The organism is Candidatus Chlorobium masyuteum, from assembly GCF_011601315.1.
Classification (GTDB): domain Bacteria; phylum Bacteroidota; class Chlorobiia; order Chlorobiales; family Chlorobiaceae; genus Chlorobium; species Chlorobium masyuteum.
Genome location: NZ_JAAORA010000010.1, coordinates 1 through 53,061, shown reverse-complemented (window position 1 = coordinate 53,061; position 53,061 = coordinate 1). Strand labels below are relative to the sequence as shown.

General features: G+C 49.4%; 49 protein-coding genes and 1 pseudogene. 19 read left to right on the top strand and 31 right to left on the bottom strand.

Annotation, left to right across the window (positions count from 1 at the left end):
• From G9409_RS12070 to G9409_RS11630, 5 genes and pseudogenes are all read left to right on the top strand, one after another.
• A pseudogene (locus tag G9409_RS12070) lies at positions 1-146 on the top strand (phosphate-binding protein); the annotation flags it as partial.
• 180 nt (positions 147-326) lie between these two features.
• Complete coding sequence (locus G9409_RS11645; RefSeq protein WP_166808920.1) at positions 327-2,027, top strand: ABC transporter substrate-binding protein; 1,701 nt, start codon at positions 327-329, stop codon at positions 2,025-2,027.
• Positions 2,028-2,260: 233 nt separating this feature from the next.
• The gene (gene bchF, locus G9409_RS11640; RefSeq protein ID WP_006367202.1) at positions 2,261-2,734 is read left to right on the top strand and encodes a 2-vinyl bacteriochlorophyllide hydratase; all 474 of its coding nucleotides are present in this window, start codon (positions 2,261-2,263) and stop codon (positions 2,732-2,734) included.
• A 38-nt stretch (positions 2,735-2,772) separates the two neighbouring features.
• Entirely contained in the window at positions 2,773-3,771 is a 999-nt protein-coding gene (bchC, locus tag G9409_RS11635; RefSeq protein ID WP_166808919.1) for a chlorophyll synthesis pathway protein BchC, read from the top strand.
• A 25-nt stretch (positions 3,772-3,796) separates the two neighbouring features.
• On the top strand, positions 3,797-4,909 hold the full coding sequence (locus tag G9409_RS11630) for a chlorophyllide a reductase iron protein subunit X (protein WP_166808918.1): 1,113 nt from the start codon (positions 3,797-3,799) through the stop codon (positions 4,907-4,909).
• A gap of 137 nt (positions 4,910-5,046) precedes the next feature.
• Here G9409_RS11630 and typA read toward each other — a convergent pair whose 3' ends face one another.
• The gene (typA, locus tag G9409_RS11625; protein WP_166808917.1) at positions 5,047-6,873 is read right to left on the bottom strand and encodes a translational GTPase TypA; all 1,827 of its coding nucleotides are present in this window, start codon (positions 6,871-6,873) and stop codon (positions 5,047-5,049) included.
• A 171-nt stretch (positions 6,874-7,044) separates the two neighbouring features.
• Here typA and G9409_RS11620 point away from each other — a divergent pair, with 171 nt between their 5' ends.
• The 4 genes from G9409_RS11620 (at position 7,045) to G9409_RS11605 (ending at position 10,988) form a co-directional block, all read left to right on the top strand.
• Positions 7,045-7,890 carry a cytochrome C assembly family protein gene (locus G9409_RS11620; protein ID WP_166808916.1) on the top strand — a complete coding sequence of 282 codons (846 nt, stop codon included), beginning with the start codon at positions 7,045-7,047 and terminating at the stop codon, positions 7,888-7,890.
• A 116-nt stretch (positions 7,891-8,006) separates the two neighbouring features.
• Complete coding sequence (gene hemA, locus G9409_RS11615; RefSeq protein WP_166808915.1) at positions 8,007-9,284, top strand: glutamyl-tRNA reductase; 1,278 nt, start codon at positions 8,007-8,009, stop codon at positions 9,282-9,284.
• Positions 9,285-9,303: 19 nt separating this feature from the next.
• Entirely contained in the window at positions 9,304-10,245 is a 942-nt protein-coding gene (gene hemC, locus G9409_RS11610; RefSeq protein WP_166808914.1) for a hydroxymethylbilane synthase, read from the top strand.
• Positions 10,245-10,988, top strand: coding sequence for a uroporphyrinogen-III synthase (locus G9409_RS11605; RefSeq protein ID WP_166808913.1), 744 nt, complete (start codon positions 10,245-10,247; stop codon positions 10,986-10,988). The genes hemC and G9409_RS11605 overlap by 1 nt, the downstream gene beginning before the upstream one ends.
• A gap of 31 nt (positions 10,989-11,019) precedes the next feature.
• Here the strand turns inward: G9409_RS11605 and G9409_RS11600 are convergent, their stop codons facing one another.
• Both G9409_RS11600 and hisN read right to left on the bottom strand, forming a co-directional pair.
• Positions 11,020-11,547, bottom strand: coding sequence for a hypothetical protein (locus tag G9409_RS11600; RefSeq protein WP_166808912.1), 528 nt, complete (start codon positions 11,545-11,547; stop codon positions 11,020-11,022).
• 9 nt (positions 11,548-11,556) lie between these two features.
• The gene (gene hisN, locus G9409_RS11595; RefSeq protein ID WP_407926799.1) at positions 11,557-12,357 is read right to left on the bottom strand and encodes a histidinol-phosphatase; all 801 of its coding nucleotides are present in this window, start codon (positions 12,355-12,357) and stop codon (positions 11,557-11,559) included.
• Positions 12,358-12,587: 230 nt separating this feature from the next.
• Here hisN and G9409_RS11590 point away from each other — a divergent pair, with 230 nt between their 5' ends.
• From G9409_RS11590 to G9409_RS11575, 4 genes are read left to right on the top strand one after another with little or no spacing between them, the layout of a single operon-like run.
• Positions 12,588-14,129: an acyl-CoA carboxylase subunit beta gene (locus tag G9409_RS11590; protein WP_166808911.1), complete on the top strand. Its 1,542-nt coding sequence runs from the start codon at positions 12,588-12,590 to the stop codon at positions 14,127-14,129.
• A gap of 13 nt (positions 14,130-14,142) precedes the next feature.
• Positions 14,143-14,523 (top strand): OadG family transporter subunit, encoded by a 381-nt coding sequence (locus G9409_RS11585; RefSeq protein WP_166808910.1) that lies wholly within the window; start codon positions 14,143-14,145, stop codon positions 14,521-14,523.
• Positions 14,520-14,939, top strand: coding sequence for a biotin/lipoyl-containing protein (locus G9409_RS11580; RefSeq protein ID WP_166808909.1), 420 nt, complete (start codon positions 14,520-14,522; stop codon positions 14,937-14,939). Before G9409_RS11585 ends, G9409_RS11580 begins: the two co-directional genes overlap by 4 nt.
• 7 nt (positions 14,940-14,946) lie before the next feature.
• Positions 14,947-16,083 (top strand): sodium ion-translocating decarboxylase subunit beta, encoded by a 1,137-nt coding sequence (locus G9409_RS11575; protein ID WP_006367189.1) that lies wholly within the window; start codon positions 14,947-14,949, stop codon positions 16,081-16,083.
• Between the two features lie 26 nt (positions 16,084-16,109).
• Here G9409_RS11575 and G9409_RS11570 read toward each other — a convergent pair whose 3' ends face one another.
• Genes G9409_RS11570 through G9409_RS11560 form a run of 3 tightly spaced genes read right to left on the bottom strand, consistent with a single transcriptional unit; the run spans position 16,110 to position 20,493 of the window.
• Positions 16,110-18,191 (bottom strand): ATP-binding response regulator, encoded by a 2,082-nt coding sequence (locus G9409_RS11570; RefSeq protein WP_166808908.1) that lies wholly within the window; start codon positions 18,189-18,191, stop codon positions 16,110-16,112.
• The gene (locus tag G9409_RS11565) at positions 18,188-19,501 is read right to left on the bottom strand and encodes an FAD-dependent oxidoreductase (RefSeq protein WP_166808907.1); all 1,314 of its coding nucleotides are present in this window, start codon (positions 19,499-19,501) and stop codon (positions 18,188-18,190) included. Before G9409_RS11565 ends, G9409_RS11570 begins: the two co-directional genes overlap by 4 nt.
• Positions 19,492-20,493 (bottom strand): AfsA-related hotdog domain-containing protein, encoded by a 1,002-nt coding sequence (locus G9409_RS11560; RefSeq protein ID WP_166808906.1) that lies wholly within the window; start codon positions 20,491-20,493, stop codon positions 19,492-19,494. The genes G9409_RS11565 and G9409_RS11560 overlap by 10 nt, the downstream gene beginning before the upstream one ends.
• Positions 20,494-20,842: 349 nt before the next feature.
• Here G9409_RS11560 and hemB point away from each other — a divergent pair, with 349 nt between their 5' ends.
• Positions 20,843-21,829, top strand: a complete 987-nt coding sequence (gene hemB, locus G9409_RS11555) for a porphobilinogen synthase (protein WP_166808905.1) — start codon at positions 20,843-20,845, stop codon at positions 21,827-21,829.
• 158 nt (positions 21,830-21,987) lie between these two features.
• The gene (aroC, locus tag G9409_RS11550; protein WP_166808904.1) at positions 21,988-23,181 is read left to right on the top strand and encodes a chorismate synthase; all 1,194 of its coding nucleotides are present in this window, start codon (positions 21,988-21,990) and stop codon (positions 23,179-23,181) included.
• Between the two features lie 28 nt (positions 23,182-23,209).
• Here aroC and cysE read toward each other — a convergent pair whose 3' ends face one another.
• Complete coding sequence (cysE, locus tag G9409_RS11545; protein ID WP_166808903.1) at positions 23,210-24,004, bottom strand: serine O-acetyltransferase; 795 nt, start codon at positions 24,002-24,004, stop codon at positions 23,210-23,212.
• 324 nt (positions 24,005-24,328) lie between these two features.
• Between cysE and G9409_RS11540 the strand changes: the two genes are divergently transcribed.
• A complete protein-coding gene (locus G9409_RS11540; protein ID WP_040433737.1) occupies positions 24,329-24,757 on the top strand; it encodes a 6-pyruvoyl trahydropterin synthase family protein in 429 nt (142 codons plus the stop codon).
• Positions 24,758-24,762: 5 nt separating this feature from the next.
• Here G9409_RS11540 and G9409_RS11535 read toward each other — a convergent pair whose 3' ends face one another.
• A complete protein-coding gene (locus G9409_RS11535) occupies positions 24,763-25,356 on the bottom strand; it encodes a hypothetical protein (RefSeq protein ID WP_166808902.1) in 594 nt (197 codons plus the stop codon).
• 146 nt (positions 25,357-25,502) lie between these two features.
• Positions 25,503-26,054 carry a YXWGXW repeat-containing protein gene (locus tag G9409_RS11530; RefSeq protein ID WP_166808901.1) on the bottom strand — a complete coding sequence of 184 codons (552 nt, stop codon included), beginning with the start codon at positions 26,052-26,054 and terminating at the stop codon, positions 25,503-25,505.
• 504 nt (positions 26,055-26,558) lie between these two features.
• On the opposite strand from G9409_RS11530, the gene G9409_RS11525 reads away from it, so the two are divergent.
• Positions 26,559-26,780: a hypothetical protein gene (locus tag G9409_RS11525; RefSeq protein ID WP_166808900.1), complete on the top strand. Its 222-nt coding sequence runs from the start codon at positions 26,559-26,561 to the stop codon at positions 26,778-26,780.
• Here G9409_RS11525 and G9409_RS11520 read toward each other — a convergent pair.
• From G9409_RS11520 to G9409_RS11485, 8 genes are all read right to left on the bottom strand, one after another.
• Positions 26,761-27,705 carry a radical SAM protein gene (locus G9409_RS11520; protein ID WP_166808899.1) on the bottom strand — a complete coding sequence of 315 codons (945 nt, stop codon included), beginning with the start codon at positions 27,703-27,705 and terminating at the stop codon, positions 26,761-26,763. The two genes, G9409_RS11525 and G9409_RS11520, sit on opposite strands and share 20 nt — an antisense overlap.
• 22 nt (positions 27,706-27,727) lie before the next feature.
• Positions 27,728-29,077 carry a BCD family MFS transporter gene (locus G9409_RS11515; RefSeq protein ID WP_166808925.1) on the bottom strand — a complete coding sequence of 450 codons (1,350 nt, stop codon included), beginning with the start codon at positions 29,075-29,077 and terminating at the stop codon, positions 27,728-27,730.
• 308 nt (positions 29,078-29,385) lie between these two features.
• Positions 29,386-31,599 (bottom strand): SF1B family DNA helicase RecD2, encoded by a 2,214-nt coding sequence (gene recD2, locus G9409_RS11510; RefSeq protein ID WP_166808898.1) that lies wholly within the window; start codon positions 31,597-31,599, stop codon positions 29,386-29,388.
• A gap of 200 nt (positions 31,600-31,799) precedes the next feature.
• Positions 31,800-32,771 carry an aliphatic sulfonate ABC transporter substrate-binding protein gene (locus tag G9409_RS11505; protein WP_166808924.1) on the bottom strand — a complete coding sequence of 324 codons (972 nt, stop codon included), beginning with the start codon at positions 32,769-32,771 and terminating at the stop codon, positions 31,800-31,802.
• 214 nt (positions 32,772-32,985) lie between these two features.
• A complete protein-coding gene (locus tag G9409_RS11500) occupies positions 32,986-34,590 on the bottom strand; it encodes a tetratricopeptide repeat protein (RefSeq protein WP_166808897.1) in 1,605 nt (534 codons plus the stop codon).
• A gap of 129 nt (positions 34,591-34,719) precedes the next feature.
• Positions 34,720-35,595, bottom strand: a complete 876-nt coding sequence (locus tag G9409_RS11495) for a PstS family phosphate ABC transporter substrate-binding protein (RefSeq protein WP_166808896.1) — start codon at positions 35,593-35,595, stop codon at positions 34,720-34,722.
• Positions 35,596-35,648: 53 nt separating this feature from the next.
• The gene (locus G9409_RS11490; protein WP_235923343.1) at positions 35,649-36,569 is read right to left on the bottom strand and encodes an aliphatic sulfonate ABC transporter substrate-binding protein; all 921 of its coding nucleotides are present in this window, start codon (positions 36,567-36,569) and stop codon (positions 35,649-35,651) included.
• A gap of 182 nt (positions 36,570-36,751) precedes the next feature.
• A complete protein-coding gene (locus G9409_RS11485; protein WP_166808895.1) occupies positions 36,752-38,368 on the bottom strand; it encodes a tetratricopeptide repeat protein in 1,617 nt (538 codons plus the stop codon).
• 447 nt (positions 38,369-38,815) lie between these two features.
• Between G9409_RS11485 and thiC the strand changes: the two genes are divergently transcribed.
• On the top strand, positions 38,816-40,450 hold the full coding sequence (thiC, locus tag G9409_RS11480) for a phosphomethylpyrimidine synthase ThiC (protein ID WP_407926800.1): 1,635 nt from the start codon (positions 38,816-38,818) through the stop codon (positions 40,448-40,450).
• A 60-nt stretch (positions 40,451-40,510) separates the two neighbouring features.
• Here thiC and tpiA read toward each other — a convergent pair whose 3' ends face one another.
• The 5 genes from tpiA to trpE all read right to left on the bottom strand — a co-directional run bounded on the left by tpiA (position 40,511) and on the right by trpE (position 45,205).
• Positions 40,511-41,263 (bottom strand): triose-phosphate isomerase, encoded by a 753-nt coding sequence (gene tpiA, locus G9409_RS11475; RefSeq protein ID WP_166808893.1) that lies wholly within the window; start codon positions 41,261-41,263, stop codon positions 40,511-40,513.
• Positions 41,264-41,273: 10 nt separating this feature from the next.
• Positions 41,274-41,498, bottom strand: coding sequence for a hypothetical protein (locus G9409_RS11470; RefSeq protein ID WP_166808892.1), 225 nt, complete (start codon positions 41,496-41,498; stop codon positions 41,274-41,276).
• Positions 41,499-41,522: 24 nt separating this feature from the next.
• A complete protein-coding gene (gene greA, locus G9409_RS11465) occupies positions 41,523-42,002 on the bottom strand; it encodes a transcription elongation factor GreA (protein WP_006366159.1) in 480 nt (159 codons plus the stop codon).
• A gap of 171 nt (positions 42,003-42,173) precedes the next feature.
• Positions 42,174-43,688, bottom strand: a complete 1,515-nt coding sequence (locus G9409_RS11460; protein WP_166808891.1) for a DegQ family serine endoprotease — start codon at positions 43,686-43,688, stop codon at positions 42,174-42,176.
• Between the two features lie 26 nt (positions 43,689-43,714).
• On the bottom strand, positions 43,715-45,205 hold the full coding sequence (trpE, locus tag G9409_RS11455; RefSeq protein WP_166808890.1) for an anthranilate synthase component I: 1,491 nt from the start codon (positions 45,203-45,205) through the stop codon (positions 43,715-43,717).
• Positions 45,206-45,347: 142 nt separating this feature from the next.
• On the opposite strand from trpE, the gene G9409_RS11450 reads away from it, so the two are divergent.
• Positions 45,348-45,737, top strand: coding sequence for a hypothetical protein (locus G9409_RS11450; RefSeq protein ID WP_328700144.1), 390 nt, complete (start codon positions 45,348-45,350; stop codon positions 45,735-45,737).
• A gap of 2 nt (positions 45,738-45,739) precedes the next feature.
• On the opposite strand, the gene lepB is transcribed toward G9409_RS11450, so the two are convergent.
• From lepB to G9409_RS11410, 9 genes are all read right to left on the bottom strand, one after another.
• Positions 45,740-46,576 carry a signal peptidase I gene (gene lepB, locus G9409_RS11445; protein WP_166808888.1) on the bottom strand — a complete coding sequence of 279 codons (837 nt, stop codon included), beginning with the start codon at positions 46,574-46,576 and terminating at the stop codon, positions 45,740-45,742.
• 134 nt (positions 46,577-46,710) lie between these two features.
• On the bottom strand, positions 46,711-48,528 hold the full coding sequence (lepA, locus tag G9409_RS11440; RefSeq protein ID WP_166808887.1) for a translation elongation factor 4: 1,818 nt from the start codon (positions 48,526-48,528) through the stop codon (positions 46,711-46,713).
• Between the two features lie 528 nt (positions 48,529-49,056).
• Complete coding sequence (locus G9409_RS11435) at positions 49,057-49,341, bottom strand: DUF2442 domain-containing protein (protein WP_166808886.1); 285 nt, start codon at positions 49,339-49,341, stop codon at positions 49,057-49,059.
• An 8-nt stretch (positions 49,342-49,349) separates the two neighbouring features.
• Positions 49,350-49,478 (bottom strand): hypothetical protein, encoded by a 129-nt coding sequence (locus G9409_RS12135; protein ID WP_268896871.1) that lies wholly within the window; start codon positions 49,476-49,478, stop codon positions 49,350-49,352.
• A 78-nt stretch (positions 49,479-49,556) separates the two neighbouring features.
• On the bottom strand, positions 49,557-49,775 hold the full coding sequence (locus G9409_RS11430; protein WP_166808885.1) for a BrnA antitoxin family protein: 219 nt from the start codon (positions 49,773-49,775) through the stop codon (positions 49,557-49,559).
• Between the two features lie 166 nt (positions 49,776-49,941).
• Positions 49,942-50,817 carry a bacteriophage abortive infection AbiH family protein gene (locus G9409_RS11425; protein ID WP_166808884.1) on the bottom strand — a complete coding sequence of 292 codons (876 nt, stop codon included), beginning with the start codon at positions 50,815-50,817 and terminating at the stop codon, positions 49,942-49,944.
• Between the two features lie 139 nt (positions 50,818-50,956).
• On the bottom strand, positions 50,957-51,721 hold the full coding sequence (locus tag G9409_RS11420) for a hypothetical protein (protein ID WP_166808883.1): 765 nt from the start codon (positions 51,719-51,721) through the stop codon (positions 50,957-50,959).
• A 494-nt stretch (positions 51,722-52,215) separates the two neighbouring features.
• On the bottom strand, positions 52,216-52,431 hold the full coding sequence (locus G9409_RS11415; RefSeq protein WP_208019728.1) for an addiction module protein: 216 nt from the start codon (positions 52,429-52,431) through the stop codon (positions 52,216-52,218).
• Between the two features lie 13 nt (positions 52,432-52,444).
• On the bottom strand, positions 52,445-52,555 hold the full coding sequence (locus G9409_RS11410) for an addiction module protein (RefSeq protein ID WP_166808921.1): 111 nt from the start codon (positions 52,553-52,555) through the stop codon (positions 52,445-52,447).
• Positions 52,556-53,061 lie beyond the last annotated feature (506 nt).

The window sequence follows — 53,061 nt, the reverse complement described above, 5'->3', positions numbered from 1 at the left end:
AAAACGGTACCTACCCGATTCACCGCCCGCTCTTCATGTACACCAACGGTCAGCCGACCGGTGCAGTCAGGCAGTTCATCGACCTGGCCAAAACCGAAGAGGGCAAACGCCTGATCAGCGAATCAGGGTTTGTCAATATCCATTGAGCCTTGATTACAAAGCGCTCTGCTCCCTGATTCTCTATTTTCATAACAGAAAGCCGCTCCTCACCGGGCGGCTTTTTGCTTTTTTCATTGCCGAAAAGCAGTGCAGGGTAGTGAAGGGTGCTGAAAAAGGTTATTATTTATCTAACTTTATACTCATTCGAATAACCAAATAACCTTGTAATGAGAGTTCCCGACTTTCGGAAAACCGTTGTTTCGGCACTGCTGCTTCTCATGCTTGCCGGCATCACGGCATGCAAAAAAAACGACACTGAAGCACTCCGGGGCGAGCGGGTTGTCACGGGAATTTCGGCGGATTTTGACTATCTCAATCCCCTCCTGATCCAGCTCTCAATGTCACGCGAGATCTGCATGCTGCTCTACCCGTCGCTGGCAAAACCCTCCTATGACAAAGCAAACGGCGCTATTACCTTTCTTCCCAACACAGCAAACAGCTGGGAGTTTTCCGCAGACGGCCAAAAGGTGACCTTTCACCTGAAGAGCAGCGCCCGGTGGGAAGATGGCAAACCGGTAACATCTCATGACTTCAAATACTCCTATGCCCTCTATAAAAGACCTGAAATTGCAAGTTCCCGTCAGCACTATCTGAACGATCTTCTGCTGCTCGCGGATGGCACGGCAGATATTGAGCGCGCTGTTGAAGTGCCGAACGATTCAACACTGGTGCTGCATTTCAACAAGCCGATGGCTCCCGAGATCATTCTTGATCATTTCAACGATCTGATGCCGGTTGCCGAGCATCTCTTCAAGGCCTACTCTCCCGATGAAATCCGTTCAAAAGCGGCTGAGATACCCGTGCTGAGTGCCGGACCGTTCAGGGTTAAAAAGTGGTCGCGTCAGGAAAAGCTTGAGCTTGTCACAAACCCCTCTTCGCGGCTGCCTCACCCTGCGATCATTAAAAATCTGATCTTTCTTGTGGTTCCCGAATACACAACCCGGCTGGCTATGCTGAAGTCAGGCCAGATTGATGCCATGATCTCTGCCGGAGGCATCAACCCGAAGGATATCCGTGAGCTTGCCAAAAGCTCGCCTTCAATTGCGATCAAACCGGTAAAGAACCGTTACTTCGACAGCATAGTCTGGCTCAATATCGATGGAGAGGCCTGGAGGAATGAACATAAAATCAAGCCGAATCCCCTTTTCGGAGATAAAAAAGTTCGTCAGGCGCTGACACTTGCCATTGACCGCCAGTCGATTATTGACGGCTTTATGGGACCGGAGCACGCAACCATTATCAATACCTCACTTTCGCCCGCATACAAATCAATCGCCGACACATCACTTGACCCCTACGCCTACAATCCACAAAGAGCAACCGCCCTGCTGCGCGAAGCAGGTTGGGCTCCGGGTCCTGACGGCATTCTGCAGAAACAGGGGAGAAAATTCTCATTCGAACTGGCCGCTCCGGTTGGTAACCCCCGTCGCAACTACGCCGCGACCATTGTACAGCAGAATCTGCGAGAAATCGGAATTGAGTGCCGGCTGAAATTTGACGAAAGCCTTATTTTTCTGAAAAACCAGAACAGTTTCCGTTACGAGGCTGCACTCTCCGGCCTTGCTGCCGAAACACTCCCCTTCCAGCTTGTTATCTGGGGATCCGATTTTGTAAAACGCCCGTTCAACTCTTCGGCATTCCAGAACGGCAGACTGGATACCGTTATTGATGAGCTGAGCCGACCTCTTCCAAAAGAGCGGGAAGTTGCGCTCTGGAAAGAGTACCAGAAGATCCTTCATGAAGAACAGCCAAGATCATTCCTCTATTACTATGATGAGCTTGAAGGATTCAACAAAAGGATCAGAAACAGTGATGTCAACCTGATTTCGACACTCTACAACGTCTACGACTGGAGTGTAAAACCTTGAACCGGCTCTCCCTTTCCTGCACCCAGCCCCCGACTGCCGTCGGGGGCTGCCGATACCCGCGCTCTTCCGGAGCTTATGTTATTCGGGATCGAATGCCATGATACCTGCGTTACCACGAAAGCCTGAGGCAGGTAAAGAGGGGGTTGCTGTCACTGCCGTTTTTTGCTATATTCAACTGCTTTTTTCAAAAGCAGTTGAATAACGTCTTCCACCATCAGCGAACTTATTGTTTTATGCCCCGTTACACACCTGAACAGCTTGAGAGGAGAAATGCTTCGGTCTGGACTAAAGTTCAGGGCATCCTGGCACCTATCCAGTTTGTCATGTTTCTTGCCGGCCTCACCGTTACCTGGCTCTATCAGTCACATATCTGGATCGACAACTTTTACTGGATCACCTTTTTTGTGACCCTGAAAACCTTGATGCTTGTGCTGATATTCGTAACCGGAGGTTTTTTTGAACAGGAGGTATTCGGTCAATTTGCCTTCGCTCCCGAGTTTTTCTGGGAGGATTTCGGCAGTGCCATTGCCATGATTGTTCACATCTCCTACTTTATCCTGTTTTTTATAGGGCTCGATGAAAACATACTGATCCGGACTGCACTGCTCGCCTACCTGAGCTATCTGGTCAATGCTGCACAATTTGTTATCCGCCTGCTGCTTGAAAAGCATAATGAGAGGAAGCTCAAACAGCAGAAAAGCCTCTGATCACACCCGAATACAAAAGGATTAATAGAGGTGTCCATATGAAAGCAAAAGCCATACTCTTCAGCGGCGTCCGCCAGATCGAACTCGCTGAAGTAACCCTTAAGGCACTCTCTTCAACCGATGTGCTTGTTGAAACCCACTGGTCGTCAATCAGTACCGGCACGGAAAAGATGGCCTATAACGGGCTGATCCCCTCTCCACCCTTTATCTTTCCCTTTATTCCCGGTTACGAGACCGTCGGAAAGATCATCAAGGCAGGAAAACATGTCAACCAGAGCCTGATCGGCAAATTTGCCTATGTAGCGGGCTCGTTCGGTTATATAGGAGTTAATGCCGCATTCGGCGGGGCTTCCGAGTTTATCGTCTGTCCGGTCGAGAGCATCACGGTTCTCGATAATATCGACAATCCGCGTTGCGGCATTGCCCTGCCTCTTGGCGCAACAGCGCTGCACATAGTGGATCTTGCAAAAGTTGAAAACAAGAAGGTCCTGGTGCTCGGTCAGGGTGCGGTCGGTATTCTTGCTGCCGAACTGGCAAAACTCATGGGAGCAAAACTTGTTGCTGTGACTGAACCCAATCAGAACCGCCTCAACCTCTCTTCGGCTGACCTTAAAGTAAACCCTGACACAGAAGATGTCTCCGCCGCTCTTGCCGGTCATGAGTTCGACGTCCTGATTGACAGCACCGGCATCATGAGCGCCATCGATACCGGACTCAGGTTTCTGAAATTTCAGGGGGTGGTTATTTTTGGTGGCTATTACCAGAGAGTAAATATTGACTACTCCCAGGCCTTCCAGAAAGAGCTCTCCTTCATTGCAGCCAAACAGTGGGCAAAAGGTGATCTTGAACGGGTGCGTGAGCTTATTGCAGAGCGCAAACTGAATGCCGGAAGGATTTTCACCCATCAGCACACCGTCGAAGATGATATCACTGAAGCCTACATCCAGGCCTTCAGCGATCCTGACTGCCTTAAAATGATCCTGCTCTGGAAAACCAATGCAGAACAGGACGATAACGGATGCTCATCTACCGCATAACCCGGATAACCATAAGCAGTACCTGATGCCAGCAAGAACCATCGCTATTTACGGAAAGGGCGGAATAGGAAAAAGCTTTACGACCACCAACCTCAGCGCTACCTTCGCCATGATGAACCGGCGGGTGCTGCAGCTTGGCTGTGATCCGAAACACGACTCAACCACATCCCTCTTCGGCGGCATACCGCTGCCGACCGTCACGGATCTCTTTGCTGAAAAAAACGCTCAGAACCAGCAGGTTACCATCAGCGACATTGTCTTCCGACGCGATATTGCAGATTTTCCCCAGCCAATCTACGGCATAGAACTCGGTGGCCCCCAGGTCGGGCGGGGATGCGGAGGACGGGGAATCATCTCGGGATTCGACCTGCTTGAAAAGCTCGGCATCTTCAACTGGGATATTGATATCATCCTCATGGACTTTCTGGGCGATGTCGTCTGCGGAGGATTCGCCACACCGCTTGCCCGTTCACTGAGTGAAGAGGTGATACTGGTCACGAATAATGACCGGCAGTCGATCTTTACCGCGAACAACATCTGCCAGGCCAACAACTACTTCAAAACCATCGGCGGACAATCCCGACTGCTCGGCCTCATTATCAATCGTGATGACGGCAGCGGCATAGCCGAAAAATATGCCGAAGCCGCCGGTATCTCCGTACTCATGAAGGTACCCTATAACGCCGGAGCCCGCGATATGGACGACAGTTTCGACTTTGCGGTCAGACTGCCTGAACTCGGCGATAAGTTCCGGACCCTGGCCACAGAAATTCTTGAAAACCGTATTAAACCCTGCCATGCAAGAGGCCTTGATTTCATGCAGTTTGTCCGCCTCTTCGGTGATGTCAGTGACGAATCCCCCACTCCGGCAACGCCGGAAGAGCTTTTCGGCAGCCCTGCCGCTTCGGTAACGCCAATACCGGACACAGCGAACCTCTCACAGGACAATGATGACCTGAAAATGAAACAGTGCATTGAACAGCTCTCCGAACTGGAGAGAGCAATCTACCGGATGAGTGAAGAGGAGGAGAGAAGCATCACCGAAATTGCAGCGATGTTAGAGCGTGAGGAGTCAGAGATTCGTGAACTGCTTGCCGCTGCCCGCACCCAACTGAGAAAACTCTTCTTCAGCGCTTAATTGAAGAGATTTTAAATGCTGAATGGTGGATTTTGGATTTTGGATAGCCAACAAAAAAGGCCGCCTTTTCAGGCAGCCTTTTTTGTTATACTTTTTTTCTTTCCGCCGGCATCAACAACCGGCGCAGCTATAAACCCTCAGGCGTTAGCTTTTTTCGTCGCCCTTGCCCTGGCGTTTGGATCAAGGAGCTTCTTTCTGAGTCTGATGCTCAGAGGCGTTACCTCAAGCAGCTCATCGTCATTGATAAACTCAAGAGCCTGCTCCAGCGAAAGGATTTTGGGAGGAGTGAGACGAAGTGACTCGTCTGTTCCCGATGAGCGCATGTTGCTGAGCTTTTTGGTTTTGCAGACGTTCATGGTAATATCAAGACCTCTTGTGGACTCACCGACAATCATGCCTGCATATACCTTGGTATTTGGCGAAACGAAGAAGGTTCCGCGATCTTCAAGGGCGCTCAACGAATAAGCAACACAAATCCCTGTTTCGGAAACGACAAGTGCGCCGGTTTCACGTGAGGGGAGCTTGCCCTTGAACGGCTGGTAGTTGATAAAGACGTGCGACATGATGCCCTCGCCTTTGGTATCGGTGGTAAACTCAAGGTTGTAACCGATAAGTCCTCTTGTTGGAATTTCAAACTCAACCCTTACCATACCGCCGCGAAGGGTACCCATGTGAATCATCTCCGCCTTTCTGCGACCCATCTTTTCGATAATCACACCGGTATACTCTTCCGGAATATCAATAGTAACATGCTCGATAGGCTCAAGCATCGTTCCCTGCTCATCATAATGCATGATCACCTCAGGCCGGGCAATGGCAAGTTCATAACCTTCACGCCGCATGGTTTCAATCAAAACCGAAAGATGGAGCTCTCCCCTTCCTGAAACACGGAAGGTATCTGCGCTGTCGGTCTCTTCGACGTTGAGAGCGACATTGGTCATAACCTCTTTCATCAGACGCTCACGAATTTTCCGGCTGGTGACCTCTTTTCCTTCCAGTCCGGCAAAAGGAGAGTCGTTGACCGAAAAGAGCATGGAGAGGGTCGGCTTGCTGATTTCAAATGAATCAAGCGATACCGGATCATCAACTGAAGCGAGAGTCAAGCCGACGGTGGCATCAGGGATACCGGCAATGGCAATAATGTCGCCTGATGTCGCTTCCTTCGCCTCGATTTTCTGCACCTTGTCAAACTGGAAAACCTTTGTTACCGTCCCCTTTCCAACAATGCCATCAGGAGAGACAACAACAAGCTGGCTTCCGGGGCTAACCTTGCCGCGATGAATGCGGCCGATAGCTATTTTTCCAATGTAGTCGCTATAATCAAGCGTCGTCACCAGCATCTGGAAACCTCCGTCATCTTCGGCAACCGGAGCAGGAATCTCCTTGATGATGATATCAAGAAGCAGGCTCATGTCGCCATCTTCATCATCCATGCTGTATTTGGCAATACCGTTTTTGGCCGATGTAAAGATATAGGGGAAATCAAGCTGATGCTCTTCAGCACCGAGGGCAATAAAGAGATCAAGAACCTGATCATGCACCTTGACCGGATCAGACTGCGGCCGGTCGATCTTGTTGATAACCACAATCGGCTTCAGATGGAGCTCAAGGGCTTTGCGAAGTACAAACTTGGTCTGCGGCATCGGCCCTTCAAACGCATCAACGAGGAGCAGCACACCGTCAACCATCTGCAGAATACGTTCAACCTCACCGCCAAAGTCGGCGTGACCCGGTGTATCAACAATATTGATCTTGTGATCTTTATAAACCGCCGCTGCATTTTTCGAAAAAATGGTAATTCCCCGCTCACGCTCCTGGGGATTGGAATCAAGCACCCTTACATTTACCTGCTGATTATCCCTGAAGGCGCCTGTCTTCTGAAAAATCGAATCAACAAGTGTTGTTTTTCCATGATCAACGTGGGCGATAATGGCTATATTTCTGATATTCTTTGTATCACTCATCTTTTTTCCTTGTAAATAAAGTATATTTATACCCCGTACCGGCCCGAATATACAATTTTTCTTTGTATTTATGGCCGCAATCTTTGTCCCCTGACAAGGAGCCTCACACAGCTCTTTTTCCGGAAACCAAAGTAACTTTTTATCGTCCGGACACTTCCCCGCACCAATACAATGAACAATATATTACTCAACAATCTTCCGCTTCTTGTGCTCAATCAGATAGTCTCGCTGCTCTATCTGGTGACCACATTTCTCTACGGAGCCCATTTTTTCAGTGATATCGAGTTTGCAAAACAGTACAAACGACCGCTGCTCAGCCTTACGTTAGTAACCCATGTGCTCTATCTCGGTCTTTTGACCTCCATCGAAGGGTACAAGATCAGCTATTCTACCGTCAATCTGATGACCATGGTAGCGCTCACCCTGACCATTATCTACCTCTTCATAGAGTTCACAACCAAAAGTGATAAAACAGGATTTTTTGTCATCTCCTTTGCATCCGGAGCGCAGCTTATCTCCTCGGTCCTGACATCCCTGACTCCGAATACGGGAACAGCGTTCAGCGGTATCGGAATTGGTGTTCACCTGATTACAACCATTTTCGGATTCAGCTCAATAGCGATCGCAGGACTTTACAGTATTCTCTATCTACTGCTGTTCCGGCAAATTGAACAGAACCGGTTTGAACTGCTTTTTCAGCGACTGCCGAATCTTGAAGTGCTTGAACGGCTTATCATGCACGCAGTGGCTTTCGGCTTTCTGTTTCTCTCAATCACGCTGTTTGCAGGCGTGGTCGAACAGCACGCAATCAAAGGCACCGTCACCATCCTGGAGCCAAAGCTCATTACACTGGTCATCATCTGGCTTATCTACGGAGCGAGTATCTTTATCAAGCCGATTATCGGATGGGACATCAAACACATGGCCTATCTCTTTATCTTTCTCTTCGTCTTTGTTACAGCGCTCATTGTACTCATGACCTTTTTTTCACCCACATTTCATACCCTGAGCTTTTAAATCCCCTTATGTTTGAAAGTTTGAGGCTTTTAGGGTATATTTAAAACTTATCAGTTTGTTCTGCACAGAGTTTTTTGTGGCATTGTCCAACATCAGATAACTTAAACAGCCCTGCTATGAACATCATTTCGATCGGTGTCAATCACAAAACCGCACCAATTGAAATCCGTGAAAGAATCTCGCTTTCAGAAGTTCAGAACAAGGAGTTCATTACGGGTCTGATTGAAAGCGGAATTGCCCATGAAGCAATGGTTATCTCCACTTGCAACAGAACAGAGCTTTATGTAGTTCCCGCGATGCATGAAGTCACGGGAGAGTACCTCAAAGAGTATCTGATCGCCTTCAAGGATGCCCAGAAAGAGGTACGCCCCGAACACTTTTTCAGCCGCTTCTACTGCGGTACCGCACGCCACATCTTTGAAGTGGCAAGCGCGATTGATTCGCTGATTCTCGGTGAAGGCCAGATTCTCGGCCAGGTAAAGAACGCATACCGCATTGCCGCAGAGACACAGGCGGCGGGCATCCTCCTTACCCGACTCTGCCATACCGCGTTCAGTGTTGCCAAAAAGGTAAAAACCAAAACAAAGATCATGGAGGGCGCTGTTTCGGTCAGCTATGCAGCTGTCGAACTTGCGCAGAAAATCTTCTCCAACCTCTCCATGAAGAAGGTTCTGCTGGTCGGTGCCGGTGAAACGGGTGAACTGGCAGCAAAGCACATATTCCAGAAAAACGCACGCAACATCGTTATTACCAACAGGACACTTGCAAAAGCCGAAGCCCTCAGCGAAGAGCTTGGTACCAACAAGGTTCTGCCCTACGAGTCATACAAGGATCATCTTCACGAGTTCGATATCATTATCACCGCAGTCAGCAGCAAAGAGTACATTCTGACAGAATCGGAAATGCACCAGAGCATGCTTAAACGCAAGCTGAAGCCGGTTATCATTCTCGACCTTGGACTGCCAAGAAACGTCGACCCCGACATTTCAAAGCTTCAGAACATGTTTCTCAAGGATATTGATGCGCTCAAGCACATCATTGACAAGAACCTTGAAAAACGGAGTCGCGAACTCCCGAAAGTCAATGCCATCATTGAGGAGGAGCTTGTTGCTTTCGGACAATGGATCAACACGCTCAAAGTCCGGCCCACCATTGTTGACCTGCAGTCAAAATTCATTGAAATCAAGGAGAAGGAGCTGGAGCGTTACCGTTACAAGGTAAGCGAGGAGGAGCTTCAGAGAATGGAGCATCTGACAGACCGTATCCTGAAAAAAATCCTGCACCACCCGATTAAAATGCTCAAGGCGCCGATTGATACCGCAGACACCATGCCCAGCAGAGTCGATCTTGTCCGCAACGTTTTTGATCTCGAAGAACCAAATCAGTCACACTAAATAAAAATCCGTAATTGCTTTGAAAAAACAGCTTATCATCGGTACCAGATCCAGCCCCCTCGCTTTGTGGCAGGCAGAATTCACCAAGACGGAACTTTCGAGGCATTTCCCTGAACTCGACATCACACTGAAGCTGGTTAAAACAACCGGTGATGTACTTCTTGACTCCCCCCTGTCAAAAATCGGCGATATGGGTCTGTTCACCAAGGACATCGAAAAACACCTGATTGCCAAAGAGATTGACCTTGCCGTTCACAGCCTGAAGGATGTGCCGACAGGAACACCTGAAGGACTGATCATCACCTCCTTTACCGAGCGTGAAGACACACGGGACGTCATCATATCAAAGGGCGGCGTCAAACTGAAGGAGCTGCCTGCAAATGCCAAAATGGCCACAAGCAGTCTGCGCCGTATGTCGCAGCTCCTGAGCCTTCGCCCCGATCTTGATATTCGTGATATCAGAGGCAATCTCAATACCCGCTTCCAGAAGTTTGATGCCGGTGAATTTGATGCCATGATGCTTGCCTATGCCGGTGTCTACCGCCTGAATTTCAGCGACCGCATTTCGGAGATTCTTCCGCATGAAGTGATGCTTCCAGCTGTAGGACAGGGTGCGCTCGGCATTGAGACCCGTGTTGATGATGAGCAGACAAGAGAGATTGTACGCATCCTCAACCACTCAAATACCGAGTACTGCTGCAGGGCTGAACGTGCTCTGCTCCGTCATCTCCAGGGCGGCTGCCAGATCCCGATCGGCGCCTATGGCTCGTTCCAGAACGGAACACTCAAGCTGCTTGCCTATGTCGGATCAGTTGACGGTAAAGTCGGTCTGCATGATGAAATAACAAAAACCGGACTTACCTCCCCCGAACAGGCTGAAGAAGCCGGTATTGCACTTGCCGAGAAGCTCCTGGCACAGGGTGCTGACGCAATTCTGTCGCAAATCCGCAAAACCCGCTGATGAAAACAGTTCTTGTTACCCGTCCGAAACAACAAGCTGCATCTTTTGTAAAGGAACTGGAACAGTACGGCCTGAACTCTTTTGTCTTTCCGACAATCGAGATCAGGCCGGTTTCCGGCTGGAGTGTCCCCGATCTGAGCAAGTTTGACGGCGTATTTTTTACCAGCCCGAACAGTGTCAGTTTCTTTCTGGATCGACTGCTTACCGAAAGTCCTGAAGAGTTGCAACACCTTCAGAAGCTCAAGATATGGGCTGTAGGGAAAACAACTTCCGGTGACCTCGCCAAACATGGTGTTACCACCCAGCCTGTCCCGAAAATCGCCGATGCCGTGACCCTCATGGAGGAGATCGGAATTGAAGCGATTACCGGCCGAACATTTCTCTTTGTCCGCGGCTCTCTTTCACTTGGAACAATTCCTGATGTCATTGAAAAACGGGGTGGCCATTGCGTAGAGCTCACCGTTTATGAAAACCTTCCTCCATCCCTTGAAGAGACCGTAAAAGTAAAAACGCTGCTTGAACAGGGCAAGCTCTCCTGCCTCTCGTTTACAAGCCCCTCGACTGCCATCAATTTTTTTGAAGCTATCGAGTCGACTGCACTTCCATCCGGAGTACTTGTGGCCGCAATAGGCACAACGACCGCTTCAGCTCTTGAAAAAATCGGTCTTCAGGTTGATATCATCCCGGAATCATTTGACGGCCCCGGCTTTGCCAAAGCCATCGCCAAAGCCCTGCAACAATAAAAACCGGTCCTGATTTGTTTTATCTCTCTGTCTATAAATCTTCATAGTCAGCCAGATCCTCGACACCGGGAATATCATCAATATCGCAGAAAATCGTTGCTGCCGACTCAACCGGAACTGCATTGACCGGCTCCTGCCGCTCATCTGTAACGGAAAAAAGCATAAGCTGGCGATCATCCGCTGCCGAACCTGCGCCGGAACCATTTCTGCGGCGGTACCGACCATTAAGGTCATCTTCCGCTTCCACCTCTTCTTCATCATGCAATGGATTTTGCGACTGAACAGGAACCGGCTTTTTGCGCCGCTCAGCGGTGCGGCGACTATCAACCGCAACAGCGTCGAGTTTCTGTTCGATCGTCTCCCTTAACGACTCCTCCAGTTCAATACGCATGGCATGGAGAAGCTGCAGCGAGTCAGCCCGATGCTGGGAAAGTTCCCTGCGCAGCTCCATTCCGGTATGTTCGATCTCCTTCTGTACTCTGCCCGGCCAACCGGTCAGGAGCATAACCAGAACTGCAAGGAGCAGCAGAACGACAGCAAGAAGAAGAACTGTTGTCATCAAGAGTAATCAAAGATGATTTGCGATATCCTGAAGCAGCACACTGCCAATTGCATGATTGGCACTGACAAGGCCTTCCCCGTAAATGGTTGCCTCGCCGCGGTAGTCAAAACAGATGCCGCCTGCCTCAGTAACAACCGGTATCAGGGCCGCACAATCCCAGGGGCTCATAATTTTATCAACGGCCACTTCTGCCCGGCCTGATGCCACAAGCATATGGCCATAGCAGTCACCCCAGCCACGCACCAGTCCCCCCTCCAGGCGAAGCCGGTCAACAGGATGCTGCGAGGGCAGATCAAGCAGATACTCTTTTTCGGTATAAACAACCGTCGCATCTGGGAGCTCGACAATCGAGGAGACCGATATGGGAGAGCCATTCATAAATGCCCCGCATCCCTTTTCAGCATAATAGAGCTCTTTGAGAGCGGGAAAATGAACAACGCCAAGCTGTATTGCCGCATCAACCTCAAGAGCAATCAAGACACCATAGAGCGGCACACCATGAATAAACGCCTTGGTGCCATCAATCGGATCAATAATCCAGCGTCGATTGTTTGCCGATGGATGCTCATCAAACTCTTCGCCAAGCACACCATCATCCGGATATTTTGAACTTATCGAACTTCTGATCAGCTCTTCAGCTTTCCGATCCGCTTCGGTTACCGGAGATGAATCCCTTTTGGTAAATACCTGCAGGGATTTGCCGGAAAAATAATCGAGGGTTAACCGGCCGGCCTGTTCGGCTATTTCAAGGGCAAACTGAAGATCAGAAGTCATAGTGTCGAAGGTCCATTTAAAATCTTTTACCATAAAAATATAACATTATTCGTTCCGGCATGCCGATAATGGCTGTTATTACCGTTTTTTTTTCAATATTCAGAAGTACTTTAGAAAAATAAACCGACATAGCAATAAACGACCCCATCTGCATCACCTCTGCATAATCGGGACAGCATAAAAGCTCATCGGAACAGGAGCCGGGTTATTGAGTCAGGCAGCTGATTCACGGCAAATCAGTCAATCAATATCAGAAATAAACAATGAAACGCTTGATTGCCGAACGCGAAAAAGCCCGCCTCGGAGGTGGAGAAAAACGCATAGAAGCGCAACATAAAAAAGGGAAGTTTACAGCCCGCGAACGAGTCAACATGCTGCTTGACGAAGGGAGTTTTGAAGAGTATGATATGTTTGTCACCCACCGGACAACCGATTTCGGCCTTGACAAAGAGAACTTTCTTTCAGACGGCGTCATTACCGGTCACGGAACCATTGACGGGCGCCTGGTCTATCTGTTCGCACAGGATTTTACGGTGCTTGGTGGTTCGCTGTCAGAAACCAACGCGCTGAAAATCTGCAAGGTGATGGACCAGGCAATGAAGGTGGGCGCACCATTTATAGGCATAAACGACAGCGGCGGGGCAAGAATCCAGGAGGGTGTAAGGAGTCTTGCCGGCTATGGCAGCATTTTCCAGAGAAATGTCATGGCATCCGGGGTCATTCCCCAGATATCGGCAATTTTCGGGCCCTGTGCAGGCGGCGCAGTTTACTCTCCTGCGCTTACTGATTTCGTGGTCATGGTCGAAAAAACCAGTCATATGTTTGTCACCGGTCCAAAAGTGGTCAAAACCGTAACCGGTGAGTCCATTACCGAAGAGGATCTGGGCGGAGCTTCGGTGCATGCAACAAAGTCAGGCGTCACCCATTTTGTCGGCGAAGATGAAATGGAGGGAATACTTTTGATCAAAAAGCTGTTGAGTTACCTGCCGCAGAACAATCTTGAGGAACCGCCCCAGGCATTCTGTAATGACCCGGCAGATCGTCTTGACGACAAACTGAATTCCATCATACCCGAAAAGCCGTCAATCCCTTACGACATCAAGGATATCATCTATTCGATTGCCGATAATGGAGAGTTTCTTGAAGTTCAGCGGCAATATGCACGAAACATTGTGGTCGGCTTTGTGACCTTCAATGGGATCTCAACAGGGATTGTTGCCAATCAGCCCAACTACCTGGCTGGATGTCTTGACATTGATGCATCACGCAAGGCGGCAAGGTTTGTCCGGTTCTGTGATGCCTTCAATATCCCTCTTGTTTCGCTTGTTGATGTTCCCGGCTTCCTTCCCGGCAGTGCTCAGGAGTTTGACGGCATTATCACCAACGGAGCAAAACTGCTTTTTGCCTATGCAGAAGCTACGGTGCCGAAAATCACCGTGATTCTCCGCAAAGCCTATGGCGGCGCATACATCGTCATGAGTTCCAAAATGCTCCGTGGAGATATCAACTATGCCTGGCCAACTGCTGAAATTGCTGTCATGGGCCCGATAGGCGCCATTGAGGTGCTCATGAACAGAGATCTGAACGCTATTGAAGATCTCGAAGAACGTGCACGGTTTGTTGCAGAAAACGCAGCGGAGTATCGTGAAAAATTCGCCAACCCTTATCAGGCAGCAAAATTCGGATATATCGACGATATCATTGAACCACGCAATACCCGTTTCAGAATAATCCGTGCTCTTCAGACGCTCTCGACCAAAAAAGATCAAAACCCTCCGAAAAAGCACTCGACCATTCCACTGTAACAGGCAATAAACCATGACTACCATCCAGCAAATTTTACCGATTGATCTATCGGCTATAACAAGCGGACATCTGGTGATGGCCGTCACCGGCTACAGTGTTGTCTTTCTGTCGCTCTTTCTGCTCGCCCTTCTCTTCAGTGTAATACCAAAAGTGCTCTCCTGGAATATCAGAAGAACATTTGACGATGAGGGTGATGAAGCAAAAAAAGCTCTGGCAGGAAACATGATTCCCGGAGAGGTGAGCGCAGCAATCAGTGTTGCCATCTCGCTCTATCTCAGTGAGCTTCACGATCAGGATACAGCAATTCTGACGATCAAAAAAGTCGGCAAAAGCTATACTCCGTGGAATTCGAAAATCTACAACGTCATTAATTTCAAAGGGTTTCAACGATGAGGAAATATAAATTCACAATCAGCGGAAACCGCTACAATGTCGAAATTAAATCCTTTGAGGAGAACAGTGCCGAAATAGAGGTAAACGGCACATCCTATCAGGTAGAGCTGGGTCAGGAGATCAAGCGACCGCAGACCCCGAAACTGGTCCGCTACACTCCGCCAACCCCGCCAAAACCGCCGGAACCGCTCATCACCCAGGGGTTGAGCATCATAAAGGCACCGCTTCCCGGTACCATTATTGCCCTCATGGTCCAGGTGGGCTCACCGGTTAAACGGGAAGAGCCGATACTGGTACTGGAAGCGATGAAAATGGAGAACAATATTTTTGCAGAAAAAGCCGGTACAGTCAAAAGTGTCAGGGTAGCGGTAGGCGACACAGTCATGCAGGGTGATATCCTGATAGAAATTGAATAACACGATTATGGATGGACTTGTACAGTTTTTAGATTACTCCGGTTTTTCCAACATCACCCCGGGCCATCTGTTGATGATTCTGGTTGGAATGCTTTTCATCTATCTGGCCATCCGGTTTGAATATCAACCGATTCTTCTGGTTCCGATAGGGTTCGGTATACTGATCGGCAATACCCCGTTTATTGAGCATGGGGGCATGGCTCTCGGCATCTATGAGGATGGCAGTGTCATGAACTATCTCTATCAGGGTGTGCTGAAAGGCGTGTTCCCTCCCCTGATTTTTCTCGGAATCGGAGCAATGACCGATTTCTCACCCCTGATCTCAAACCCCAAGCTTATCCTCCTCGGAGCAGCGGCCCAGCTCGGCATTTTCATGACCTATATCGGAGCTATCTCCCTTGGATTCACCAATCCGGAAGCCGCTTCAATCGGTATTATCGGGGGAGCTGACGGTCCGACAGCAATCTATCTCTCCTCCCGGCTTGCGCCTCATCTCGTCGGTTCCATCGCTATTGCTGCCTATACCTATATGGCGCTTGTTCCGCTGATTCAACCACCGATCATGCGCCTTCTGACTACACAGAAAGAGCGCAGAATAAAAATGAAACCGCCACGCTCGGTTACCAGGATGGAAAAGGTCATGTTTCCTGTTTTTGCGCTGCTCCTGACCGGATTCATCTCCCCCGGTTCCCTTCCGCTGCTCGGTATGCTGTTTCTGGGAAATCTGCTCAAGGAGTCGATGGTGACCAAACGTCTTGCCGATACGGCCAGAAACGCCATGATCGACATCGTGACCATCATTCTTGGTGTGACAATCGGAGCCTCAACCCAGGCGACAACCTTTCTTACCCGCAGTTCAGTGCTTATTTTCATCCTTGGAGCAACTGCTTTCATGTTCTCTACGGCGGGAGGGATCCTTTTTGCACGGTTCATGAACCTCTTTCTCAGGGAAGGAAACAAAATCAACCCGCTCATCGGAGCTGCAGGTGTTGCTGCTGTACCGGAAAGTGCCAGGGTAGCCCAGATTGAGGGACTGAAAGCCGATCCGACCAATCACCTGATCATGCATGCCATGGCACCAAATGTCGCAGGAGTGATCGGTTCAGCCGTTGCTGCCGGTATCATGATGAGTTTCCTGTTGTAAAGAGAGATCCCGCGCCCCGGTCAGATTCATATCAGAGCAACGACTTTCTTCAAGAGCAGCCTGTTGTCAAGAGGTTTGAGGAGATAATCGTTCATTCCCGAGAGCATGGCATGCTGAACAGTTTCCGGATCCGAGTTCCCGCTCATGCCAATGATAGGGATATTTCTGTAATCCCATTGTCCTGAACGGATGCGCTTTGCCGTTTCAAGACCGTCAAGAACAGGCATCTGCAGATCCATCAGCATCAGATCGCAGTGATGGTTTTCAAGCGTATCCATCGCTTCCTGACCATTTACCGCCTCAACAATCGTTAAACGGAACTTCTGAAGGATGTTTCTGATAATCATGCGGTTAACTGCGGAATCATCAACCACGAGCAGCGTTTTGCCGCCAAGTGAGCCCTGCAGTATCGCCGGATTTTCCTTGATGGATGCTGTCACCAGATGCAAAAGATCGGCAAGCGCAATCGGCAGAGAGAGCAGTCCCTGTATGCCTGACTTTTCCGCCCTTCCAAGGAGAATATACGAAGGCTCTGCAGTATAGGCGACTACCGGCAGATGTTTACCGCTTCCCCTGATTCTGTATGCAAGCTCAAAAGCATCAAGAACCGGCAGATTAAGGTCGACAAGCAGCAGATCATATCGTTCCGATTCAATCATCTCCATAACCTCACTGCCGGTGAATGCCTCATCAATATCAACTCCAAGAGGAAGAAGATAGCGGCGGATCATGGCAAGAATCTCAGGGTTATCATCTGCCAGAAGAAAGCGCTTCCCTGATAAAGAGAGACGGCTTTCCGTGTAGAGCAACGCCTCATAGTCGGCAATTTCAGAGTCGGCAAGCACGGGAAAACTCAACACAAATTCGGTAAACTCACCATGCACAGAGTTGCATATAATATCTCCGCCGAAAGAGCGCATAACCCGTTTGCAGAAGGCAAGACCAAGACCGGTTCCGCCCTTTCTTCCTGAGGTAAAAAACGGATCAAACAGTTTTCCGAGATTTTCCGATGAGACACCCGGGCCGTTGTCCCTTACATAAAGCCTGTTCAGACTCTCTCCGGGCTGCAGGCGAATATCAATACGACCGCCGGGAAATGATCGTAAAAAATAGAGCGCATTGAGGATGAGATTAAAGAGCACAAAGATGAACATGTTCTCCGCACCCCGAAACATAAAGTCTTCCCCGTCCTGAAAATGCACTTTCTGACGCTCCTCCTCCGATTCATAACTGTACTCATCAAGCGCCTTATGAGTGACCGCAGATATGGAATAAAAGGAAAAGGTGCTCTTTGAAGAGGCGCTATCCTTCACCTCTTCAAGAATCATCTCAATAACCTGTATACCCCGGTTAACGGCCATCTGCCCCTGGGCAACCCGTTGATAGATTCGTTCGACACCGCTGACCGGAATCGAAGAAAAATCACTCTCGGGATGATAGAACGGAAGCTCCTGCTGAATGGCATCAAAATTATAGCGTATCTGCCCGAGAGGATTGCGCATCTCATGAGCGATTCCCCCGGCAAGAGCCTGCAGGGCATTGTTTCTTTCGAGAGCCATTATCCCTTTTTTGTTACTGTAGCTGAACCCGATACCGGCAACAATGGTAAAGGTGATTACAATGGCATAAAGGGGAATATTGAAGGTCGGATGGAGTTCAATGTGAGGTACCGAGAGAAAATATAAGAGAATGGCACCGGCAACACCGATAATGAGGTCGATGAGAAACATCAGCCAGTTGGGCACAAACGATATCAACACAAAGAGCATGAAAATTTCCCAGTAGAGCCAGAGCTCATGGAAATTATTCATGACAAGATTGACCGTAAAAATAAAGGGGAGAACAAAAATGAGAAAAGCGTGCCAGAACCAGGGGAAATTACGATTTATAAATTCAGGAAATCGGTCTTTGAATAACACGGAAAGACAGAGAAGGGTTGCAATCAGACGAAGGGTGAAATTTTCATAAGGAAGATGAAATCCGTACTTGAAGGTGAAGTAAAAAAAGAAATGAGCCGGTGCACCAAGCAAAGCGGCAGCAAGGGTATTGAATTTTGATACCTGGGTGCCTTCCCTGATACTCTTTTTTATGTAGGATAACAGCTTCAATGCACTCCGTCAAGTAGTTTGTCAACGCACTCGCCGGCAGCCCTGAAGCATGCTTCGATAGAGGCTCCCCGTCGATAATCGCCGGTTGCGCCGAATCCGGCAAACTGATCAAGCTTTTGATCAATCTCATGAAGCAGCCGGTGATGCATAGGCGAATAGGCACACAATCCTTCAGCGATATAGCGGTATGCAAAGGACTCTCTTTTGTTGTCGCTGATGGTAAACCATGGTCCGGCAATTTTCTCACCGAGGGAGATAACCTCTTCAGGAACCGAGGAGCCTGAAATAACCGAACGCGCTACCCTTCCGCTAAAGGTATAACGCACCAGATCCAGATCATTGATACCGTATGCTCCGGCATTACTCAGCGGATAGGTGTGGTCGAACACCATGGCACGCTGCGATGAGGTAAAAACCGCACGATGGTATTTCACAATGGCAATCGCTACAGGATAATACCGGACTTTCCGGAGCAGGGCTGAAGCATCCGGCAGCAGAGAATCAAGAAGCACACTCAACCGGATGGCAGGCAGTGCGGAAATTACACGATCATACGCTGCCGTTCCGGCAACACCTTCATGCAGGTAACCCAGCTTGATGAGCGGTGAGCCCGGATCGCGGGAAAGTGACGTGACCCTGTGGCCGGAAAGAATACGGAGCGAACCATTTACAGCAAAATCCTGAAAGGCATCGAGCATTCCATGCATGCCGGTTTTCAACTGCTCATAGCTGTCGAGCACAAGAGCGAGGTTTGATCCGAAATTTCCCGGATAACACTCATCCGGCTCCGCACCATTCATGCGAACGGTAACCGGCCTTACAACATGACTTACACAGGGCTCTTTCAAATAACCGGCCAGTGAGAGGTGGTCATACTGTTCAGCAACTCTGATGAAATAGTCACTGTTGAGTACTCCCTCGCTGCGGTCCTTCTGAATGGCCTGAACATGCGGATAAAGCTTCCGGATGCCGTCAAGACCGCATAAACGCATAAAGCGGAGGGTGTTGAGCAGTTTCGCCCCCTCCTTGTTGATTTTGACAACCTTTCCGTCAACAATCTGCGATGTATTGAAACCGAAATACTCATAATCATGCAAACCGCATGCGCCAACAAAGTCACGGAAAAGGCGGTAATTTTTACCGACATTCTTGCCTCCGAAATCAAGCCAGCGGCCATTCAGCAATTCACTGCCGATCCTGCCGCCTATACGCTCTTCAGCTTCGTAGAGATCGACCTTGATATTGCGCCGGGTAAGGTAAAAAGCGGCAGCAATCCCTGAAATCCCTCCTCCGACTACGGCTACGCGCATTTCAGAGTAGATTGAACTTCATGAATCCTGCTGACTTTTGCTTTGAACTGCATTTTGCTTCTTGATGATATTTTTTCAATCCGCTCTTTCTGCTGCTGGTACCGCTGGGTACTCCCGAAAGCACAGGCGGTCAGGGTAGCGTCAGCGCAAACCTTCCCCCACTGCATCACCTGGATATAGACCGTAATATTCCTGTCTTCAGATTTCTCGTCCCGGGCAAAACTGCCAAACGCCCGGAGCACAACCGGAGTGTCCCGCTCAAGATAATGAAAAAAATTAGTATTATAGTTCAGCAGCGCAAGTTGTCCGTCAAAAGAGAGCCCCAGAATATGTGTCATGGCGACTGCCCCCTGCCTCAAAGCTTCAAGCATCAGCATTCCCTGTACATGGTCCGAAGCATGATCGAAAATCAGCTCATCAGTATCGTCAAGCATATTGAAATAGATCAGCTTTCCGGCAGAAAAGATCTCTGAAACGAGAACATTGGCTTTGTTTTTTTTATGCACAAATTTCTGGTCGATCCTCCCGGGCAACTGATCATCCGAGGTTATGGCAATAGGACTCTTTACGAGGCTTTTCAGGTCAAAAGGGAGCTTCTGCATCAAAAAGACAGCCCTCTCAACAGCAAGGGATGGCCAATCACTCAGAGAGGGATAGGAGAGGGATCTGAGTGAAGCATAGAGTTCCGGATTGTCGATACGATATTCTACAGAGAGATAAATCTCGCATGTTTCACCAAGGAGCAGCAGATACTCTGAGGCCTCTTCAACGGAGTCAACAGAAACAGCCTGAAGAGTTGTTGCCTCAACAGGAAGATTATCCCCGTTAAAAAAAAGGGTGAATGCTTTTTTTCCCGGATTATGGGTAAGAACGCCCGGCTCTTTTTTGGTCCGTTTGATACTCCGCTGTATCGGCAGCCGAGTTACCGGCTGAGTCTGAATGGGTATCCGTAATTCATGGATAAGACCACTGTTCACTGCATGCTTGCTCATGATATTCTCCTGTTATTTTTCTTTTTTCTTATTTTTGAACTCTATTAAATGCCTCAAGGGGATACGATCCCCGTTACTACATAAACGCTCTATATCGATGGTAAATCTTTTGAAAAGCGAGTGGGGCTTATAATCACCTTCAATATAACTTTAATAGAAAAAAGATTTGAAATGACCGATTTATTAACAATGATTTTACACATCTTTTTTTAAAAATATTTACCACAATTTCCTTCCCGGCTTAAAGAGCGGAACAACGCCTTAACCATGGGTATTTCTTGGTATTGCTTCCGGAAGTTCATGGATTTTACTATTTTTGGCTTTTTAAAACCCTAATTCGTCTTCATCCATGAGCCAGCTCGATTTACTCAATATTGTCCACCGCCCAAGAAGACTGCGCAAATCTGCTGCGATCAGAAACCTTGTGCAGGAAAAAACTCTGACGGTCAACGATCTTGTCTATCCGCTCTTTGTCTGCCCGGGAACCAATGTTGTTGAAGAGGTCGCCTCCATGCCCGGAAGCTTCCGTTACTCCATCGACAAAGCAGTGAAAGAGTGCCAGGAGCTCTGGGATCTCGGCATCCAGTCAATCGACCTGTTCGGTATTCCCGAACAGAAAACCGAGGATGGCAGCGAATCATATAACGAAAAGGGCATCATTCAGGAGGCTCTGCGTGCAATCAAGGCAAAGGTGCCTGATCTGTGCATCATGACCGATGTTGCGCTCGACCCGTTTACCCCTTTCGGACATGACGGTCTGGTAAGGGACGGCATCATACTCAACGACGAAACAGTCGAAGTACTCTGTAAAATGGCGATCTCCCATGCCAATGCCGGAGCTGATTTCGTATCACCGAGCGACATGATGGACGGCCGTATCGGCGCAATCCGTGAATCGCTTGACGATGCAGGCTTCTCCGATATCGGCATTCTCTCCTATGCTGCCAAATACGCATCAAGTTTTTATGGCCCGTTCCGCGATGCCCTGCACTCCGCACCCCAGTTCGGAGATAAAACAACCTATCAGATGAACCCCGGCAACACCGATGAAGCGATGAAAGAGATTGAACTCGACATCATGGAAGGTGCTGATATCGTCATGGTTAAACCCGGTCTTGCCTATCTCGACATCGTCTGGCGCACCAAAGAGCGCTTTGATGTTCCTGTGGCCATCTACCACGTCTCGGGAGAATACTCCATGGTCAAGGCTGCTGCAGAACGTGGATGGATCGATGAAAAAAGGGTCATGATGGAGTCGCTTCTCTGCATGAAACGTGCCGGTGGCGACCTTATCTTTACCTACTATGCCAAAGAGGCTGCCAAATTACTTCGTTGAGCCTTTTGGTAACGTTCAAATCCGAATACGAAAGCCCGGCTGTACAATGAGGATACAGCCGGGCTTTCTCTTGAATTTCAATTAAATCGCAGTGCACCGTTTGAGTGAACGGTAAATGGCTTGCAACAATCAAAGCTCGTAATAGATTTTTCAATAGTATGATACGATACCTGACATCCGGCGAATCCCACGGCCCCGCTCTTTCGGCAATAGTCGAAGGGCTGCCCGCAGGCGTTCCGGTAACACCGGAAGAGATCAACGCACAACTGGCACGCCGCCAGCAGGGACACGGGCGGGGCGGACGGATGAAAATCGAGACCGACAAGGCTGAAGTGCTCTCCGGTGTACGGTTCGGCAAAACCATCGGTTCACCGGTAACACTGGTCATCAGAAACCGCGACTGGGAGAACTGGACAACAACAATGGCCCAGTTTGAAAAACCTGATGCGACACCGGCAAAAATCACCATTCCACGACCGGGCCATGCCGATCTGGCAGGACGGATCAAGTATGGTTTTGACGATATCCGTCCGGTTATCGAACGCTCTTCGGCACGTGAAACTGCCGCACGGGTTGCCTCGGGAACCCTTGCCCGCCTCTTTCTCCGTTCACTCGGTATAGAGATCGGCAGCTATATTTCAGCCATCGGCCCGGCATCGGAACCGGCACTCCATCCACAGCTTGCGTCGCTCCTCGAAAAAGGAGCAGAAACGGTTTCAGCAGAGGCTGACCGCTCACCGGTACGAATGCTCGACAGGCAGGCAGAAACCGCCGCTCTTGCCGCAATAGACGCAGCAAAAGAGCACGGAGACACCCTTGGGGGAATCATCGAGATTTTCATCACAGGAGTGCCCCCGGGATTTGGCTCTTATGTCCAGCACGACCGGCGGCTTGATGCGGCGCTTGCTGCCGCAATCATCTCCATCCAGGCCATCAAGGGCGTGGAGATAGGAACGGCATTTGAAAACGCCAGGAAACCCGGTTCACAGGTACACGACGAATTTCACCTTTCCGGGGAAAACGGAGTTCAGAGAAAAACCAACCGGGCAGGCGGACTCGAAGGAAGCATGTCAAGCGGACAGACCATTCATCTTCGGGCCGCGATGAAGCCGATCTCTTCGCTGGTCACTCCCCTTCAATCCTTTGATCTTGAAACACTGCAACCGACGCTTTCACGCTTTGAACGCAGTGATACCTGCGCAGTCCCTGCAGCAGGAGTGGTGGCAGAAGCGGTTGTGGCACCGGTCATAGCCAACGCCCTGCTTGAAAAACTCGGAGGGGATCATCTTGAGGAGATCAGGGAACGGCTGGAACGGTACAGGGAGAGTATACTGAACACCTTCCGGGCCTGAGTTTCCCTGGGGGGTGCCCTGAACGTATTCAGGGTTTGGCCGGATCAACTCTCTGGTTCATATCGAGAGCGGGCTCCTGCACCTCTGTTTTACCGACAATCTGGGCCGGAACGCCGACAACCGTGTAGTGCGGCGGAACATCATCAAGAACCACACTTCCGGCCCCGACCTTTGAACCTTCTCCGATTACAACATTACCGAGAATCTTTGCTCCGGCGCCGATCATTACCGACCTGTGTACCTTCGGATGGCGGTCGCCGCTCTCCTTGCCGGTCCCGCCAAGCGTCACCTCATGGAGGAGCGACACATTATCATCAACAACTGCCGTTTCACCAATAACAAGGCTGGTTGCATGATCAAGAAAAATACCTTTTCCGATCACTGCCGCCGGATGAATATCAACAGCAAAAACCTCCGACATTCGATTCTGGATAAAATAGGCCATGGTCTTGCGCCCCTGCATCCATAACCAGTGTGCCAGCCGGTAGGCCTGTAGTGCCTGATACCCTTTCAGAAAGAGCATGATCTCAAAATAGTGTACCGCCGCAGGATCACGCTGCTGCGTTGCCTCAAGATCATATACCGCATACTCGACCTGCTCAGGGCACTGACGATAAAACTGATCAAAAAGCCCCTGCAAGACCGGCGGAGGAAAATGCTTGGAACCAAGCTTTACGGAGAGCAGCATTGCCAGCGATGAGCCGAAATCATCAAAGCGCAAAATATGCTGCTCAAGAAAAATCTTTATTTCAGGATCACGAAGGCACTCGCTCGCAGCCTCCCGGACAATTTCCGACCAGATCTGTTTAATGTCTGCTGCCATAGGTATACATGCGGCTCCGTACCGCAATAAATAATTCCGGAAATCCCGGGTTTTCCGACACCGGGAGTAAATAAGCGCTGCCCTACTGTACTACCGCCTGCTCTCACAAAAGGTTCATGGCCGAAACAGCTACAGCTCCTGAAGTTATAAAAAAACAGGGGTTTTACGCACCAAAACCTGAATGGAAACCTCTTATGGCGAATTAAGCATTTACCTGCATGCAGAATAAACGCACAATACGGGAAGATTCGCTAAAAACCATTTTTTTGCGTACACTTTGCATGCTACAGAGAAAAAGAAAAAGAGAATCTTTTTACCAACCCGATGCGTATTTCACGAAAAATCGAGATTGATTACGGCCATACACTGCCCAACAGCTTTTCATTCTGCAATCAGCTGCACGGCCACCGTGGTGTGGTTGTTGCCACCGTCGAAGGGAGGCTGATCGACCGGGAGGGTGACGGAGAGGAAGGGATGGTGATGGATTTCAAGTTTCTGAAAGAGGTTATGGTGGAGCATATCCACGACAAACTCGATCACGGATTTGCGGTATGGAAGCATGACCATGAAGATCTCGACTTTATTCTGAAACGCAATTCGCGGGTTCTTGTAACCGAAGAACCGCCTACAGCCGAGTGTCTGGCAAAATGGGCCTTCAATCAGATCCGCTGTAACCTGCCGGAAGGAGTTGCACTCAAACAGATCCGCTGGTACGAGACTCCGAATAACTGGGCAGAGTACGAAGGGGAATAACCGGGTTAATATCCTGTTTTCGTCAACACCCAGGTACAGCGTTTATTATTGATGTTGTCAAGAACAATGACTTTGAAGGTTGCAGGCAGAGCAACAGGTATCTCTATGGTATCATTGACAACAAAGACCCGGTCGCCAAAAGCAGTCTTTTCCGGAGCTACCGCTCGCTCTTCATGTTTAACGATCACTCTGTGACGGGTTTTAACAACGGTTTTTGTTGTTTCAAAAGCCGGAGGTGGCTCAATGTAATTATGCCCTTTTGAGCGGAAAAGGAGGTTGCCTGATCGGTCGGCAATAATAAAGGTCCAGTTGGTTCCGTTTGCCATTCTCCATTCAGCCCCAAGCAGTTCAACCACTACAGCTCCTCCTTTTGGTACCTGGGAGAGCAGCATGTCTGTTTTCTGGCGGGAGAGTAGTTCACTGTTAGCCTGATCCCCGGCGTCCAGATAGCGCTCATCATACGATTGATACCTGAAACTTTTTACCCTTGCGTGGTCTTCAACAGTCTCGACACTATACGCTCCAACGTTGCTTTCAGCTCCTGCCTCCATCGCAAAAAACACCATAAGTATCGCCATACCGAGTGCCTTAAGTCTCATGGTCTCTCCTTTTTTATCTGGTTTAACACCCCTTTACCCTTTCAATAGTTACACTCCGGAACCGGATGACAAAAAGCCGGGACTACCCGCCCGGCCTTTGCTCTTGTCAGAAAGGTAAACACATCGCGGTTATCGTTTACCCTCTCTTAACGGCGGTTATCGTTGTTTCGATTATTCCCCTCTCCCTGGCGATTATCATTATTCCGGTCATTTCCGTTCACCTGACGGTTCTCACTGTACCTGTTGTCGTTGCGATCGACACCCCGGTTATCATTGTATCTGTCGTTCCGGCCATTTCTGTCGAACCTGCGATTGTCGTTATGGCGGCGGTCAAACCTGCGATACTCGATGTCACGATATCTTCTTATATCATCCATGCGATGACGTCTGATCCCGTAGGGAAGATTGTGATCCCTGACAATGACCCATGGACCACGATAGGTCGGAGAGTTGTACCAGTAGCCGTCCTGATAGATGTAGTAGAGATTTCCGAAAGAGATGATATCATAGGGAATACCTACCGACACCGAAAATCCCCGACCGGGCAGCGCAATAAAGCTTGGCCGCCTGTCAAGAGCAAAAGCCGGAACCCGCTCCCCCGCACTGATATGAATACTTACTTCCGCCTTTGCTTCCGTAGCGGGTTGAGCGAAAAGCATGCATGCAACTCCTGCCGCCAGCCAGATCTGTTTTTTCATAGTGATGTTCCTGTTTACCAATGATTGAGTGATGCCAACAACGGTATTCTTTCGTTTCTGAGTGTGTTATAAACCAGGGTGTTCCGGGTTTATAACAGTTATGACGCTCTTTGGCAGTTATTTCCTGCGCATCTCTTTCAATAAAAAGACAAACAGTTACGCTTCTGATCCATCACTGCCGTTTTACCAAAACAGAGAGATGACTGTTATGGCGGATTTTTACTGATTATATTTACGCACACTACGGTCTGAGAATCAAAAGGTCACATGAAATCACAGGAGCTTATCATGAAAAAAACCGTGGTACTCACTCTCCTTTTAGCATTAGGGCACCTCTATTACTTGTCGTGAGCGATTTGAGTGTGAGGCGGACGGAGCGCAGAAACCGGAATGTACACGGAGTACTTGAGGATTTCGAGCACCGCCCAACGAAGCAATCGAATCGAGGAATAAATTAATAGCGGTGCCCATTAACCGGCTGCAGCGCCTAATGGCAGGACAACCATGGAATGCGCCACCACCGGGATTCCCGACGACAAGAAGAGCGCAGGGAGTCAGGAGAGCGGCGAGATAACAATAAACGAGGTCATGAGGGTGGTCGGGAGCAGGAGAGAAGAGGCGGAGAGCGATAATAAAACACCTGGATCAACGGCTGTTCTCCAGAGCATGAATCAAAAAGCCCGGCAAGCTCCGGGCTTTTTTTCTCTCAGACAGACGCCACCCTGATCGTCCAGTAGATCTCCCCGGCATGCTCAACCTTCGTAAATGTTCCGGTTTCGAGCAGTTCCTCCATTACCCTGCCGGCTTTATCACTGTCACCCTCAAAACAGTCGGCAATGGCTTTCTCCAGTTCACGCTGCTGTACGGGATGGCGTGTAGCAATGGCGGTAACCGCCTTGAGAAGATCGGATGCACCCTGCAGGTTCATGCTCCCTTTAACCGGATCAACAACAGTGACAACTTCCGAGAGAATGGCGATAGCACGCTGAATCCTCTCCGGAGAGGGGAGATGGACCTCCTGCTCGGGAGCCGGACGGGTCGGGAGGAGAAGATGAACCATATCGGGATTGATATCCTTGAGAGCAGCGGCGAGATCATGAAGCGCTTCATCGGAGTCGTTGATTCCTCCGAGCAGCATCACCTCAATCCAGAGACGGCCCTGATACTCCTTTCTGAATGCGGCAAGTCCATCAATATGCTTGCTGAACGTAAGGCCCGGAGCCGGTCTGTCGATCCGGGTGTGCAGAGCCTCCGAACCGGCGTTGAGAGAAGGGAGCACCGCATCTGCCTCAAGCAGCTCCCGGCGAACTTCCGGAAGAGAGAAGAGCGATCCGTTGGTAATGACCGCAACAGGTACCGTGGTGAGTTTTTTTACCTCAGTGATCAGCCAGCCAATCCCCTTGTAGAGCATAGTTTCACCGGAACCGACAAAGGTAATCCAGTCAAGTGCGGTGTTGACTTCCAGCGCCCGGCGTATCTCCTCAAGTACCGCTTCACGCGGAAAAAACTCCTGCCGCTCTGTAGCAACTGCTCTGGTTTTTCCCAACTGGCAGTAAAGACAGTTCCATGTGCAGCTTTTCGGGGGGAGCAGATCAACACCAAGTGATTGACCGAGGCGTTTTGACGATACCGGACCAAAAACGTATTTCATGATGGGTGATTCCCTTGTTCCTTCAACCGACCTTCGCTGCATTGGCGAATTCCGACATTTTCGCTTCGCTCTCGGCCTCGAAGGCCTCTTTTGAAATATGGGGCAGCACCACGCTCGATGCTGTAAAGGCGATAATCTCGATCACAAAAATGGCTGCATAGGCAAACATGTGGTTGCTGGAGAGGGTATAGATCACATCGCGGATGACCCCTGCGCCGGAGTGGCCAATGAAGATGGCAAGGCTCTGGGCGGTACCCCAGAGACCGATATAGATTCCGCTGCGCCCCGCTGTCATGTTCATCATCATGGAGATGTTGGAAACGCTTGCTGCACCGAGACCCATGCCGGTAACAACAAGTCCGATACGAAGCAGGGTCTGATCCAGCATAAAACCGGCAGCGATGATGACGGCGAATCCGATCGCGCTGAAGGTATTACCGAAATAGGCTCCCCGCTTGAAGCCGATCCGTGAAAGCAGAAAACCGGTAATCACCATAAAAATGAGCTGGGTTCCGCCCATCATCGGCTTGAAAAGCTTGGTGGTGGCGGAAACCGGCATCCCGAACACTTCAGCTCCAAAAGGATCCATAACCACTTCGTTGGCAAACAGGGCAAAGATGGAGATAAAAATATAGAGGGCGAACTGCAGGGTCCTCGGCGATGAAGAGAGCAGGCGCACCGACTGGGCAAAACTGATACTGTGCTTGGCCTTGCCCCCGGCAGCCTCTGCATTGCGGTTTTCCACACCAAGTATGGCCACCAGTCCGAAAAAGAGGGTAATGAGACCGCCGATTTCAGCCATCTCTGTGAGCCGTTCAGGAGTATATACCGTCAAATAGTTCCCAATGTTCCAGTTTGAAATAATAGCCGTCAGAACCATGAGGGTCCAGCTTGCTCCGGTGACCTTGCCGATATGCTCTTCGGGCACAACATCGGCAATCAGTGCGTAATAGGAGGTGGTCGCAACCTGCAGGCCGAAACCGAACATGAGAAAAATGAAGGCCAGTTTCCAGAGGCCTGCATCGGTCAGAAGAGCCGGAAGCATCTCCGAGAAGGCGGTCCCCCCTATCTTCACTTCATAGGCCGCTGTCGGGGAAAGTACAAAGGCAACAATGCAGCTCAACAGCCCGAGAAGGATGTAGGGTGTCCTGCGGTAACCGAAAACACTCAGCCGGTCGGAAAGGTTGCCGATCCATACCTTGACACCGAAAATGGCAAGCAGCTCCTTGAGGCTGATCAGCCCCAGTGCAATCGTTGCCGGCAAGAGCAGCTCCTTGATCATGACCCGGTTCAGAATATCCTGAATGAAGCCAAGCATGAGTCCTAAACCCATCTGGAACATGGAGAGACGTACCAGGTTTAATGTCTTCACTATCTTCATAAAACAGCGCTGATTATTTGGGAAATGCCGGATGAGTTGCTCCGTATGTAATGATGTAGTGGAATACTCGGGACGCAATATAACAAAAAAGCAGAACGATCACGCCCCGGTGTCATCTCTCGGCCGAAAGCTCATACCCTGAATCAGATCCCTCTCTGACGTTCGGGATGACAGTCCCGGAGGTGTCATCCCGAACAAAGATAGAGATCCCTTCACCTCTTCCTTTCGTGCAATTTCGTCTATTTCGTGGCCACAAGACTTCCTTTGCCAATCCAAAATTCAACATTCAAAATCCAGAATCAACCGCCCCCCATCCTCTCTGAAATCATGGCTGTCAATCCGGTCAAGCGCTCGGAAGAGCGCTTGTTGCCGATGGCCATGGCAAGCGCCCTCGGCTCACCGATAATCATGACCAGCTTCCTTGCCCTGGTGACCGCCGTATAGATAAGGTTGCGTTCCAGCAGCGAAAAGTGCTGCATGGAGAGCGGTATCACCACTGCCGGATACTCCGACCCCTGACTTTTATGAATGGTGATGGCATAGGCCAGTGCAATTTCGTCAAGTTCTCCAAATTCGTAAGGCACATCCCTTCCGTCATAGCGGACACAGAGCGAATCATCCTCCTCGTTTACGGTATAAACAACTCCGATATCGCCGTTGAAGACCTCCTTGTCATAGTTGTTGACCATCTGGATCACCTTGTCGCCTGCTGCATAGGTGGTACCGAAACGCACGATTTTTCCGGAGGGGTGAGGATTCAGGGCTTCCTGAAGAAGGGTATTCAGCGCCTTCGTTCCAAGAGAGCCCCGGTTCATTGGAGTCAGCACCTGAATATCTTTCATGGGATCAAGATTGAAGCGCAGGGGAATGCGCTCAATGATCACCTGCAGCAGACGACGATTAATATCTTCGGTGCTCAGGGCCGGAACAACGTAGAAATCGGAAAGTTCAGCCACAACGGACGCACCAGCCCTGAATGTCGGCAGAACCGGTTCCCCTCTGTTGATACGGTGAGCATTGACAATGATCATGGAGCTCTGTGCCTGACGGAATATCTCGGTAAGCCTTACCACAGGAAGTGCTCCGCAACTGATCATGTCTGAAAGCACGAATCCCGGTCCGACCGGGGGAAGCTGGTCAACATCTCCGGCAAGCATGAGCGCTGCATGATCCGGAATGGCTGCCAGCAGCTTGCTCATCAGCACAACGTCGATCATGGAAGCTTCATCGACAATGACCACATCAGCCTGCAGCGGATTACCGAAAGTACGCTTAAAGTCGCCTGCATGGGGATCAAACTCAAGGATGCGGTGAATGGTTCTGGCTTCCCGGCCGGTCGCTTCGGAAAGCCGTTTGGCCGCTCTTCCTGTAGGAGCGCAAAGAACGAATTTCAATGCTCCGCTGCCGAGTATTGACAGGATCGTATTAATAATGGTGGTTTTACCAACACCGGGACCGCCGGTGATGACAATCAGCTTGCTGGTAAGGGCAAGTGCCACAGCGCTGCGCTGGGAGTCTGAAAGTTCAATCCCGGAGTGTTCTTCGGCTGCAAGAATGGATTTCAGCGGCTCCAGCGTTCCCCAGGGAAGTTTCCCCTTGAGAATCCGGTGAATACTGTCAGCAACCCGGCTCTCTGCTCGAAAAAGTGCTTCAAGGTAAAAACTCCTCTCACCCGCATTACCAACGGCAACAAGAGTACCGATGGAGAGCTCTTCAGTTATGGCATGCTCAAGCACCTGAACCGGAATAGAGAGAAGACGTTTGGCCGCTTCAAGCAGCATCGGTTCGGGAACCCGGCAATGGCCCTCCAATGAGAGCTCCTGAAGAACATAAGCAACTCCTGCCCGCGCCCTCAGGGGAGAATCTGAAGCGATACCGATGTTTCGGGCAATCTGATCAGCTGTTTTGAATCCAATCCCCTGAATATCAAGGGTAAGCCTGTAGGGATTGGAAGAGACCACCGAGATCGCCTCTTCACCATAGGTTCTGTAGATTTTGACCGCACGGGCCGTACCTACTCCGTGAGACTGCAAAAACACCATGATCTCCCGGACAGCCTTCTGCTCGGACCAGGCTGCAACAACCTGCTCCAGACGCTTTCTGCCGATACCCGGCAGTTCAAGCAGTCGTTCAGGGTGAGTCTCGATAACCGTAAAAACATCCATGCCGTAGGCCTGGATGAGCACTTTGGCAAAATGGGGACCAATCCCCTTTACCATACCGGAGGCAAGATATTTGCCGACCCCTTCAAGGGTATCGGGGGGAATGACCGCAAGACGGCTTGCCTTGAACTGCATACCCCACGTTTTATCATTCTGCCAGAGACCGAACGCCTCAACATGCTGCCCCGTTGTCACTGAAGCCACAACCCCTACAACCGTCACCGCTTCACGCTGACCATGGACAAGAAGCCGAAGCACTGCAAATCCTGATGCCGGGCTAAAAAAACTCACCTTTTCAACCACACCGCTCAACCGTTCCTCACCGGTGTTGGCGGAATTGCTCTCACTCATGAAACGGCAGGGTTAGGTGATAAGGTTCGCGCTCGACAAAAGAGCGGAGTACCGGGAAGAATATACCGCTTATTGCGTCCGGGAAAAAGAGTTTCGACAGATGGTTATAGTGCATGCCACTACGACCGTATTCCCGGGCAATTGTAACAGCGCTTTTTGTGCATCTTTTGTGTCGAATCAATCCGAAAAATTGAGCGCCCTTATTGCTTCATTTGCTTTCCGCAACATGCTCTCACCTGCTTTGATGCAAAACTGGAATCGACCAGCTCGTCAACAACGCTGTTCATCCCGGTTCCTTTTTCGACCAGCTCTTCATGCACAAGCAACGGCACTGCACTCTTCAATCGGTTAATATCATCCGGACCAGGAACCGGTCGCGAAAAATCCACCCTGCTCAGTATCACTCTTGCAACCTGCAAAGAGAGTCCGGCTTCATCTGCATAAATCAGCGCAAGTTCATCAGGGTGGCGGATCGCCCACCTGCGAACCCGTTCATAGATCTTGATAACTCGTAACACCACATCGGGATAGCGAGCTGCAAATGATTCCGTTATGTTCAAAAACCCGTTGCTGTTGAATGCCATGTTCCGGTATATCACACGGGAACCGCTCTCCAGTTGGCTTGAAGCACTGTAGGGATCACCTCCGGCCCAGGCGTCAACCTCAAAGTGTTCAAGCGCTGCCCGCCCCTCCTGATGCTGCAGAGGAACAAGAGTAACATCGCTCTTATGCAAACCGGCCTCGGCGAGTGCACGCAGCAGAAAAAAATAGGGATCGGTGTCCGGGGTTGCCGCTACTCTCTTCCCCTTCAGATCCGAAACAGAGGTGATGGGCGAATCACGGGTGACAACAAGGGAGATCCACTCCGGATGAGAAAAAACGTAGACCGCCCTGATCGGTTTACCGTTCGCCCTGCTCAACACTGAAGCCAGTCCGGCTGCGGATGCAAAATCAATTTTTCCGCTGTTCAAGTGTTCCAGTGCATTGTTGCTTCCCCCGCTATAAACCCAACGCACAGAAATATCGTCAGCCTGAAACTCCTTATCCAGCCATCCGAATTTTTTCACGACATAACTGAGCGGATTATAGTCGGCATAATCAACCCGCACTGCGGACGGCAGTTCAGCAGCCGAAAGCTCCGGTGAAACCTGACAGGCACAAAGCAGGCTCATACAGGTAATAATTCGACAGACGAGTCTGTGTGTTCCTCTTATTCCGGCATTCATCTGCTTTATCCTTTTTTATGATTGACCCGTCAAAAGATCTTTGCTCTATATCCATGTTCCCCCTACAACCGAACCTGACCGGAAACAATTGCACCTCGCAGGTCTATCTTCAACAACCGGCAGATAACGACCGGGTTATCCGCCACTGCACAACTACTTTTTAACCGGCTTTTTTCGGAAACATAAGCTTGTAAAAACTGTTGTAGAAGAGCTGAGAAAGTTCGGGATTGAGCCTCTTCAGGCGGGAGTATAACTCCATGCCTTTCTTTTGATTGCCTTGTTCCAGATAATCCTTGCCAAGGTTGAAGAGTGCTGTATTGTGATCAGGATTGATGAGAAGAGCCCTCTGGTATGCCTCCCGCATATCAATTTCATGACCAGCCTCACCATTGGCGATAGCCAGGAAAACCCATGCATCAGCATAATCCGGTTTGATCTGAAGAGCCTCTCTGTAGGCTTCAAACTGTTTGTTCTTCTGACCGGCCATTCCGTAAGCCCTTCCCAGATTAATCAAATACTGGATATTGCCTGGAGAGAGCAGCACCGCATGCCGGTAAGCCTCGACAGCTTCCGGGTAATGCCCTGCTTCGCTGTAGGCACTACCCATGTTATACCAGGAAGAGGCATCACCGGGTGTGATCCTCACCACCTGCTGATATGCCTCGACGGCCTGCAAGTAGCTTCCATTCTGTATATAGGCAATTCCAAGATTGATCCACGCGAGAGCATATTCATTATTGTTCCTTACTGCCTGCCGGTAAGCCGCTATCATTCTTTCATACTGACCCTCCCGGCCGTAGGCAACCCCAAGATCAGCCCAGTAGTGTGCATAATCAGGACGAAGACGGACAGCCGCCTGATACGCCTCGATTGCCAATGTTAACTCTCCTTTCTGCAGATAGGCAAATCCTAAATATCCCCAGGCGTCACTGCTTGCCGGCATCTGTTTTGTCCACTGCAGGCAGAACTGAATCATACCTGCCCAATCCTGTTTTTCCTCAAACGCGTTGACCTGATTGATTTTATCGATATCACCGGCATTGACTTTAGTCTGAACAACATGCCTGCTTGGCAGATCGATTATCCACTCAACGGGCAGTGCAAAATTCAACTGCTGACCCTGTTTAAAAAAATAGGTTGCGATGCCTATCAAGCGGGCATGTTCATCAAAAAGTCCACCCCCGCTTGAACCGAGTGAAATCGGCGCCGTTGTCTGGATATAGTAGCCTTTATCAACAGCACGCAAGCCCGAGATAATGCCGTCGGAAAAGGTCAGTTCCAATCCCTGCGGAGAGCCTATCGCATAGACCTTCTCCCCTACCCTGAGCTGACTTGTATTTCCAAAGGTGATTTGCGAACCCTGTAGTCCGGAAACCACAAGCGAGCATACATCCCTGAAGCGATCGGTATAGCCGGCTTTGGCCGTATACTCCCGACCCTGATAGATAACCATCAGCCGCGCTGCTTTTTCAATGACATGATAATTGGTCACCACCTGTCCGGAAGAGAGAACAATGCCGCTACCCATACTCTGAAGCCTGCCGTTATTGTCATAGGCATGAACCACGACAACACTTGGCGAAACTTCCCGAAACACCTCGGCCGCGGTTTTTGCCAGTGCCGGAAGCGGTTGCAGGGCCAAAACAGAAACAACAGAGAGCAATACACAACAGCGGCGGAGAGCATAACGGAGTATACCGGCTCCTGAAAACATCATTGCACGGGAATCAACCCGCAGTGCGTCAGGTTTGTCGCTCTTTTTCATCAGACGGATATCATTACCCCGCAGAGCCCGGAGGAGACCGTCATTGATACTTTTTTATACATATCCATCATTTTTGTCTTATCGGTATGGCGCCAAAACCGTTTTTGAGCACCGACTCCCTTCCGACGCTCAATCACCGGGAATAAATCCGTGCGCTCTCAGCGACTCGCGACCCAGAGCTGTTTTTGCATATTCAACGAACCTCTTGAGAACTCCGACAGGTTGGCCGTTTGTGTACATATAGAGATTAAGCCCGAGCGGATAGGTATGGTCCGTTATGTGCTGTGCTGACTGCTCAATACCATTGACCAGAAGAGCCTTGACTGAACGGTCAACCAGACCATGGTCTATAAATCCGATGGCGTCGGGTGTTGTGGTGATATAACTTTTGACCCAGCGAATACTTAACAGTGTTACGGTTCTCCGGGTTACCGGACGCTTTTTCATAACCAGTTCCGAGAAGGTTTCCTGGGTTCCGCTTGCGCGATCAAGCTGAAGTCGCACGATGGGACGATTCAGCCCGCCAACCTGTTTCCAGTTACTGTAGGTCCCGTCATAGATCTTGCGGATTTGATCGACAGTCAGGCCCTTAAGGGGATTAGCCGGATGAACAACAATGGCGATGGCATCCTGTGCAATAAGGTGTTCAACCGGATTGATCCCGCGTTTTCCTGCCTCAGCCAGCTCATCAGGGTGAATCCTTCTTGTCGTGTTGGCGATGTCACAGGTTTTATAGATAAGGCTGTACATGCCGCGTGCCGCATCAGTCTCATTGACCCGCACATCGATGCCATCACTTTTGAGAAAATCAAGCGCAAAAATATTTGCAATAACACCGGCCAGTGGCGCTCCGTCTGTGATAATTTTATTTTCAGCAATCAGGCCTGAAGGGGTGGGGAGAACTCCATCTGCTGCATTGGCTGCATCAATAAAAGCTGCAAAGAGCATGCAGCATAGAGCAGCACCAGAAAGTATTTTCTTGATAGAGCTATTCATTCCGGCCATGATCGTGTGGAGATATCATGAGCATTGCAAAACTGCCTGCACAAAAAAACAGATCACTTGCCCGGTATAAAACCGGGATCAACCAGTTCATCGATCACCTTGTTCATATCTGTCTCTTTTTTGACAAGATTTGCATCCGATAAAACATGGGCCGCATCCTTCAGGCTCTTGAGTTCAGAGATCCCCGTTATGGATTTCGACATGTCAACCCTGCTCATCACCAGTTGAGCTACCGGTAACGATATCCTTGATTCATCAGCATAAATCAACTCAAGCTCATCAGGATGGCGGATTGCCCACCTGCGCACCATCTCATATACCTTGACAACACGCGACACCACTTCGGGATAGCTGGCTGCAAAGCGCTCGGATGTATTCAAAAAGCCGTAGCTGTTGAAACGCGGATTACGGTATATCACCCGGTTTCCCTTCTCTAACTGGCTTGAAGCGCAATAGGGATCGCAACCTGCCCATGCATCAACCTGCTCTCTGTTGAGTGCAATACCCCCCTTAACGTGCTGCAGGGGAACAATGACCACATCGCTCTTCTGTAAACCCGCTTCATGCAATGCCCGCAAGAGGAAAAAAAAAGGATCGGTACCCGGAGTTGCAGCAATTTTTTCACCCTTTAAATCGGGTACCGAGTTGATGCGGGAATCACGGGGGACAAGCAGCATTGCCCACTCCGAACGTGAAAACATGTAGACCGTCCTGAGCGGGTTTCCATTGGCTTTGCTCCATACGGCACTTAATCCTGAAGAGGAGCCGAAATCAACACTATTGTCTCGCAGATTCTTCAGTGCAAGATTACTGCCACCACTGAACACCCAGCGAACCGGCAGCTTGTCAGCTTCAAACTCCTTCTCCAGCCAGCCTAATTTTTTCAATACCAGGCTCAACTGGTTATAATCAGCGTAATCAATCCTCAGCTCGGCCGGCAGTGGTGAAGCCCCAAGATCGGAGGTAACAGGCATTACCAGATGCAGGCAAATCAAACAAAAAACTCTGACTATATGTTTGGAGAGTATTCGGACCCGAATTTTCATCACGTTGTTTCTCACCTGAGTTACTGTTTATAGCCTGCAAAATCATTCAGGCTGTCTCTTCAAAAAAACCGTAACGCCCTGAAAGCCTTTATCGACTGCCGGATGAAGCTCTACTTTGCTGTTTTAGGAAACAGCAAAGTATTATAGTTTTTGAAGAACATTTGAGCAAGTTCCGGATTTACCCGCTTCAGATGGGAATAGACCTCCCGAGCCGGCTCCCGCTCGCTGTGCTCCAGATAATCCTGACCAAGATTGAAGAGCGCTGTATTGTGTTCCGGGTTAATGTGCAGTGCTTTCAGATAGGCACCCCGCTCTTCAGTTTCCCTGCCTGCAATTCCATAGGCGACTCCAAGGCTGACCAGTGCATCATCATAGTCCGGCTTGATACGAAGAGCCTGATTATACGCCTCGATCTGTTCGGCTCGCCGGTCAGCCAACCCGTAGACCTCACCCAGATTTAACCAATATTGTGCATTACCGGGTGTGAGATGCACCGTATGCCTGAACGACTCAACAGCTTTGAAGAACTGACCGGCATCACGACAGGTAATTCCCATATTGAACCAGGAAGAGGCATCTGCCGGATTAATTCGCACCGCATGCTCATAGGCATCTATAGCCTTCTCCAGATCACCATTCTGGTAATAGGCGATACCAAGATTGATCCAGCCCAGGGCATAGTTGGCATTGATCCTGACTGCCTGTCGATAGGCTTCTATCTGTCTGGTTTTCTGCCCCTCACGGCTGTAGGCAACGCCAAGATCAGCCCAGTAGTGTGCATATTCCGGACGGATCTGTATTGCCCTCTGATAGGCATCAATGGCCAGGGCAAGCTCTCCTTTCTGGAGATAGGCAAACCCGAGATAACCCCAGGCTTCAGCACTTGACGGGATCTGTTTTGACCAGTTCAGGCATAACTGGATCATACCACTCCAGTCCTGTTTCTCCTCCAGGGCTATCACCCTGAACACCCATTCGCTGTCGACCGAACCGGCTTTGGACAGCAATGCATGCCGGTTGCGCAAATCGAGTACCCACTCAACCGGCAGGGCGAAATTCAACTGCTGACCCTGATTGAAAAAATAGGTAGGCAAACCGATCAGACGGGCATGTTCATCAAACAGCCCACCCCCGCTTGAGCCCTGGGATATCGGTGCTGTGGTCTGGATATAGTGGCCCTTGTCAACATCGCGCAAGGCGGAAATTATGCCGTCAGAGAAGGTCAGCTCCAGCCCCTGCGGTGAGCCTATCGCATAGACTTTTGATCCAACCTTCAGCAAATTCGTATCACCCATGAGGAGTTGTGAACCCTGCATGCCGGATACCACAAGAGAGCATACATCCCGAAACCGGTCGATGTAACCGGGAGTGGCCGGATACTCCCGGCCCTGGAGGCTGACCGTCAGCTTTCCGGCTTTTTCAATAACATGATAATTGGTCGCCACCTGACCGGATGGCAGGAGAATACCGCTGCCGAGGCTCTGGATCTTGCCTTTGTTATCAAAGTTATGAATCACGACCACGCTTCCGGAAACCTCCCGGAAAACCTCATCCGCGGTTTTGGCTCGGGCAGCGTGATATATGGGTGCCATAACAAGCGCAACAGAGAGGAATGAACCACAGCGACGCCGGCAATAGCCATTTGTCAGGCCTGCACGATCACACAGAGCGCGTATGGCCCTGGGAGCTGCCCGTAAAAGAGAGTGCGGTTTTGCGCTTTCTTTCATGTAGTATGTTTCTGTACTACCTGGATAAAATACCACCAAGAATGTTCACGTCTAACGGACTCCGCACGATCAATCGTAAGGCATAAAGCCGTTTTGACTCCGTTTCGTCTCTCCCGTATGTGTTCTTGCGTATTCGACAAACCGCCTGAGAACCCCATCCGGGGTACTATTATCGGTGTCGCAATCATATCCCCTGAAAAAATTTACGTAAATAAATGCGGATTTTTTCAATTAATCAGCTTTGCCTTATAAAGTTATCGTCAAAAAGCGATCACCGGATGATGCCTTTTGCATGATTTGTAAAATATGATGGATTTAACTATTGTGCCGTTAGATACTCATCCTGGGGGTGCTGGATCTTTTTTCTGCTATGCCTTGCCGCTTAACCCTTCAACTATGACCCACGCTACTGAGAACGCATGCTGCCCGGATCTGCACATTAACGGAATGCAATCGAAAAAAACCTTTGTCACTGGTACGCTTCATCCTGTTGAAGTAGGAATGAGAACGCTCAAACTGAGCAGAACCTATTCATGCGGGGGTATGGAGTTCTCCTCACTCCCGCTTTATGACACCAGTGGCCCCTGGTCTGATCCTTCGTTTGTGATTGATCCGGAAAAGGGACTTCCCCCGATTCGCGATGGATGGAACTTCTGGGAGGGAAAAAGTGTAGAGTCCAACACTGCAACAGCTTCAGCAAGAAGAGCCCGCAAAGCCCTCGATGGAGGCGGGATCACCCAGATGTTCTTTGCCCGAAGCGGCGTCATCACCCCGGAGATGGAGTATGTCGCAATAAGGGAGAACCAGAATCTGGAGCAGTGGATTTCAGGATTTTCGAGGGGAAGTAAAAAGCATATACCGGTAACTCCGGAATTTGTCCGCCGGGAGATTGCGGCAGGTCGGGCGATCATTCCGGCAAACATCAATCATCCCGAGCTTGAACCGATGATTATCGGCCGGAACTTCCGGGTCAAGATCAACTCCAACATCGGCAACTCGGCGCTCGGCTCTTCAATAGGCGAAGAGGTTGAAAAAGCGGTATGGTCATGCCGCTGGGGCGCCGATACGGTGATGGATCTCAGTACGGGAGCCAATATCCATCAGACCCGCCAGTGGATTCTGAGAAACTCGCCTGTTCCGATCGGCACGGTACCCATCTATCAGGCACTTGAAAAAGTAGGGGGGAAGGCAGAAGATCTTACCTGGGAGATATACCGCGACACCCTCATTGAGCAGGCCGAGCAGGGTGTAGACTATTTTACCATTCATGCCGGAATCCTGCAGGAACACCTCCCCTTTGCCGAAAAGCGCCTTACCGGCATTGTTTCAAGGGGGGGCTCGATCATGGCGAAATGGTGCAAGGCCAACAAACAGGAGAACTTTCTCTACACCCGCTTTGAGGAGATCTGCCGGATTCTGCAGGCATACGATATTGCCGTGTCGCTTGGTGACGCCCTTCGTCCGGGATCCATACTCGATGCCAACGATGAGGCTCAGTTCGGAGAGCTGAAAGTGCTCGGTGAACTGACCAAAGTGGCATGGAAGTTCGATGTACAGGTTATGATTGAGGGTCCGGGGCATGTGCCGCTGGATATGATAGAGGAGAATATGCAGAAGCAGCTCGAATACTGCCATGAGGCCCCGTTCTATACGCTCGGGCCGCTGGTAACCGATATTGCCGCCGGATATGACCATATCAACTCAGCTATCGGTGGAACACTGATAGCAAGTTTCGGCTGCTCCATGCTCTGCTATGTCACTCCCAAAGAGCATCTCGGACTGCCGGACCGCAACGATGTGCGCGAAGGGGTCATTGCCCATAAAGTTGCCGCCCATGCGGCTGATCTGGCCAAAGGGAGCCCCGTTGCCTGGCTTCGTGACGAGCTGATGAGCAGGGCCCGGTATGCATTTGCATGGGAAGATCAGTTCAACCTCTCTCTCGACCCGGAAAAAACACGTGAATCGCACCGCTCAAGCATGGCCGCAAGCGGAAGAACCGATAAAAACCCCGATTTCTGCACCATGTGCGGCCCCGACTTCTGCTCCATGAAAAAGTCAAAAGAGGCAACCGCGCAGGAGTGAAGAGAATAAAAAAGGCGCCACAATGAGCGCCTTTTTTATTGTATTGAACTTCGATTACGCTTACGATGCAGCCTTGATGATTGCGGCAAAATCTGCTGCATTGAGGCTTGCTCCGCCAATGAGCCCGCCATCAATATTCGGCATGGCAAAGAGTTCTGCGGCATTTGAAGGCTTGACGCTTCCGCCGTACTGAATGCGAAGCTTGCCTGCTGCAGCATCACCATAGAGTTTGGTAATGGTATTGCGGATAAGCAGATGCACCTCTTCTGCCTGTGCGGAGGATGCAGTTTTTCCGGTTCCGATCGCCCATACCGGCTCATAGGCAATAACGATAGTACTGATATCGCTGATTCCTGCCAGGCCTTCGGTAACCTGTGAGGTGACCACTTTCGAAGTAACTTCTGATTCACGCTCCGCAAGGGTCTCCCCTACGCAAAGAATAACCTTCAAGCCTTCGGCAAGTGCCTTTTTGATTCTGAGATTCACCGTAGCATTGGTTTCGCCGAAAAACTGGCGACGCTCCGAGTGACCGATAATAACGTATGAACAGCCGACAGCCTTCAACATTCCGGTCGATACCTCTCCGGTAAATGCACCGTCATTTTCAAAATGACAGTTCTGGGCAACAAGCTGAACAGCAGAGCCCGCTATAATCTTTCCGGCTTCCTGCAGGGCAACATAGGTCGGAGCAATACCGACTTCGCAGCCTGAAAAATCTTTGCCAAGCGCGGCAACAAGCTCTGAGGCAAGTGCTGCCGATTCGGCAATGGTATTGTTCATTTTCCAGTTGCCGACAACAATTTTCTGACGCATAAGATGCAGATTAATAATTCGTTTTTATATCACAATATATCCGGTCAATCTGATCAACATTGAAACGGTGTTTTCCTGAACGGGCATCCTTGAGTTCGACATCGTTGCTGCCGACAGCAATAACATTACCGTGCCACACTCTTGCCTCTTTGGTCACCAGATTGACTTCACGATTCAGCAGCTCCTGATTGCCGCCGATGCGCTCCTGCCGATAGATTACTTGACGTTTCCCCATGGGATAGCTGGTTTAGGTTGGACTTTATTTAACGAAAATTTCAAGGATCTCATAATGCAGTTTCCCTTTTGGCACCATGATCTCAACTTTTTCACCGACGGCTTTTCCGATGAGCGCCCTGCCAACAGGAGAACGTACAGAAATTTTCCCCAGATCGGTATCAGCCTCTTCGGAAGAGACCAGTGTATATTCAATAATCTCCTTCTCATCATCAAGGTTGCGCAGCTTGACGGAGGTCAAAATGTAAACCTTGTCCGTCTTGATCAGTTTGGGATCAAGAATGGTGGCTGAAGCAAGCTTGTTTTCAAGATCGGCAATACGTGCTTCGGTATGTGACTGCTCCTCTCTTGCAGCATCATACTCCGCATTTTCACTCAAATCACCATGTGCTCTTGCTTCCGCAATTTTTTCCAGAACTTCCCTTCTGGTTTCATGAACCAGCACATAGAGTTCCTCTTTCAGCCGGTTATAACCATCTCTTGTCAGGTAAATTCTGTCACTCATCTCTTGTGCTGTTTTTGTTGATAATAATGGAAAACAACCTCATATAGACATAAACTCGATGCACGGGGCAAATGGAACATCAGGCAAACAAAAAAAAGTAAAGTCAGCTACGCGGCTGCTGACTTTACTTCTGTACAATGTACAACTCTTAATCCTTCAGGCAAAACAACTTTACACATTAAACGCAAAATAGATCCGGTTCCCTCCTCGTTCAACGAGCAGAAAAAGCATATTACCGGCTTTGATATTTTTGACAATCGCACTGTACTGGCTGAATGAGCTCACACTCTGACGATTGACCGAGAGTATGATATCTCCACTGCGCAATCCGGATGTATAGGCATTGGACGAGGGATCGATGGCGGTAATAATCACCCTGCCCGCTCCCTGCTTCAGGTTCAGCCGCTCTGCCAGTGCGGCAGTAAGCTCCTCAGCGTTGAAACCAAGTGCCGCCGTTACCTTTTCCCGCTCTGCCGGAGTTGCCGAAGCAACCTCCTTTGACGGCTGCGCTTCAAGACGAAGCGAAACAAGTCTGACACTGCCCTCTCTCTGCACCCTCATCTTCACGATGGTACCGGGAGTCTCTCTGGCGATGGCATTGCGGAGTTCAACACTGCTTTTCACCTTTATCGTATTGAAATCAAGAATGACATCTCCCGTCCTTACACCGCTTTTTGCCGCAGGGCTGCCATCAACCACCGTTCCTACCAGCACTCCTTCACCCATCTTCAGGTTCATGGCTTTGGCAAGATTTTCATCAATATCCTGGATTGTTATTCCAAGATATCCCCTTGTGACCTTTCCCGAGTTAATAAGCGAAATCAGAACAGCTTTGGCCATATTGGAGGGGACGGCAAAACCGATACCTTCAAATCCTCCGGTCCGGCTCGCAATCGCCGTATTGATACCGACCAGATCACCGTTGATATTGACCAGCGCACCTCCGGAATTACCCGGATTGATAGCCGCATCGGTCTGGATGAAATCCTCGTAATCTGCAAGGCCGACATTGGCCCTGCCCTTGGCACTGACAATTCCCTGGGTGACGGTTCTGGCAAGATTCTCCCCAAGAGGACTTCCGATGGCAATAACCCACTCTCCGACACGGAGCTTGTCACTGTCACCGATCAGAATCGGCTTGAACCCTTTTGCGTTGACCTTGATCACCGCCAGGTCGGTTTTGGGGTCCTTGCCGATAACTTTCGCGGCAATCTTGCGGTTGTCGAAGGTGCGTATATAGACGACATCAGCACCATCAATAACATGATTATTGGTAAGGATATACCCGTCATCGGTAACAATAACTCCCGAGCCGAGACCTCGCTGAACCTCTTTTCGGCCATTCGGCAAACCGCGCTTCGGCATTCCGAAAAAGTCGTCGAATGGAGTGCCGAAAAAACTGAATGGCGAAACCATCTGCTGGTTTACGGTCTTTTCCGTGAAAATCGTAACGACCGAAGGGGTCGCCGACTCTGCGATCTGCACAAACGCTTCATTGAAACTTTGCAGCGACTGAATCGGATAGCTCTCGATACTGTTTTTTGCCGAAGCAAACCTCGGGCTGTTGGAGAAGCTGCTGCCGTTGAGTGCAACATTGAACTCAACATTGGAAAAAACAAGCGCACCAACAACCGTACCTGCAAAAACCAGCAGCAGGTATTTCATGAATGTGTTTTTCTTTCTCATCGGTTCTCTTTAAAATGTATTGATCGTTACTCAAATACCTCAATATTTTCAACGGCTGTAAGCCCTGCTTTCATCTTGTTCATCGTCTCTTCATATTCCGATTCAGGTTTTGAATCGGCAACAATACCACCGGCTGCCTGAAAATAGATGGTGTTATCGGCAACTACCATAGTACGGATTGCAATAGCCGTCGTGAGATTACCCTTGAAATCAAGAAATCCCACAGCACCGCCGTATAACCCGCGCTTCTCTTTTTCAAGTTCGTAGATGATCTCCATGGCACGAACCTTGGGTGCTCCGGTAAGTGTACCCGCAGGAAAACAGGACCAGAAAGCATCCATGGTACCCAGATCATCACGAAGCTCACCCCGGACATTACTGACAATATGCATCACATGGGAATATTTCTCAACCACCATCATCTCATTGGTCTCAACGGTACCGGTTTTGGCTATACGGCCGATATCGTTCCGGCTCAGATCAATAAGCATGAGATGCTCGGCCCGCTCTTTTTCATCGGCCAGCAGCTCAAGGGCAATACGCTCATCCTCTTCGAAACTGTTTCCCCTGTGCCTTGTTCCGGCTATCGGACGGGTATCAACCATACGCCGTCCCCTGCTGTCACGCTCAACCCTGACGAGAAGTTCAGGTGATGAGCCGACAATCTCGAACTCCTTCATATTAAAGTAGTAGAGATAGGGCGAGGGATTGATCGTTCTCAGCATCCTGTAGACATCAAAGGGACGGGTATTGAGATGACGGCGTAGTCGCTGCGACACCTGTACCTGAAAAATATCCCCCGCCAAAATATACTCCTTTGCAATGGCTACTTTTCCAAGATACTCTTCACGCTCAGTATTTGAAATAACCGGCTCCGGATGTTCAGGCCTGAAAGCAATCTCTTCACGCTGCAGCGGACGAAACATCTGTTCGGCAATAAGCTCTATTTTCTTGAGTGCAGACGGTTTGTCGGTCTCGTCAAGGTAGTTGGAAACGATAAAGACCTTGCGCATGATGTTATCAAAAACCACCAGCGTATCACAGAAAAGGAGAAAAATATCGGGTAGTCCTGCCGGATCGGCAAGTTCAGGCGAAGGTATCCGTTCAACAAGGTGCATGGCATCATAACCGAAATAACCGAACACACCCGAGGTGATCATCTGGGGAGCACCGTTCTTCTTCCGAGGTATCTCTTCAGTGTCAAATGCAGCAAGGGTGACGTCAATCTTCCGGCGCAGATCGGTCTCCTCTGCAGCTATCCGGCGGAGGTCACTGAATTTTTCATCAAGAATTTCAATGCTGCTTTCGCCATCAACAGAGCCTTTGAGAATAGCTACTGGGTCAATGGCTATATAGGAGAAACGGGCAAGAAGCTCCTCACCCTCAACCGATTCGAGCAGACAGGAAAAGGGGCGCTGCAGTTTAATATAGACTGATACCGGCGTCTCTGTGTCGGCATGGACCTCCTTGAAGAGCGGCTTGAGAAGATAGGGCGCATGCCGTTGATCTGCTTGCATAACTATGTGTTGCGAAATTGGTTATTTGTTAAAGCACAATAAAGAGAAATATTTTGTATCGTAACAGGTAAACGAAACATACCCTGGAAACCGCTTGCAAGGCAGAGCAGTCATGAAGCCCCGATTACCCCACAAAACTTTCGTGATTAACTGGCTAAAAGCATTGATGCTCTCCCCCGGCATCCTGTTTCCGATGGCGTATCTGCTGCTTTATCTCTCTACCAACATCTTTCTGAACAAGTATTATACAAAGGATCTTGCTCTCTCCTTCAACCGGGCAACCGGTAATGCACGCCATATCAAGGTCGAATCGCTCAAAGCCGGTTTGATTTTCGACTCGGTCACCCTCAATCAGATTGAGCTGACTTCAACGGTTCCGGTTGACGGTGCAAAAAGTGGTTCCGGTGATAAAATCACCATCAAATCCATGAAGATCAACTCTCCCGATCTTCAAAACATTCTCTTCAGCCAATGTGCGCTCCAGGCATCAACAGAGCAGGTCTGTGAAAAAATTCTTGCCGGAGCGCATTGAGTTCAATGAATCAGCATCCCTGAGCGCTGCCAGCGAATCGACGCGAGTTTGCCAACCGGGTTGGTCAATATTGAGAGATCCGGATTCCAGGACCAGTAGACAATCAGCGCTTCACCCACAAGATCCTTTTCAGGCAGAAACCCCCAGAAACGGCTGTCAAGACTGTTGTCACGATTGTCGCCCATCGCAAAATAGTAGTTGGACTGAACCCTGTATTCAGTAGCCGGTGCGCCGTCAATAAAAACCAGCCTCCCCTGAAGACTCACATCGTGACCTTCATCGGCAACAAGATCTGCGTAAAGCGGCCAGGTTTGGGCATTCAACTTGATGACATCTCCTTTTCGGGGAACCCGTATCGGGCCGTAGTTATCCTTGTTGTAATTTGAAAACTGGGGAAAGATCATCTCATCACCAATACCAGCAGGTATAACGGAAGAGAGGAACTGTCCTTCCGGCGGAAGTGCTACCGGCTTTTTATTGACGGAAAGCTGCCGGTTATGAATCTCAAGGGTATCTCCGCTGATGGCAACACACCGCTTGATATAGTTCATTGAACGGTCTTTGGGATATTTAAAGACAATAACATCTCCGCGTTTGACCTCGTCAACACCCGGCAGGCGGATATCGGTAAACGGTATTTTCGGCCCGTAAACATATTTGTTGACAAAAAGAAAATCACCGGCAAGCAGCGTATTCTCCATCGATCCGGTCGGAATACGATAGGATTCAACGACGAAAATACGGAGAACGGTCGCGAATATTGCCGCAATAATCAGCGCTTCAAACCACTCCTGTGAATGTTTTTTTTCCGGTTTGCCCTGTTGGTTACTCAGTGCCATATCATGTTTTGGTTGTAAAAGCCCCCCATTCGGAAGGACTCTCTTTTTTCTGACGTTCTCTCTTGCAGAATCCTGCGCTTTCTCTTCTTAAATTATCCGTGCACCTTTAAAAATCGTCGTGAGCGGAACCCCCTCTATTCGTCGATGTTCAACAGTGCCAGGAACGCTTCCTGCGGCACCTCTACCCTTCCAACCTGCTTCATGCGCTTCTTGCCCTCTTTCTGCTTTTCAAGCAGCTTGCGTTTCCGGCTGATATCACCGCCATAACATTTGGCCAGCACGTTTTTGCGCATGGCCGAGATGGTTTCACGCGATATCACCTTGCTGCCGATAGCGGCCTGGATGGCAACTTCATACATCTGCTTTGGAATAATCGCTTTCAGCTTTATACAGAGCTTTTTGCCCCAGTCGTACGCTTTCGAGCGATGCACAACAATCGAGAGCGCGTCAACCGTATCGCCGTTCAGAAGCACGTCGAGCTTGACCAGTTCGGACTCACGATATCCGATATACTCGTAATCCATCGAGGCGTAGCCTTTGGAAATAGATTTAAGCCGGTCATGAAAATCAAAGACGATCTCGGCAAGCGGAAACTCGAAGTGCATGATCACCCTCAGGGTGTCAAGGTAATCGGTGTTTTTGTACTCTCCGCGCCGCTCCATGCCGAGCTTCATGATGTTGCCGATATAGTCGGCAAGCGTAATGATCTGCATGCTGACATAGGGCTCTTCCACCAGACTTATCCGTCCGGGCTCCGGCATCTTGGATGGATTGTCAACAATAACCATCTCCGAGTTGGTCAGCATAACCCGGTACTCCACATTAGGGACCGTGGTAATGATATTGACGCCGTACTCACGCTCAAGGCGCTCCTGAATGATCTCCATGTGGAGCAGGCCGAGAAAGCCGCATCGGAAACCGAAACCGAGCGCAACGGATGTTTCAGGAGTATAGACCAGCGAGGCATCGTTCAGGGCGAGCTTTTCAAGTGACTCGCGCAAGTCCTCAAACTCATTGGAGTTAATCGGATAGAGGCCGCTGAAGACCATCGGTTTGACATCCTTGTAGCCCGCAAGACGCTCTTTTGCCGGATTGTCGGCAAGGGTGACCGTATCGCCGACCTTGGCATCCTTCACATCCTTGATGGAGCAGATGAGATAGCCGACATCCCCGGACTCAAGAATGTTTTTCGGCTGCCGCTTCATGCTCATGGTGCCGATTTCGTCAGCAAGAAAAAGCTTGTCGTTGGCAAAAAACTTGACCCTGTCCCCCTTTCTAAGAGAGCCCTCAACAATACGCAGATAGATCACCGCCCCCCGGTAGGCATCAAAAACCGAGTCAAAGATCAGCGCCCTGAGCGGGAGATGATTGTTGTCGGCCGGAGCCGGAACCCGTTTGACAATAGCTTCAATAAGTACATCAACCCCGATACCGGCCTTGGCCGAGACCGGAATGATATCTTCACGATTGACACCGATCAGATCGATAACCTGACGGGCAACACCCTCAACATCGGAAGAGGGAAGATCTATTTTATTGATGACCGGAATAATGTCGAGCCCGGCATCTATGGCAAGATAGAGATTGGCAATGGTCTGCGCCTCAACACCCTGTGTGGCATCAACCACAAGCAGAGCGCCTTCACAGGCCGCAAGAGAGCGGGACACCTCATAGCTGAAATCGACATGCCCCGGCGTGTCGATAAGGTTCAGAGTGTACTCAATACCATCCTTGGCCTTGTACTTCATCTGGATGGCATGGCTTTTTATGGTAATACCACGCTCCCGCTCAAGATCCATGTCATCAAGAACCTGAGCGGAGGCCATCTGGGTACGGTCGAGGGTATTCGTTATCTCCAGCAGGCGATCGGCCAGTGTGGATTTTCCGTGATCAATATGAGCGATAATGCAGAAGTTCCTGATACGGTTAACTTCTGTACTGGGCAGAGCCATAGAACGAGCGTTTTATTCTGGTAAAAATTTCAAGGTGAGAATATAAGCAATTAATACGATTGTGCCGACCCGGAGTCGTCACAGAAGCTCTGACTGGCACCACTATAAATTTATTCTGCGATTCGATTGCTTCGTTGATCTCCCGACTGCGTCGGAATCGGGATCAAAATCCTATCCCAACCCCGATTGCGTCGGGGGTTACCAATATTGCGCCCCTACAGGGCTTAATCAAGAATTCAAAATCCAAAATCTCTTCACCTACCTATATTTCGCCCCTCCGGGGCTTAAACATCAAACCAATCATGACCATTTATAGCTCCGGAGGAGCGCAACATTGGTAGCAACGCAGAAGCCCGTTACCACTTCCCTGTTTTCCTCGGTGATGTTTGCTTATGCTGGTGTAAGGTTCCTCCGGCGGATGATCGGGAGCGGGGTAAGGTTGTGGTTATTGGGTGATGGTGTTGCTGTGATGTTTCGGGTTGCATGCTGATGTTCCACATCAGCAACAACTCATGCAATGCGTAGAGTTCAATGCAGCTTCACGCTTGCCGTTGGCAGCACATTGTCAGGCATGGTTTCAACCGGCACCATCTCGTCAATTATCGTTTCTGGCGCAATATCCTGTTCGTGCGGCCAGGTAACAGCACCAAAAAGAATACCGACCTGATTGAAATAATGCACATCTCTGAGTTCGCTGAAGACACCGCGATCAAGGTAAGGCTTCATATCAAAAACACCCTGACGACCATCTTCAATTTCCACATAAATGCGATAATCAGATAACGGTTTGACAGCTTTTATATCCCAAAACATACCAGACCTCAAAGTGGTGTAATTTTATATGGTTCTTCTCCATTAACCGCTAACGTCCAATCAGCCATTAATTCATCACGATGTAATTCAAACGGATAATGATTCCGTAAAACATTGATATGATTGGCATTTCGCATGTTCTCCTGTATTTATGCCTAACATGGCGTTAACCCGTCAGTGAGTGGTTTAGTTTAGCGCTATGTCAGAAGGTACGCTCACTCACTCCAATTGAAATTCGGCTTTCTGTGTGTTGATACACAATCTCTCAGGTAGAGATTTATCAATGACTGGTAAGGGAGGCCCATTTCATCAGAAAGTGACTTGAAGTAGTCAACAACATCTTCACCAAGCCGGATCGTTACAGGCTTTTTCAATTTTGCCGCGTACGGATTTTTTTTACGCTGCATTGTTGAGAGATCATATTCTTCTTTCATCAGTTACCCCTGTAAAATTTGGTTTCGCTTTTGAAGTTAACTCTTTGTCGTGGGCTGGCGTCGCATCGGGATAACTGACCAGAAAACAAAAATATTTGCTAAAATAGCGCATTAAGCGAAATCAGGCTTCCGCTCGTACCTCTGCAAAACCATTGTTCTGCATATTTCATATATGCTTGGAAAGATCATCATGCTGACACTGTGTTATACCACCCATCTCTAAACCAATGGACCTTAGCGTTAACATGTGTTTCTTCTGCTCGTCCTCTGTATGGTAGCTAACTATCCATGGAACACCAGAGACAACATCATTAATTTTCTTAAAGTATGGAAGATCAATGTTCAGTGAATGACCGATGACAACAACGCGGTCAATGCGCCCCTTTAACTCCAAACACCAATGTTCGTTATTCGCGATAATCTGTTCTACCGGTTTTCTAAATGCATGAAATGGGTACTTGGCAGCGTTCTCAGCGTCAGTGAACATAGTCCTATTACTATCACCGTTTTCTTCTAACTCTGGAGTCTCCGCCATGGTTTCGGTGTGACCGTAAACCAGCCTTTCACTCCCAGAAACACTACCATGAATGTGATTTATCTGGTTGTCACTTATACCGTACACGCACTGAAGAGTAGGCGTATAGTTAAATGAGAGGTAAATCCCATTTGAATCAAGATTTAACCTCCTACTAGCTCCCTTGACATCGATAGAATCAATCCAAAAATGAAACTGTTCCTCGATCTTTGAGACAAGATTGTCCGTCACCTCAGTTAATTCATCCTCTAATCCAAATGCCATGCTCGGCCTAAATGAATCATCCATCACATCAATGTCATTGTGAACGTCATACACGAGCTGCCAGTCATATTCGCCGAGCTTGTTCTCGAAACCACCCCACGGTTCTATTTCATCCAATTTCAGATAGAAAGTTTCTTCGAGTTCATTCAGATCTTTCTTTGCGAAAGCATAGAATTCGCTATAACTAGTTGGTAATCCGTGATATAAGTCAAATCCGTTACCGATAATATATAGAGTGGTCACTTGTTATAATCCATGAATTAATTCACCGTGAGAACAGACGCGTAATCCCCACGATTAGCGCCCCGTACTAACCCACAAAACCCGAAAACGCTAAGGTGCTTCGTGGTGTGGGTGCGCTGGAACGGATTGTTCGCCTTGTTCATTTTCCGACTGATTGTTCATACCAATAATCATCTGTGATATAGCAAAGGCAGTCACAGCAACAGACTTTGTTGCTGTGCTCGTGTTCTTCGCCCGAGAGCATGATGTTCTGGCAACGGTCACAGACCGCGAGCGATTCTATATGCCCACACACGTAGCATGTTTCAGCATGGGGCTCGTAAGGTGTCAATGCCTTCCATCCGCAGTTGGGGCAAGCAATCGTTACGTTTTCGTTAATCCCATCTTCTTTCATTCGTTCCGCCGCCCGACGGAAAAGCTCAACTCCATAATCTTGGATCTTCACTCCAGCGCGCCATAACTCATCATCAATCTGATCCTGCAAGGCTTCACCCAAATGCTTTCGATGAAAGTCATTCAGAAAGCCCAACAGACGCGCGAAATTCAATTTCATATTAGCGATGGCAGCATCCACTTGGTGATGAACTATACAGTTGCGGATGTTGACGGCAGTCTTCAATGCTGCTGATTCGTCCGATGTAAGCTGAATATTTACAATCGTCCGCAGGCGCGATGCTGCCAGTTCAATTCCAACCGTGTTATTAGGCTTGTCCACATCCTTGTAGATTAGGAATGGATGCTGGTGGCTCAATAACTCCTTTAGACTCAACTCAATGGCCTGAACAAGGCCAAGGACAGCAAACTTCCATCGCTTAGGAGTCTCCTCAGCAACGATAGCATTGGATAGAGCGTCCTCAGCGAAGGAAATCGCATTTTCGGATAAACTTAGCTTAAGGTGAGTCATGTATTATGGGCGAACAATGTTTAGACTGATCTGCCTATTTCAGGAAAAGCAGAAATCTTCTTTCTGTACAAGACGGAACGAACCAGACCTCCACCAACCGGTACCGGTTGTCTGCCGATCATACTTTGATCCTCAACAAAAACAAGATAAGCTTGACGGGCAGCACCTTTTTTTGTTCCTGGCGCTATGTATCATATTGGCAAGCTATTCGATTCGATCACGGTAGTGCTTGGGATCCCTGTGAAGATGAGCAACTGCCGTGACAAGAATTTCCTTCTGCTCTTGAACGTATAACAGGGCATAGGGAAAACCTTTCAACATGCATCGTCTTGTTCGTTCACCTGCTTTCGGCCATGCCCAGGGCATAAACAATATTCGCTCTATGGAAGCCGATGTTTCCTTGAAAAAACGATACCCCAAACCCGGCAACTGATTCTCGTAGTAGTTCACAGCCTCGTCCAGTTCAAGAGAAGCTGGAGCTATGAACCGGGCTTTCAATGTTCGTACCTTTTTCTGATTTCATCCCACTCTTCAGCCTGAAGCTCACCTCGCTTGAAAGCATCATACCGAGCCTCTGATTCGGCTATCCAGCTTTTCTCAATTTCAGGGTCGGGCTTATCGAGGCTGTACAGAATAGCCTCAACTAACAGGATTCGTTCCTTCGGATCAAGATCAATGGCTTTCATTGCCAGTTCGTCTACAGACGCCATAATGTTTCTCCTTTTATTTTCCGCGCAGCACTTCATGGACACTTTTCCAATCATGAAGCTCAAGGTTCCCTTGTTGGTATTCTTTATACCGCCTGTTCAGCTCCTCTTTTTGCCATTCCGGCAGTGTAAGTTCTGCATAACTGGCCGCATTCCCGGCTGATGACGTGTTTCTCGGCTATTAGTGAACAGGAACCCATTCACCTTTTTCAAAGCTATCCAGTATCAACATCTCTTCTTTGGTCAGTTTAGCTTTCATGTGCTTCTCCAAAATATTGCTGAATGGCCTTCCTGCTGGGGATAATTTGGTATGATGATAATGTACGCAGGAATCCGGAGTATTCCACGGTTGATGGCGTATTTTAACTCTCAGTGAACGAGATCAGACCGACGTATCGGCGGAGCTGGCGGTTATGTGATTCTACAGGAATGGTCGTGCTATGGGGATTGAGTCAGGGTAGATGTGCAAAGTCAGATTCGGGGGAGGATTCAGGGGGGGAGGATTCAGGGTGAGTAGGCCGGAGGAGTTTCACCTCCAGCCTCTTGCAGAACCGGACGTGAACCTCTCAGCTCATCCGGCTCCCATTATCCAGCCTTTCGGAACATATCCCTTATTCCAATGCACAAACTTTT

Excerpts from the sequence above, each read along its gene's own strand:
- G9409_RS11585 (WP_166808910.1), top strand. The coding sequence starts at position 14,143 with ATGACTACCATCCAGCAAATTTTACCGATTGATCTATCGGCTATAACA.
- G9409_RS11500 (WP_166808897.1), bottom strand. The coding sequence starts at position 34,590 with ATGAAAAAGAGCGACAAACCTGACGCACTGCGGGTTGATTCCCGTGCA.
- recD2 (WP_166808898.1), bottom strand. The coding sequence starts at position 31,599 with ATGAGTGAGAGCAATTCCGCCAACACCGGTGAGGAACGGTTGAGCGGT.
- lepB (WP_166808888.1), bottom strand. The coding sequence starts at position 46,576 with ATGGCACTGAGTAACCAACAGGGCAAACCGGAAAAAAAACATTCACAG.
- G9409_RS11435 (WP_166808886.1), bottom strand. The coding sequence starts at position 49,341 with ATGTTTTGGGATATAAAAGCTGTCAAACCGTTATCTGATTATCGCATT.
- G9409_RS11520 (WP_166808899.1), bottom strand. The coding sequence starts at position 27,705 with ATGAAATACGTTTTTGGTCCGGTATCGTCAAAACGCCTCGGTCAATCA.
- lepA (WP_166808887.1), bottom strand. The coding sequence starts at position 48,528 with ATGGCTCTGCCCAGTACAGAAGTTAACCGTATCAGGAACTTCTGCATT.
- G9409_RS11490 (WP_235923343.1), bottom strand. The coding sequence starts at position 36,569 with ATGCCTGTTACCTCCGATCTTGGGGCTTCACCACTGCCGGCCGAGCTG.
- G9409_RS11415 (WP_208019728.1), bottom strand. The coding sequence starts at position 52,431 with ATGGCGTCTGTAGACGAACTGGCAATGAAAGCCATTGATCTTGATCCG.
- G9409_RS11430 (WP_166808885.1), bottom strand. The coding sequence starts at position 49,775 with ATGAAAGAAGAATATGATCTCTCAACAATGCAGCGTAAAAAAAATCCG.
- G9409_RS11600 (WP_166808912.1), bottom strand. The coding sequence starts at position 11,547 with ATGACAACAGTTCTTCTTCTTGCTGTCGTTCTGCTGCTCCTTGCAGTT.
- aroC (WP_166808904.1), top strand. The coding sequence starts at position 21,988 with ATGATACGATACCTGACATCCGGCGAATCCCACGGCCCCGCTCTTTCG.
- thiC (WP_407926800.1), top strand. The coding sequence starts at position 38,816 with ATGCAATCGAAAAAAACCTTTGTCACTGGTACGCTTCATCCTGTTGAA.
- G9409_RS12135 (WP_268896871.1), bottom strand. The coding sequence starts at position 49,478 with ATGCGAAATGCCAATCATATCAATGTTTTACGGAATCATTATCCGTTT.
- G9409_RS11505 (WP_166808924.1), bottom strand. The coding sequence starts at position 32,771 with ATGAGCCTGCTTTGTGCCTGTCAGGTTTCACCGGAGCTTTCGGCTGCT.
- G9409_RS11590 (WP_166808911.1), top strand. The coding sequence starts at position 12,588 with ATGAAACGCTTGATTGCCGAACGCGAAAAAGCCCGCCTCGGAGGTGGA.
- G9409_RS11565 (WP_166808907.1), bottom strand. The coding sequence starts at position 19,501 with ATGCGCGTAGCCGTAGTCGGAGGAGGGATTTCAGGGATTGCTGCCGCT.
- G9409_RS11630 (WP_166808918.1), top strand. The coding sequence starts at position 3,797 with ATGCCAGCAAGAACCATCGCTATTTACGGAAAGGGCGGAATAGGAAAA.
- tpiA (WP_166808893.1), bottom strand. The coding sequence starts at position 41,263 with ATGCGTCAGAAAATTGTTGTCGGCAACTGGAAAATGAACAATACCATT.
- G9409_RS11420 (WP_166808883.1), bottom strand. The coding sequence starts at position 51,721 with ATGACTCACCTTAAGCTAAGTTTATCCGAAAATGCGATTTCCTTCGCT.
- hemA (WP_166808915.1), top strand. The coding sequence starts at position 8,007 with ATGAACATCATTTCGATCGGTGTCAATCACAAAACCGCACCAATTGAA.
- greA (WP_006366159.1), bottom strand. The coding sequence starts at position 42,002 with ATGAGTGACAGAATTTACCTGACAAGAGATGGTTATAACCGGCTGAAA.
- G9409_RS11560 (WP_166808906.1), bottom strand. The coding sequence starts at position 20,493 with ATGAGCAAGCATGCAGTGAACAGTGGTCTTATCCATGAATTACGGATA.
- G9409_RS11485 (WP_166808895.1), bottom strand. The coding sequence starts at position 38,368 with ATGAAAGAAAGCGCAAAACCGCACTCTCTTTTACGGGCAGCTCCCAGG.
- G9409_RS11575 (WP_006367189.1), top strand. The coding sequence starts at position 14,947 with ATGGATGGACTTGTACAGTTTTTAGATTACTCCGGTTTTTCCAACATC.
- G9409_RS11525 (WP_166808900.1), top strand. The coding sequence starts at position 26,559 with ATGGAATGCGCCACCACCGGGATTCCCGACGACAAGAAGAGCGCAGGG.
- hemB (WP_166808905.1), top strand. The coding sequence starts at position 20,843 with ATGAGCCAGCTCGATTTACTCAATATTGTCCACCGCCCAAGAAGACTG.
- G9409_RS11535 (WP_166808902.1), bottom strand. The coding sequence starts at position 25,356 with ATGAGACTTAAGGCACTCGGTATGGCGATACTTATGGTGTTTTTTGCG.
- G9409_RS11530 (WP_166808901.1), bottom strand. The coding sequence starts at position 26,054 with ATGAAAAAACAGATCTGGCTGGCGGCAGGAGTTGCATGCATGCTTTTC.
- hisN (WP_407926799.1), bottom strand. The coding sequence starts at position 12,357 with ATGGTAAAAGATTTTAAATGGACCTTCGACACTATGACTTCTGATCTT.
- G9409_RS11620 (WP_166808916.1), top strand. The coding sequence starts at position 7,045 with ATGAACAATATATTACTCAACAATCTTCCGCTTCTTGTGCTCAATCAG.
- G9409_RS11460 (WP_166808891.1), bottom strand. The coding sequence starts at position 43,688 with ATGAGAAAGAAAAACACATTCATGAAATACCTGCTGCTGGTTTTTGCA.
- G9409_RS11495 (WP_166808896.1), bottom strand. The coding sequence starts at position 35,595 with ATGGCCGGAATGAATAGCTCTATCAAGAAAATACTTTCTGGTGCTGCT.
- typA (WP_166808917.1), bottom strand. The coding sequence starts at position 6,873 with ATGAGTGATACAAAGAATATCAGAAATATAGCCATTATCGCCCACGTT.
- G9409_RS11645 (WP_166808920.1), top strand. The coding sequence starts at position 327 with ATGAGAGTTCCCGACTTTCGGAAAACCGTTGTTTCGGCACTGCTGCTT.
- bchC (WP_166808919.1), top strand. The coding sequence starts at position 2,773 with ATGAAAGCAAAAGCCATACTCTTCAGCGGCGTCCGCCAGATCGAACTC.
- G9409_RS11470 (WP_166808892.1), bottom strand. The coding sequence starts at position 41,498 with ATGGGGAAACGTCAAGTAATCTATCGGCAGGAGCGCATCGGCGGCAAT.
- bchF (WP_006367202.1), top strand. The coding sequence starts at position 2,261 with ATGCCCCGTTACACACCTGAACAGCTTGAGAGGAGAAATGCTTCGGTC.
- G9409_RS11605 (WP_166808913.1), top strand. The coding sequence starts at position 10,245 with ATGAAAACAGTTCTTGTTACCCGTCCGAAACAACAAGCTGCATCTTTT.
- G9409_RS11540 (WP_040433737.1), top strand. The coding sequence starts at position 24,329 with ATGCGTATTTCACGAAAAATCGAGATTGATTACGGCCATACACTGCCC.
- cysE (WP_166808903.1), bottom strand. The coding sequence starts at position 24,004 with ATGGCAGCAGACATTAAACAGATCTGGTCGGAAATTGTCCGGGAGGCT.
- G9409_RS11580 (WP_166808909.1), top strand. The coding sequence starts at position 14,520 with ATGAGGAAATATAAATTCACAATCAGCGGAAACCGCTACAATGTCGAA.
- trpE (WP_166808890.1), bottom strand. The coding sequence starts at position 45,205 with ATGCAAGCAGATCAACGGCATGCGCCCTATCTTCTCAAGCCGCTCTTC.